Annotated in this window: 60 protein-coding genes and 2 riboswitches (2 of these 62 cut by a window edge); of the genes, 28 read left to right on the top strand and 32 right to left on the bottom strand. The window is 45.3% G+C overall.

The window, feature by feature from the left end; genetic code table 11:
- The 6 genes from ACWJJS_RS17365 to ACWJJS_RS17340 all read left to right on the top strand — a co-directional run.
- Window positions 1-171, top strand: the end of a protein-coding gene (locus tag ACWJJS_RS17365) for an SRPBCC family protein (RefSeq protein WP_003156017.1). 294 nt of this gene lie to the left of the window's left edge; the window shows 171 of its 465 coding nt (coding positions 295-465); its start codon lies beyond the left edge, outside the window; its stop codon occupies window positions 169-171.
- A 111-nt stretch (window positions 172-282) separates the two neighbouring features.
- Window positions 283-1,137: a manganese catalase family protein gene (locus tag ACWJJS_RS17360; RefSeq protein WP_454023743.1), complete on the top strand. Its 855-nt coding sequence runs from the start codon at window positions 283-285 to the stop codon at window positions 1,135-1,137.
- A gap of 237 nt (window positions 1,138-1,374) precedes the next feature.
- Window positions 1,375-2,937 (top strand): APC family permease, encoded by a 1,563-nt coding sequence (locus tag ACWJJS_RS17355; protein ID WP_007409293.1) that lies wholly within the window; start codon window positions 1,375-1,377, stop codon window positions 2,935-2,937.
- A gap of 116 nt (window positions 2,938-3,053) precedes the next feature.
- Window positions 3,054-3,635 carry a TetR family transcriptional regulator gene (locus ACWJJS_RS17350; RefSeq protein WP_367069590.1) on the top strand — a complete coding sequence of 194 codons (582 nt, stop codon included), beginning with the start codon at window positions 3,054-3,056 and terminating at the stop codon, window positions 3,633-3,635.
- A gap of 72 nt (window positions 3,636-3,707) precedes the next feature.
- Window positions 3,708-4,037: a DMT family transporter gene (locus ACWJJS_RS17345; protein WP_003156023.1), complete on the top strand. Its 330-nt coding sequence runs from the start codon at window positions 3,708-3,710 to the stop codon at window positions 4,035-4,037.
- Entirely contained in the window at window positions 4,037-4,351 is a 315-nt protein-coding gene (locus tag ACWJJS_RS17340) for a DMT family transporter (RefSeq protein WP_102422394.1), read from the top strand. The genes ACWJJS_RS17345 and ACWJJS_RS17340 overlap by 1 nt, the downstream gene beginning before the upstream one ends.
- A 59-nt stretch (window positions 4,352-4,410) precedes the next feature.
- Here the strand turns inward: ACWJJS_RS17340 and ACWJJS_RS17335 are convergent, their stop codons facing one another.
- The 3 genes from ACWJJS_RS17335 to ACWJJS_RS17325 all read right to left on the bottom strand — a co-directional run bounded on the left by ACWJJS_RS17335 (window position 4,411) and on the right by ACWJJS_RS17325 (window position 7,139).
- Window positions 4,411-5,625, bottom strand: coding sequence for a CynX/NimT family MFS transporter (locus ACWJJS_RS17335; RefSeq protein ID WP_454023742.1), 1,215 nt, complete (start codon window positions 5,623-5,625; stop codon window positions 4,411-4,413).
- The gene (locus ACWJJS_RS17330) at window positions 5,615-6,301 is read right to left on the bottom strand and encodes a FadR/GntR family transcriptional regulator (RefSeq protein WP_003156026.1); all 687 of its coding nucleotides are present in this window, start codon (window positions 6,299-6,301) and stop codon (window positions 5,615-5,617) included. The genes ACWJJS_RS17335 and ACWJJS_RS17330 overlap by 11 nt, the downstream gene beginning before the upstream one ends.
- A gap of 121 nt (window positions 6,302-6,422) precedes the next feature.
- Window positions 6,423-7,139: a GntR family transcriptional regulator gene (locus ACWJJS_RS17325; RefSeq protein ID WP_007409298.1), complete on the bottom strand. Its 717-nt coding sequence runs from the start codon at window positions 7,137-7,139 to the stop codon at window positions 6,423-6,425.
- A gap of 177 nt (window positions 7,140-7,316) precedes the next feature.
- Window positions 7,317-7,416: riboswitch (purine riboswitch) on the top strand.
- A 54-nt stretch (window positions 7,417-7,470) separates the two neighbouring features.
- Between ACWJJS_RS17325 and ACWJJS_RS17320 the strand changes: the two genes are divergently transcribed.
- Window positions 7,471-8,631, top strand: a complete 1,161-nt coding sequence (locus ACWJJS_RS17320; protein ID WP_015388619.1) for an MFS transporter — start codon at window positions 7,471-7,473, stop codon at window positions 8,629-8,631.
- 51 nt (window positions 8,632-8,682) lie between these two features.
- Here ACWJJS_RS17320 and ACWJJS_RS17315 read toward each other — a convergent pair whose 3' ends face one another.
- Window positions 8,683-9,249: a YdhK family protein gene (locus tag ACWJJS_RS17315; protein ID WP_191073277.1), complete on the bottom strand. Its 567-nt coding sequence runs from the start codon at window positions 9,247-9,249 to the stop codon at window positions 8,683-8,685.
- A 196-nt stretch (window positions 9,250-9,445) separates the two neighbouring features.
- Here ACWJJS_RS17315 and ACWJJS_RS17310 point away from each other — a divergent pair, with 196 nt between their 5' ends.
- The gene (locus tag ACWJJS_RS17310; protein ID WP_003156030.1) at window positions 9,446-9,619 is read left to right on the top strand and encodes a hypothetical protein; all 174 of its coding nucleotides are present in this window, start codon (window positions 9,446-9,448) and stop codon (window positions 9,617-9,619) included.
- Window positions 9,620-9,671: 52 nt separating this feature from the next.
- Here the strand turns inward: ACWJJS_RS17310 and ACWJJS_RS17305 are convergent, their stop codons facing one another.
- Window positions 9,672-11,030 carry a serine hydrolase gene (locus ACWJJS_RS17305; protein WP_454023741.1) on the bottom strand — a complete coding sequence of 453 codons (1,359 nt, stop codon included), beginning with the start codon at window positions 11,028-11,030 and terminating at the stop codon, window positions 9,672-9,674.
- Window positions 11,031-11,166: 136 nt separating this feature from the next.
- Entirely contained in the window at window positions 11,167-11,436 is a 270-nt protein-coding gene (locus ACWJJS_RS17300) for a hypothetical protein (RefSeq protein WP_015416934.1), read from the bottom strand.
- A gap of 233 nt (window positions 11,437-11,669) precedes the next feature.
- On the opposite strand from ACWJJS_RS17300, the gene ACWJJS_RS17295 reads away from it, so the two are divergent.
- Window positions 11,670-11,924, top strand: coding sequence for a hypothetical protein (locus ACWJJS_RS17295; protein ID WP_015416933.1), 255 nt, complete (start codon window positions 11,670-11,672; stop codon window positions 11,922-11,924).
- A 57-nt stretch (window positions 11,925-11,981) separates the two neighbouring features.
- On the opposite strand, the gene ACWJJS_RS17290 is transcribed toward ACWJJS_RS17295, so the two are convergent.
- Complete coding sequence (locus tag ACWJJS_RS17290; RefSeq protein ID WP_454023740.1) at window positions 11,982-13,175, bottom strand: macrolide family glycosyltransferase; 1,194 nt, start codon at window positions 13,173-13,175, stop codon at window positions 11,982-11,984.
- 139 nt (window positions 13,176-13,314) lie between these two features.
- A complete protein-coding gene (locus ACWJJS_RS17285) occupies window positions 13,315-14,001 on the bottom strand; it encodes a GntR family transcriptional regulator (protein ID WP_060386780.1) in 687 nt (228 codons plus the stop codon).
- A gap of 182 nt (window positions 14,002-14,183) precedes the next feature.
- Between ACWJJS_RS17285 and ACWJJS_RS17280 the strand changes: the two genes are divergently transcribed.
- A complete protein-coding gene (locus tag ACWJJS_RS17280) occupies window positions 14,184-15,239 on the top strand; it encodes a tartrate dehydrogenase (RefSeq protein WP_454023739.1) in 1,056 nt (351 codons plus the stop codon).
- Between the two features lie 21 nt (window positions 15,240-15,260).
- Complete coding sequence (locus ACWJJS_RS17275; protein ID WP_454023738.1) at window positions 15,261-16,166, top strand: alpha/beta fold hydrolase; 906 nt, start codon at window positions 15,261-15,263, stop codon at window positions 16,164-16,166.
- Between the two features lie 130 nt (window positions 16,167-16,296).
- Here ACWJJS_RS17275 and ACWJJS_RS17270 read toward each other — a convergent pair whose 3' ends face one another.
- The 3 genes from ACWJJS_RS17270 to ACWJJS_RS17260 form a co-directional block, all read right to left on the bottom strand.
- Window positions 16,297-16,914, bottom strand: coding sequence for an NUDIX hydrolase (locus ACWJJS_RS17270; protein WP_454023737.1), 618 nt, complete (start codon window positions 16,912-16,914; stop codon window positions 16,297-16,299).
- A 163-nt stretch (window positions 16,915-17,077) separates the two neighbouring features.
- Window positions 17,078-17,950, bottom strand: coding sequence for a DMT family transporter (locus ACWJJS_RS17265; RefSeq protein ID WP_104843127.1), 873 nt, complete (start codon window positions 17,948-17,950; stop codon window positions 17,078-17,080).
- A gap of 214 nt (window positions 17,951-18,164) precedes the next feature.
- Window positions 18,165-18,986: a MerR family transcriptional regulator gene (locus ACWJJS_RS17260; RefSeq protein ID WP_454023736.1), complete on the bottom strand. Its 822-nt coding sequence runs from the start codon at window positions 18,984-18,986 to the stop codon at window positions 18,165-18,167.
- 132 nt (window positions 18,987-19,118) lie between these two features.
- On the opposite strand from ACWJJS_RS17260, the gene ACWJJS_RS17255 reads away from it, so the two are divergent.
- Together ACWJJS_RS17255 and ACWJJS_RS17250 are read left to right on the top strand one after the other, a co-directional pair.
- Entirely contained in the window at window positions 19,119-19,577 is a 459-nt protein-coding gene (locus ACWJJS_RS17255) for an N-acetyltransferase family protein (RefSeq protein ID WP_454023735.1), read from the top strand.
- 158 nt (window positions 19,578-19,735) lie between these two features.
- Window positions 19,736-20,479 (top strand): sulfite exporter TauE/SafE family protein, encoded by a 744-nt coding sequence (locus tag ACWJJS_RS17250; protein ID WP_044803008.1) that lies wholly within the window; start codon window positions 19,736-19,738, stop codon window positions 20,477-20,479.
- Window positions 20,480-20,519: 40 nt separating this feature from the next.
- On the opposite strand, the gene ACWJJS_RS17245 is transcribed toward ACWJJS_RS17250, so the two are convergent.
- Complete coding sequence (locus ACWJJS_RS17245; RefSeq protein WP_014417044.1) at window positions 20,520-21,359, bottom strand: helix-turn-helix transcriptional regulator; 840 nt, start codon at window positions 21,357-21,359, stop codon at window positions 20,520-20,522.
- A 108-nt stretch (window positions 21,360-21,467) separates the two neighbouring features.
- Here ACWJJS_RS17245 and fabF point away from each other — a divergent pair, with 108 nt between their 5' ends.
- Window positions 21,468-22,703: a beta-ketoacyl-ACP synthase II gene (gene fabF / locus ACWJJS_RS17240; RefSeq protein ID WP_043866871.1), complete on the top strand. Its 1,236-nt coding sequence runs from the start codon at window positions 21,468-21,470 to the stop codon at window positions 22,701-22,703.
- Between the two features lie 28 nt (window positions 22,704-22,731).
- Here fabF and ACWJJS_RS17235 read toward each other — a convergent pair whose 3' ends face one another.
- Together ACWJJS_RS17235 and ACWJJS_RS17230 are read right to left on the bottom strand one after the other, a co-directional pair.
- Window positions 22,732-23,943 (bottom strand): Bcr/CflA family efflux MFS transporter, encoded by a 1,212-nt coding sequence (locus ACWJJS_RS17235; RefSeq protein WP_454023734.1) that lies wholly within the window; start codon window positions 23,941-23,943, stop codon window positions 22,732-22,734.
- Window positions 23,944-24,088: 145 nt separating this feature from the next.
- Window positions 24,089-25,222 (bottom strand): glycerol dehydrogenase, encoded by a 1,134-nt coding sequence (locus ACWJJS_RS17230; protein WP_077721869.1) that lies wholly within the window; start codon window positions 25,220-25,222, stop codon window positions 24,089-24,091.
- A gap of 282 nt (window positions 25,223-25,504) precedes the next feature.
- Here ACWJJS_RS17230 and ACWJJS_RS17225 point away from each other — a divergent pair, with 282 nt between their 5' ends.
- The 4 genes from ACWJJS_RS17225 (at window position 25,505) to ACWJJS_RS17210 (ending at window position 29,776) form a co-directional block, all read left to right on the top strand.
- The gene (locus tag ACWJJS_RS17225) at window positions 25,505-26,362 is read left to right on the top strand and encodes a YitT family protein (protein WP_276123259.1); all 858 of its coding nucleotides are present in this window, start codon (window positions 25,505-25,507) and stop codon (window positions 26,360-26,362) included.
- A gap of 118 nt (window positions 26,363-26,480) precedes the next feature.
- Window positions 26,481-27,008 (top strand): GNAT family N-acetyltransferase, encoded by a 528-nt coding sequence (locus ACWJJS_RS17220; RefSeq protein WP_416406095.1) that lies wholly within the window; start codon window positions 26,481-26,483, stop codon window positions 27,006-27,008.
- Between the two features lie 278 nt (window positions 27,009-27,286).
- The gene (abc-f, locus tag ACWJJS_RS17215; protein ID WP_165409815.1) at window positions 27,287-28,915 is read left to right on the top strand and encodes a ribosomal protection-like ABC-F family protein; all 1,629 of its coding nucleotides are present in this window, start codon (window positions 27,287-27,289) and stop codon (window positions 28,913-28,915) included.
- A gap of 138 nt (window positions 28,916-29,053) precedes the next feature.
- Complete coding sequence (locus ACWJJS_RS17210; protein ID WP_204530314.1) at window positions 29,054-29,776, top strand: gamma-glutamyl-gamma-aminobutyrate hydrolase family protein; 723 nt, start codon at window positions 29,054-29,056, stop codon at window positions 29,774-29,776.
- Window positions 29,777-29,810: 34 nt separating this feature from the next.
- Here the strand turns inward: ACWJJS_RS17210 and ACWJJS_RS17205 are convergent, their stop codons facing one another.
- The 3 genes from ACWJJS_RS17205 to ACWJJS_RS17195 all read right to left on the bottom strand — a co-directional run bounded on the left by ACWJJS_RS17205 (window position 29,811) and on the right by ACWJJS_RS17195 (window position 33,851).
- Complete coding sequence (locus ACWJJS_RS17205; RefSeq protein ID WP_454023733.1) at window positions 29,811-31,964, bottom strand: MMPL family transporter; 2,154 nt, start codon at window positions 31,962-31,964, stop codon at window positions 29,811-29,813.
- A gap of 98 nt (window positions 31,965-32,062) precedes the next feature.
- Window positions 32,063-32,698 carry a response regulator transcription factor gene (locus ACWJJS_RS17200; protein WP_454023732.1) on the bottom strand — a complete coding sequence of 212 codons (636 nt, stop codon included), beginning with the start codon at window positions 32,696-32,698 and terminating at the stop codon, window positions 32,063-32,065.
- On the bottom strand, window positions 32,691-33,851 hold the full coding sequence (locus ACWJJS_RS17195) for a sensor histidine kinase (protein ID WP_232213379.1): 1,161 nt from the start codon (window positions 33,849-33,851) through the stop codon (window positions 32,691-32,693). The genes ACWJJS_RS17200 and ACWJJS_RS17195 overlap by 8 nt, the downstream gene beginning before the upstream one ends.
- Before the next feature lie 518 nt (window positions 33,852-34,369).
- On the opposite strand from ACWJJS_RS17195, the gene ACWJJS_RS17190 reads away from it, so the two are divergent.
- The 5 genes from ACWJJS_RS17190 to ACWJJS_RS17170 are packed head-to-tail and all read left to right on the top strand — an operon-like array spanning window position 34,370 to window position 36,686.
- The gene (locus ACWJJS_RS17190) at window positions 34,370-34,615 is read left to right on the top strand and encodes a spore gernimation protein GerQ (protein WP_101562767.1); all 246 of its coding nucleotides are present in this window, start codon (window positions 34,370-34,372) and stop codon (window positions 34,613-34,615) included.
- A 17-nt stretch (window positions 34,616-34,632) separates the two neighbouring features.
- On the top strand, window positions 34,633-35,001 hold the full coding sequence (locus ACWJJS_RS17185; protein ID WP_070081429.1) for a spore coat protein: 369 nt from the start codon (window positions 34,633-34,635) through the stop codon (window positions 34,999-35,001).
- An 18-nt stretch (window positions 35,002-35,019) separates the two neighbouring features.
- Window positions 35,020-36,156: a zinc-dependent alcohol dehydrogenase gene (locus tag ACWJJS_RS17180; protein ID WP_003156072.1), complete on the top strand. Its 1,137-nt coding sequence runs from the start codon at window positions 35,020-35,022 to the stop codon at window positions 36,154-36,156.
- A gap of 18 nt (window positions 36,157-36,174) precedes the next feature.
- Window positions 36,175-36,372: a hypothetical protein gene (locus ACWJJS_RS17175; RefSeq protein ID WP_053573697.1), complete on the top strand. Its 198-nt coding sequence runs from the start codon at window positions 36,175-36,177 to the stop codon at window positions 36,370-36,372.
- Between the two features lie 14 nt (window positions 36,373-36,386).
- Entirely contained in the window at window positions 36,387-36,686 is a 300-nt protein-coding gene (locus ACWJJS_RS17170) for a spore coat protein (RefSeq protein WP_327968939.1), read from the top strand.
- A 183-nt stretch (window positions 36,687-36,869) separates the two neighbouring features.
- Here the strand turns inward: ACWJJS_RS17170 and ACWJJS_RS17165 are convergent, their stop codons facing one another.
- The gene (locus ACWJJS_RS17165) at window positions 36,870-37,448 is read right to left on the bottom strand and encodes a TetR/AcrR family transcriptional regulator (protein WP_102422381.1); all 579 of its coding nucleotides are present in this window, start codon (window positions 37,446-37,448) and stop codon (window positions 36,870-36,872) included.
- A 245-nt stretch (window positions 37,449-37,693) separates the two neighbouring features.
- On the opposite strand from ACWJJS_RS17165, the gene ACWJJS_RS17160 reads away from it, so the two are divergent.
- The gene (locus tag ACWJJS_RS17160) at window positions 37,694-38,884 is read left to right on the top strand and encodes an MFS transporter (RefSeq protein WP_101562762.1); all 1,191 of its coding nucleotides are present in this window, start codon (window positions 37,694-37,696) and stop codon (window positions 38,882-38,884) included.
- 216 nt (window positions 38,885-39,100) lie between these two features.
- Window positions 39,101-39,460: a hypothetical protein gene (locus ACWJJS_RS17155; protein WP_229041590.1), complete on the top strand. Its 360-nt coding sequence runs from the start codon at window positions 39,101-39,103 to the stop codon at window positions 39,458-39,460.
- Between the two features lie 48 nt (window positions 39,461-39,508).
- Here ACWJJS_RS17155 and ACWJJS_RS17150 read toward each other — a convergent pair whose 3' ends face one another.
- Entirely contained in the window at window positions 39,509-40,129 is a 621-nt protein-coding gene (locus ACWJJS_RS17150; RefSeq protein WP_369614660.1) for an FMN-binding negative transcriptional regulator, read from the bottom strand.
- Between the two features lie 118 nt (window positions 40,130-40,247).
- On the opposite strand from ACWJJS_RS17150, the gene pdxR reads away from it, so the two are divergent.
- Window positions 40,248-41,630, top strand: coding sequence for a MocR-like pyridoxine biosynthesis transcription factor PdxR (gene pdxR, locus ACWJJS_RS17145; RefSeq protein ID WP_369614659.1), 1,383 nt, complete (start codon window positions 40,248-40,250; stop codon window positions 41,628-41,630).
- A 37-nt stretch (window positions 41,631-41,667) separates the two neighbouring features.
- On the opposite strand, the gene ACWJJS_RS17140 is transcribed toward pdxR, so the two are convergent.
- Window positions 41,668-42,957, bottom strand: a complete 1,290-nt coding sequence (locus tag ACWJJS_RS17140) for a Na+/H+ antiporter NhaC family protein (protein WP_369614658.1) — start codon at window positions 42,955-42,957, stop codon at window positions 41,668-41,670.
- Between the two features lie 223 nt (window positions 42,958-43,180).
- The gene (locus ACWJJS_RS17135; RefSeq protein WP_007409338.1) at window positions 43,181-43,585 is read right to left on the bottom strand and encodes a MerR family transcriptional regulator; all 405 of its coding nucleotides are present in this window, start codon (window positions 43,583-43,585) and stop codon (window positions 43,181-43,183) included.
- A gap of 159 nt (window positions 43,586-43,744) precedes the next feature.
- Between ACWJJS_RS17135 and ACWJJS_RS17130 the strand changes: the two genes are divergently transcribed.
- Entirely contained in the window at window positions 43,745-44,794 is a 1,050-nt protein-coding gene (locus tag ACWJJS_RS17130; RefSeq protein WP_369614657.1) for an NAD(P)-dependent alcohol dehydrogenase, read from the top strand.
- Between the two features lie 58 nt (window positions 44,795-44,852).
- Here ACWJJS_RS17130 and ACWJJS_RS17125 read toward each other — a convergent pair whose 3' ends face one another.
- From ACWJJS_RS17125 to ACWJJS_RS17090, 8 genes are all read right to left on the bottom strand, one after another.
- Entirely contained in the window at window positions 44,853-45,815 is a 963-nt protein-coding gene (locus tag ACWJJS_RS17125; RefSeq protein ID WP_102422378.1) for an arsenic resistance protein, read from the bottom strand.
- Window positions 45,816-46,003: 188 nt separating this feature from the next.
- Window positions 46,004-47,239 carry an HAD-IIA family hydrolase gene (locus ACWJJS_RS17120; protein ID WP_369614656.1) on the bottom strand — a complete coding sequence of 412 codons (1,236 nt, stop codon included), beginning with the start codon at window positions 47,237-47,239 and terminating at the stop codon, window positions 46,004-46,006.
- A gap of 11 nt (window positions 47,240-47,250) precedes the next feature.
- Window positions 47,251-48,069: a bifunctional hydroxymethylpyrimidine kinase/phosphomethylpyrimidine kinase gene (gene thiD, locus ACWJJS_RS17115; RefSeq protein WP_014417014.1), complete on the bottom strand. Its 819-nt coding sequence runs from the start codon at window positions 48,067-48,069 to the stop codon at window positions 47,251-47,253.
- A 14-nt stretch (window positions 48,070-48,083) separates the two neighbouring features.
- Window positions 48,084-48,842: a class I SAM-dependent methyltransferase gene (locus tag ACWJJS_RS17110; RefSeq protein WP_014417013.1), complete on the bottom strand. Its 759-nt coding sequence runs from the start codon at window positions 48,840-48,842 to the stop codon at window positions 48,084-48,086.
- Window positions 48,839-49,849, bottom strand: coding sequence for a thymidylate synthase (locus ACWJJS_RS17105; RefSeq protein ID WP_278071603.1), 1,011 nt, complete (start codon window positions 49,847-49,849; stop codon window positions 48,839-48,841). The genes ACWJJS_RS17110 and ACWJJS_RS17105 overlap by 4 nt, the downstream gene beginning before the upstream one ends.
- On the bottom strand, window positions 49,846-50,310 hold the full coding sequence (locus ACWJJS_RS17100) for a TIR domain-containing protein (protein WP_014417011.1): 465 nt from the start codon (window positions 50,308-50,310) through the stop codon (window positions 49,846-49,848). Before ACWJJS_RS17100 ends, ACWJJS_RS17105 begins: the two co-directional genes overlap by 4 nt.
- Window positions 50,311-50,387: 77 nt before the next feature.
- Window positions 50,388-50,491, bottom strand: a riboswitch (TPP riboswitch).
- Between the two features lie 117 nt (window positions 50,492-50,608).
- A complete protein-coding gene (locus ACWJJS_RS17095; protein ID WP_014417010.1) occupies window positions 50,609-50,989 on the bottom strand; it encodes a hypothetical protein in 381 nt (126 codons plus the stop codon).
- A 192-nt stretch (window positions 50,990-51,181) separates the two neighbouring features.
- Window positions 51,182-51,982: a dihydrodipicolinate synthase family protein gene (locus ACWJJS_RS17090; protein WP_369614655.1), complete on the bottom strand. Its 801-nt coding sequence runs from the start codon at window positions 51,980-51,982 to the stop codon at window positions 51,182-51,184.
- A gap of 248 nt (window positions 51,983-52,230) precedes the next feature.
- On the opposite strand from ACWJJS_RS17090, the gene ACWJJS_RS17085 reads away from it, so the two are divergent.
- The gene (locus ACWJJS_RS17085) at window positions 52,231-52,758 is read left to right on the top strand and encodes a DinB family protein (protein WP_454023731.1); all 528 of its coding nucleotides are present in this window, start codon (window positions 52,231-52,233) and stop codon (window positions 52,756-52,758) included.
- Window positions 52,759-53,016: 258 nt separating this feature from the next.
- Here ACWJJS_RS17085 and ACWJJS_RS17080 read toward each other — a convergent pair whose 3' ends face one another.
- The 3 genes from ACWJJS_RS17080 to ACWJJS_RS17070 all read right to left on the bottom strand — a co-directional run.
- The gene (locus ACWJJS_RS17080) at window positions 53,017-53,550 is read right to left on the bottom strand and encodes a cupin domain-containing protein (RefSeq protein WP_102422373.1); all 534 of its coding nucleotides are present in this window, start codon (window positions 53,548-53,550) and stop codon (window positions 53,017-53,019) included.
- Between the two features lie 347 nt (window positions 53,551-53,897).
- On the bottom strand, window positions 53,898-54,935 hold the full coding sequence (locus ACWJJS_RS17075; RefSeq protein WP_454023730.1) for a flavin-containing monooxygenase: 1,038 nt from the start codon (window positions 54,933-54,935) through the stop codon (window positions 53,898-53,900).
- A gap of 63 nt (window positions 54,936-54,998) precedes the next feature.
- Window positions 54,999-55,528, bottom strand: partial view of a cation diffusion facilitator family transporter gene (locus ACWJJS_RS17070; RefSeq protein WP_167859911.1) — the 3' portion only. Its footprint extends 412 nt past the window's final position; the window shows 530 of its 942 coding nt (coding positions 413-942); its start codon lies beyond the right edge, outside the window; its stop codon occupies window positions 54,999-55,001.

Raw genomic sequence — 55,528 nt, 5'->3', positions numbered from 1 at the left:
AAGGAAACGGAAAGCGGGGATACGGAATTCACTCTCATTCACGGCGGATGGAAAGAGCCGGAAGCCGTCATCAATAAAGTCAATCGGAAAAGCTCCGAGATTCACAGTACGATGGATCAAGGATGGAACGGGCTTGTCAACACGAAACTTCGCGGGGCGGTTGAGGCTTAACACAAAAGGACGGACACGCTTTCCGTCCTTTTTTTGATGCCGATACATAAAAACTGAATTTGCAAAGACACTAACAGAAGAACCGAAAACTTCTTTCAGGGGGCGCTGTTTATGTATTATTACAAAGAAGAGCTGATCAATATCATTAAACCGGACAAGCCGGACCCGGCCGCGGCCAAGGTGCTTCAGGAAATTTTAGGCGGGCATTACGGGGAAATGCGGACGATGATGCAATACTTTTTCCAAAGCTCTAATTTCAGAGGAAAAGAAAAACAGTTCCGTGACCTGCTTCGCGGTGTATTTTTAGAAGAGATCGCACACGTTGAGCTCGTCCAGCATACGATTAATGCGCTGCTCGATGAAAGCGGCGCTGAGGGCGCCGGAAATCAGGCAGCAGATCAGGCGCCGCTTGACGAAGCAGTTAAACACGCCAATCCGCACCATTTTATCATCGGGGCGCAAAGTTCTCTTCCTGTAGACGCCGGCGGCAATCCATGGAACGGGTCTTGGGTATACAACCACGGGAATCTGATTTCCGATCTATTGGACAATGTCGTGCTGGAATCAACCGGCGTGCTGCAAAAGACGCGCATTTATGAAATGAGTTCAAATCAGACGTTCAGAGAAACACTCGGTTTTCTGATCGTCCGTGACAACGCCCATCAAAATGCATTTACAAAAGCGCTGGAAACACTGGGTGTCGAATGGGGCAAATTATTTCCCGTGCCGAATTATGATATTGAAAAATACCCGGAATGCCGGAAATTCGTTGAAATGGATTATCATAATACCCAATTTAATTTCAGACTGGATCCGACACGGATCGGAGAAATTCTGCAGGGAACGACGCCGAGCCGAAACGGCGGCGAATTAAGTGTGTCCGAGCCTCCTAAAGGTTTCCCCGTGCCGGAACTTCCCGAGCTTCCGAATGAGCACAGCCCCGGACTGAAAGATATGAACTTGTAACAAAAAACGCCTGTTTCGGGCGTTTTTTGTTTTTCTGAATATGAGGTTTGAATGTGTTCAAAACGGGGAATATAAGCCGGGAGATCTTGCCATACGGCCGTTATTTTGATGTGAGCACATTGCGGTACATACTTCGTTTCGAAAGTTGTCCTAATTTTCCAGCCGGCCGGCTGGGTATGTTTGAATGATAATGGGAATTATGTAAAGAGAACAATGTCTTTTTTAAGGAGGCAGCGAATGTCTAAGCAAGGAAACTTCCAGAAAACTATGTCACTTTTTGATCTTATTTTAATCGGCATGGGAGCCATATTCGGTTCGGCATGGCTGTTTGCCGTCAGTAACGTCGCCTCTAAAGCGGGCCCGTCAGGCGTTTTTTCCTGGCTGATCGGCGGGGGAATCATCTTATTGATCGGCTTGGTTTATGCGGAACTGGGCGCCGCGCTGCCGCGGACCGGGGGAATTATCCGGTATCCCGTATATTCACACGGACACCTGGTCGGATATTTAATTTCCTTTGTCACCATTGTGGCATACACGAGTCTTATTTCAATAGAAGTCACGGCAGTCCGCCAATACGTGGCGTATTGGTTTCCCGGTTTGACCGTAAAAGGCTCTGATTCGCCGACAATTGCCGGATGGATATTGCAATTTGCGCTGCTCTGCCTGTTCTTCCTCCTCAATTACTGGAGTGTCAAAACCTTTGCGAAAGCAAACTTCATTATTTCGATTTTTAAATATGTCGTACCGATTACGGTAATTGTTGTACTGATTTTTCATTTTCACCCGGGCAATATGACCGTTCACGGATTCGCGCCTTTTGGTTTCACCGGAATTCAGGCCGCGATTTCCACAGGCGGCGTCATGTTTGCATACCTTGGGCTGCATCCGATTGTGGCTGTCGCGAGTGAAGTGCAGAATCCGAAGCGGAACATTCCGATCGCATTGATTGTCTGTATTATCGTTTCTACTATTATTTACACCGTGCTGCAGCTCACTTTTATCGGGGCGATCCCGGCGGATACCCTGAAGCACGGATGGCCGGCTATCGGGACTGAATTCTCCCTTCCTTTCAAAGATATCGCCGTTTTGCTCGGTTTGGGGTGGCTGGCGACATTGGTCATTTTAGATGCGATTTTATCACCGGGCGGTAACGGAAATATCTTTATGAATACGACTTCACGTCTCGTCTATGCCTGGGCCAGAAACGGAACATTATTCAGCATTTTTTCTAAAGTCAATAAAGAAACCGGGACACCGCGCGCCTCCCTTTGGCTTTCGTTCGGTCTGGCTGTTTTTTGGACGCTTCCGTTCCCTTCTTGGAACGCTCTTGTTAACGTATGCTCCGTCGCATTGATTCTGTCTTATGCGATTGCGCCGATTTCTTCTGCGGCGCTGAGAGTCAACGCGAAGAACATTAACAGACCGTTTTATTTAAAAGGGATGAGCATCATCGGGCCGCTGTCGTTTATTTTTACCTCTTATATTGTATATTGGTCCGGATGGCGCACCGTATCCTGGCTTCTCGGTTCTCAAATTGTCATGTTTCTGATCTATCTCTGTTTCAGTAAATATGCTCCCAAAGATGATGTCAGCATACGCCAGCAGCTGAAATCAGCATGGTGGATCGTCGGCTTTTATGTCATGATGCTGATTTTCTCCTATCTCGGCTCGTTCGGCCACGGATTGGGCATTATCAGCAATCCGCTTGACCTGATTCTGATCGCCATCGGTTCGCTCGGTATTTATTACTGGGCAAAATATACAGGTCTGCCGAAGGCTATGATCGACAGTGATAAATGACGAATGCCGGAAAGAAGTATGGTCTTCTTTCCGGTATTTTTATGTTAAGGGGTGACAAAAAAGCGAATATGCGATAAAATGAATGACAGTCATTCATAAAAGGAGGAACCCCTCTATTGGCAAAACAAAGCTCGGGAAAATACGAAAAGATCCTGCAAGCCGCGATTGAAGTCATTTCTGAAAAAGGATTAGACAAAGCATCCATTTCAGAAATCGTCAAAAAAGCCGGAACGGCCCAAGGAACGTTTTACTTATATTTTTCTTCTAAAAACGCACTGATATCCGCGATTGCAGAAAACCTGCTCGACAATACGCTGGACAGGATAAAAGGGAAAACGGACGGTTCTGAAGATTTTTGGACGTTGCTGGACATTTTGGTAGATGAGACATTTCACATCACCCGGCTTCATAAAGATATTATCGTTCTCTGTTATTCCGGTCTTGCCATCGATCATTCAATGGAGAAATGGGAAGCCATTTATCAGCCTTATTATTCCTGGCTGGAAGGCGTGATCAATACGGCCATTGAACAGGGTGAGGTCATCAGCGGCATTCATGTCAGATGGACGGCCAGAACGATTATCAACGTTGTCGAGAACGCGGCTGAACGGTTTTATATCGGCTGTGAACAGGATGTCGATCTCGAAGTATATAAAAAAGAAATATTCAGCTTTCTCAAAAGAAGCTTGCAGAAATGATTGGCGGAGACCGATCATTTTTGACCGCCGTAAAAATGACTGACATTCATTCATAACTGAGGTGACTGTATCATGTATTGGCTGCTTGTATTGATAGCCGGACTGTTAGAAGTAGTTTGGGCGTCCGCCCTGAAGCATGCGGATTCGCTCTTTGATTGGATTGGTATTTTCCTTTTGATTGCCGTCAGCTTTCTGATGCTGATCCGCTCTTATAAAAAAATTCCGATGGCTGCCGCATATACCGTTTTTGTCGGAATAGGCACCGTCGGCACATATGTAACGGGCGTCATTTTAGGCGAATCGTTTTCAATCGGGCAAATATTCTTTTTGGCTTTGCTGTTGTCCGGCATTTTAGGAATGAAGGTATTTACGAAAGAAACTGAAACAAGGGGTGAACATTAATGGCATGGCTGCTGTTATTTATTGCCGGAGCGGAGGAAGTTGTAGCGGCCGTTGCCATGAAACATATTGACGGTTTTAAAAAAAAGTGGCCGCTGATTGTCATGGTAACAGGCTTTATGATTTCATTCTTTTGCCTTTCCGGAGCGATGCAGGTTCTTCCCACAGGTGTCGCGTATGCGGCTTGGACCGGCATGGGAAGCATCGGCGTTTCTGCCGTGGGCATACTTTGGTTTAAAGAAAAATTCAATCTGTCACAATTGGTGTCTCTGGGGCTTATCCTCATCGGTGTCATCGGCTTAAAACTGACAGCGTGACGGCCTGAGACAGCTTTTTAAACAAAAAACAAAGGACCCTAAACGGGCCCTTTGTTTTTTTATGCTGTTTTGATCTGTTCCGCTTTTCCCGCTCCGACTCCGAAAATGAAGATCAGAACGGAGACTGCAATCAGCATGAATAACGGAACCGTCCAGCCGTGCGTGATGTCATGCAGCAAACCGAATACAAGCGGCCCGAACGCGGCAAGCAGGTATCCGAATGACTGGGCCATGCCGGAAAGCGCCGCGGCTTCATGAACATGCCGGGTCCGCAGGCTGAAGAACATCATCGCCAGACTGAACGCACAGCCTCCCGCAATTCCGATCAAAATGACCCATAGCGGAGTGAGAGCCGGGCTTCCGAAAAGAACGCCGGCAATGCCGATAAGGAAAAATAAAGCCGTCAGTCCGGCGAGTGCGCACTGATTTTTCATTTTAGCGGCAGCGATCGGCACGATAAAAGTAATCGGCAGGACTGAGAATTGCATTAATGAAAGCATCCATCCCGCCTTACTTGAGCTGAGTCCATTCTGCTGAAGAATTTCCGGCAGCCAGGCGATGACGGTGTAAAAAATAAGGGATTGCAGCCCCATGAACATCGTCACCTTCCAAGCCAGCGGAGACCGCATCAGACTGTTTTTCTTCTCTCCGTTTGTCCCAGTCGTGCGGACGGGCAGTTCACGTCCTCGCATTTGCGGAATCCACATGACGAACGCAATAAAAGAAAGGATAGCCCAGCAGCCGAGCGCGCCTTTCCAGCCTAACCCCGCTGAAGAGGCGATCGGCACGCTGATGCCGGATGCAATCGCACCGCATAGATTCATAGAAACCGAGTAGACGCCGGTCATGATGCCTAAATTTCCGGGAAACTTATGTTTAATGAGACTCGGCAGCAGGACGTTGCATACGGCGATCGACAATCCCAACAGGATCGTTCCGAAAAAGAGAGTGCCGATTCCGGCGATGGAGCGCAGCAGAGTTCCGGCTGTCAGGACAATTAATGATGACAGTAAGACAATCTCGGTCCCGAAGCGCCGGGACAATAAAGGAACAAACGGCGACAGACATGCAAAGGCCAAAAGCGGCACTGTCGTAATGGTGCCGGCAGCCGCATTGGTCATGCCGAGGCTGTCCCGAATTGAGGAAACGAGCGGCCCGACCGATGTCAGAGGCGCTCTGAGGTTGGCCCCTATCAATATGACTCCGATGACCAGCAATATCAGTTTTTTACGATGACTTGCTTGCAGAATTTGATGTTCGTCTTCAATTTTCATGTTCATCCTCCATGTGTATTGTATCTTTAAATACTGTGATGTATTGGTTGACGGCCTCCATGGCCTGATCCGGTTTCTGTCCGATAATCGCGGCGGCAAGCTGGGTGTGGATCCGGATAGCAGGGGTGATTTCCAACAGGTTATGGACTGACGCACAAAGCGCCTCCGTCATATGCTCGTATAGATCAGAAAGCATATTGTTATGGGCCGCCTGTACAATTGTTTTGTGCAGCTTAATGTCGGCTTCGGCATACCGTTTTCGATCTTCATTTTGCAAGGCCGCTTCACATTCATCCAAGCATGCCTTCAGTGCTTTCAGGTCTTCGTCATTACGCCTTTCCGCCGCCAATCGTGCAGCTTCTCTTTCGAGTGCGTATCTGACTTCTAATGTTTCAAGCAAATTTGATTTTTTAATATGGCGGTAAAATGCCGCGCCGAGAACACTGGATGAGCTGACATACGTACCGCTCCCCTGCCTTGTCTGCAGCAGGCCGGCATGTACGAGCGCCCGAATGGCCTCACGCAACGTGTTTCGGCTCACATCAAATTGCTTCATTAAATCCAGCTCAGGGGGAATGCGCGTCCCGACCGGCCATTTATCCGATTGAATTAACGATTCAATTTGCGCCACCACTTGTTCTACGAGCGACAGTCTGCTTGTTTTGGATATCTCCATCAAAACACCTCTGAAATTTGTAGGATGATTCTATCATTGGGTAATATAACATAAAAGAAGCGACGATGTAAATCAGCGGCAACAAAAAAAGAGTGAGTTTTTCTCTCACTCTTCGGCGCTTTTATGAACGTTTTATATTGACTGAGGTCACGACAAACTTGTCATGACGGTGGCGGGAAAATGAATATTCAAAGGGAGTGCCGTTGTCCAAAAAGCCTACATGCTCGACTTCAAGTATCGGGTCATCCGGCCGGCAGCCGAGATATTGCTGATCCATGTCATCCGACTTGCACGCTCTGATTTTTCTGTGTGAGCCTGCGATTTTGAGCTGCAGTTCCCGTGTAATATGATCGTAGATGGAATGGTTGAGCACCTCGTCATTAATGCCGGGTATAAGGCTCGCCGGCATGTATGTTTTTTCAAGAACGTACGGTTCGCCTTCAACAATTCTGAGCCTCACTACATAATAGACGGGAGTCTTTTCATCGATGGCCAAATGTGCGGCGACATCTTGAGACGGAAACTGCACTTCAAACCGGATGACCTTGCTCTTGATATTTTTGCCTTTTAATAAATTGCTCAAGCCGAGAATTTCGTTGCTGACTACGTGAACGTGCTCATCCTGCATGGCTGATTGGATGATAAATGTGCCGTGCCCTCTTTTTCTGAAAAGCATCCCTTCAGCCGCAAGTGTATCAAGCGCCCGCTTCATCGTCATCCGGCTGCACCCGAACTCCGCAGCGAGCGTCTTTTCATCCGGGATCGGCTGATCTATGTCATATACACTGCTTTTAATCCTCTTTCTCATTTCGTTGGCGATTTTTTCGTACTTATTCATCGGTTTCCTCCGGCTGTATAATGTTTGATCTGTATAGACTCCTTACGGTTATCATAAATTTTTTTCCCTGCTTCATCAATGACGTTACAGCCGCCGATATTGAAATTGAAAGGATTTCCTCGAATTTTCTATGGAATCTCCCTCACTATTATGGTAGAATTTTTTGCAGAAACGGACACAGCCGAATATTGCATACATTGTATAACCTCAATGATATGGTTTGAGGGTGTCTACCAGGAACCGTAAAATCCTGATTACAAAAATTGTCCCGTACACTTTTTGTAATCAGGATTTTTTATTTTCTAAAAAATAAAAAAAGGAGTATCTGTACATGAATTTCAAAGTATTTCTGCTTGCAGCATCTACCATCGCAGTCGGTTTGGTTGAATTAATTGTGGGCGGTATTCTTCCGCAAATCGCTTCCGACTTAGATATATCCATCGTCAGCGCGGGGCAGCTGATCAGCGTGTTTGCGCTCGGTTACGCGGTATCCGGCCCGCTGCTTTTGGCAGTGACGGCAAAGGCTGAACGAAAGCGGCTTTATTTAATCGCACTGTTTATTTTCTTCCTAAGTAATCTGGTCGCTTATTTCAGTCCCAATTTCGCTGTTCTTATGGTGTCACGGGTGCTCGCTTCCATGAGCACAGGGCTGATTGTCGTCCTTTCTTTAACGATTGCTCCTAAAATCGTGGCGCCTGAATACAGAGCGCGGGCGATCGGCATCATTTTCATGGGGTTCAGCTCCGCAATCGCTTTAGGCGTGCCTGTCGGTATTATCATCAGCAATGCCTTCGGATGGCGTGTTCTGTTCTTGGGAATCGGCGTATTATCTCTCATTTCCATGCTGATTATCAGCGTCTTTTTTGAAAAAATACCTGCTGAAAAAATGATTCCGTTTCGTGAGCAGATCAAGACGATCGGGACCGCCAAAATTGCCAGCGCACATCTTGTCACCTTGTTTACATTGGCGGGGCATTACACACTCTATGCCTACTTTGCGCCATTTTTGGAAAGAACGCTTCATTTGAGTTCCGTTTGGGTCAGTGTATGCTACTTTTTGTTCGGTCTGTCAGCGGTATGCGGCGGCCCGTTCGGAGGCTGGCTGTATGACCGTTTAGGAGCATTTAAAAGCATCATGCTTGTGACCGTTTCTTTCGCTCTGATCCTGTTTATTCTTCCGCTGACAACGGTTTCTTTAATCATTTTCCTGCCTGCGATGGTGATCTGGGGATTGCTCAGCTGGAGCCTTGCGCCGGCGCAGCAAAGCTATTTAATCAAAATTGCGCCTGAGTCTTCCGATATTCAGCAAAGCTTCAACACGTCCGCTTTGCAGATCGGCATCGCGCTCGGGTCAGCCATCGGCGGCGGCGTGATCGGACAAACCGGTTCTGTCACAGCAACAGCCTGGTGCGGCGGTTTGATTGTCATTATCGCTGTCGCTTTAGCTGTATTCTCTTTAACGAGACCTGCCTTGAAAAGAAAATCCGCATAAATGTGAGACCGCAAAAAAGCCAAAGGAGTTCCTTCGGCTTTGGCGGTCTTTTTATTTTGCGGCAGCAAGCTCGTCTTCTGTCACCCATTTATGATTGGTTACTTTTTGGCCGCCGTCAGTCGGTGTATAGTCGACCATATAAACGGTTGTCTTTTTGGCTGAATCAATAACGGCTTCGGCGCCCTTCATGCCTTTCATATGGGATGCCTCGATCACGGCCTTGTCACCCGGTTTTAACGTTTGATCACCGGCGCCCTTCAGCTCTTCCTGAATGACCCATTTGTGATCTTCGACGCGCTTTCCTCCCGTTTCCGGAGTGTAAGATACACTGTAAACCGTTGTATCATAAGCACCTTTTACGGTTCCTTGCGCATTTTTCATGCCTTTCATATGAGAAGCTAAAATCATGACGTCACTGCCGACTTTATAAGTCGGATTTTCGGCCTTCTTCAAACCTTTCGGCACCTCGGATGAACCTGAGTGATTCATGTCTTCGTGAGAGTGCGTTTCATTGTCTTTCGCTTTTTCGCTTCCTCCTGAAGATTGGCTGTTGCATCCGGCAAGCGCCAGAACGGGGATCAGGAGAAACATGCTGAATAAAAATAGTCTCGCTTTCATTTCAAGAACTCCTTTGCCTTTTTGATTTTTCATTTTCCCTTTCGTTTCTTCGGTAAAACAAAAAGATGGCCTGTCATTTCTCCTAATTCTTCAACTCTCTCTTTATTGCCTTTTATCAGGTGAAATTGTTCACAAAATGTACACATTAATAGAGATGCAGTATAATTTAATTATCAGATAATAGGGGGAACTCATCATGAAAACGAAGGTTTTTGCGGTGGTATTGGGCGCTGTTTTAATGATTGCGGGGTTGGTTTTGGCAGAAGTTTCGCTTTATATGGAATACATCACAATGGTCGGAGCTATGATTTTTTCTTCTATATTTATGTCAGAGCCGAAAAGAAAATTTCGCGTCATTAAAGGGGTTTGACTTTTCTATTACCGCCGTCTTCTCAGGACGGCGGTTTTGTTTTGCATGTCAGTCAGTCTATCCGCAAAGCCGTTTCTTCTGTGCCGTCCTGATATAAAACGAAATGCGGGGCAGTTTGTACTTTATCACCTGCAAATTCAATTTCAAGCGGCAGCGCCCTGACAAAATAACGGGTTTCCGTCATTGGGAATAATTCGAATGGTGTCTGCCCGTCTATTGCAAGATACAATCGGTTTTCTTTTACCGTCACCGATGCATGTGTGTCATCCTGAAATGAGTAATTGCCGGTAAATCTGCTGTAAATCGCAGGATCGATATCTGCTTTTTTCTGATCCGCCGGACGTTTCGGAATCACGTATGGCTGATCAAATAAGATGTTTACGGCCGCGGCAATCACAGCTTGTTCAAATTGATACGATTGTTCCATATTGCTGAGATAAATCAGTGTTTTGTTCTGGTCAATATACCGGATCATCAGAGTTGAATAGCCCGGCCAGCCTCCGTCGTGACTGATAACCTTCCCTTTTTGGCGGCTGTTTTGAATCATCCAGCCAAATCCGTATCCGAATTGCTCTTCTTCATTCCAATAGCCCGGCGTAAACGCTTGATCTTTAGACTCTTTGCCGATGATTTCTTCCGTATAAAGAGCCTGATCAAACAGATATAAATCTCTAATAGTGGAGTTAACGGTTCCGTCACCTTGAATCCCGTCAAGAAAGACGACATAATCGGTTTCCTCAAGTTCATCCGGCAGCACATATTCTCCGGAATGAACATCATACACATAGCCATATGCATAGTTCGGAATGTTTTCTTTACTCAGCCTTCTGTTATAAATCCGCGTATCATGCATACGAAGCGGATGAAATACGGCTTGTTTCATAAATTCAGCAAAACTCATGCCTGATACAATTTCTATAATAACCGCTAACACCGCATACCCCGTATTACTGTAAAGCCAATCCTTGCCCGGCGGGAAATAAGCATCCGGTTTATGCTGCTTAAGCATATCGATCACATCTTGATTAACGGCAATTCTGTCCCGGTCCCAATGTGTTAAAAATAACTCCATATAGTCCGGCAATCCTGACGTATGATGGAGTAGTTGCCGAATGGTAATGCCCGGATAAGGAAAATCAGGAAGCCACCGCTCTATCATATCGTCATAACGCAGCTTCCCTTGCTGCTCTAAAATGATAACGCCTAAAGCTGTAAACGGCTTCGATACTGAGGCCAATTCAAAGACCGATTGGTCATTCAGCATCCTCTTTGTTTTCAGTTCTGCAGCGCCGAATGAACCCTGATATAAGATGCGGCCGTTTTCCGCTGCCAATACAGCTCCGTTTATTTCATGTCTTCCGTCTAAAGTGCTGAAAAGCTGTTCAAAAGCTTGTTTTTTCTTATCGTTCATTTCACGAACCTCCATATACAAGCTGATTTACTCTTTTATACGAACAGCCGCTTTAGAAGTTTCAATATTTTTCCTTGCTGGAACACCAGTCAGTAAACTGCCGTTCAGGCAGCCGCGGGGGTTTGATGAAGGTCTTTTATTCGCACCATACTGTGCAGGCTTCGAACTCAACATGCTTCTCGTCTTTTTTTGCACCGGCAATTTCCATAGTCGAAAACATCGCACAGACGACGGCTTTGTATTCGTTCATGACGGTTTGAATTTCAATCAGAAACCGTTCGGATGAAGCCGCGTATTCCGTTACGTATTCTTTCATTTTGCCGATAATATCATCTGCCTGACGGATGAAGCCGGCCGCCTCCAAGTCACTCTCAAACTGGTTTTTGTTGATCATATGAATATGCATTTTTCAAGGCCCCTTTCAGCAGCGTTTTGTGGTTATATCCACTGTAAAGGACAGGCTTGGATAAACTTTTAATAAAATATGAACAAAATATGAATTGGCTCATCGGCCTGACCGGCGGGCTTTCGGCTGTGCTCCGTTTCATTTGGACTACCTGAAATAATGACTTCTTTACTCTATGAAAAACAGCTCATATATGATCTAATACCAGTAAAATGAACGTTAGGAGGCGGCCTATGTCAGCAGCAGGAAATCGGCAAAAATTTTGGGTCATGGCGATGCTTATAGCGGTCTTTGCCGTGTTTGTTTTCTCTTTTTCTGAGAATCATTCACAAAAGAACTGGCACACGGCGGTTGACCAGGCGTCAGTGAATGTCTTCGGCCAGCAGATCTTTGAAAAAGACCGTCTGGCAAAAACACTCGACGCACGTGAGGCAGAATCTCTTCTGACTCTTGTGAAACTTGCAAATGAAGAACATCACATCATCTAAAAGCCATTATAAAAAGCCTGTTTCCCTTTGGCAGAGGAAACAGGCTTTTTCCATGTATTATTGAGCATGTTTTTGTTCAATAAACCGGTCGATCCGGGCCAGAACATCCTTCATGTCCATACATTCTTTAAAGCTTTCATTAATGGCTTGAATGCCTTGTTTGTATTTTCCGTTATGCAGCACTTCTTCCGCGGCAAGCTTTACCTTTTCAGCGCTCACTTCATCTTTTTGCACTGTATAGCCTGCATCCAATTCAGTCAGGCGGCGCGCAACCATCGGCTGGTCTTTATCATGCGGAATAACGACCAGCGGCACTTGATAATGAATGCCTTCATTTACACTGTTCATTCCGCCATGCGTGACAAACACGTCGGCCTGCTCCAGCACTTCAAGCTGCGGCACGTACGGGGCGATGATAAAGTTTTCGGGCGCCTGTTTGATTTTCGACAGATCGGCTTTTTCCCCGGCGGCAATGACTACTTTTCCTTCAAAATCTGAGAACGCGTCTATGCACAGATTGAAAAACGCTTCCGTGTCCCCGAGCACCGTTCCCATTGAGATATAAATGACTTTTTCATTCTTTAATGAGTCAATCGGGAAGTCGACGCGCCCTTTTCTCTTCGGAAAACTCGGACCGATAAATAAATACTCATCTCCGAATGTCTCACTTTCGGGCTGAAAATATCTGCTTGTATAGACGACGTTCAATTCACCTGTGTTGTTCATAAATTGAACCATGCTGTCAGGGGCGACACCGTATTTGTCTTTCATCTCGGCCAACAGCTCTTCACATTCCCTGTCCGGCTGAAACGGCACGCCCGATTCCGGATGGAGCGGCAGTATTTTCAGACGGTCTTCATTGAACAGGAAGGATGCTGAAGAAGAGATGCCGGGAATGTTGAGATAATCCCGCACCAGCTCTCCCGCACCGAATTTATCATAATAGACGGCGTCGAATTGAATGTCCTCTGCCAGCCGCTGCACAATATGTAAAATCTCCAGTGACGTTTTGATATGAACCTTTAAAAATGCAAGTATGCCGGACAGACTGCCGGGATCAATGGGTGTCATTCTGAGCAGATCGCTGTGAAGATGAACTTTCGCTCCTACTCCTTCCAGTCTGCTTTTGTATTTTTCCGTTGAGATATAATGAACGTGATCGCCCCGTTCGCTGAAGGCCTTTGTCATACCCAAAGTCGGGTTTACGTGTCCTTCTGCGGGAAAATTGATCATCAGAATATGTTTCGCCATTTTTCAAACTCCTTTGCCTTTTTTGCGTCTCTTCCATATCCATCATAAATGACGCGGAAAAAATCATGCAAGGAACATCCGTCAGGTCTTTATGACGGTTCGATGACATCGGCAAAAAAGACAAGGCTTTTCACCTTGTCTATCGTGATGATTCGTCTGTTTCTCCCGCTTTGAGCACGCCTTTCAGATGTTCTTCATCATGCTTGAGATGCTCCGTCATATATTGCACGGCTTTTGTTTTATCGCCCTTTTTTATTTCTTCAAAGACTTTCCGGTGCTCATGCAGGATAACCTCCGCACGGTCATCTCCTTTAAAATTAAGAACTCTGCAAAAATGAATCAGCACATTGACATGCTCAAGCAGCATGGCCAGCCGGCTGTTGCGGCTGAAATCCACAAGAAGCCGATGAAACGACTCGTTTAAGGAAATAATCTCAGTCTCTTTGACGCCTTTATTGATGGCTTCTTCCGTCTCCCGCAGCTGTTTTTCAATGAGGTCAATTTCACTCTCAGCCGCTTCATCAATAACCAGTTCGACCGCCAGTGATTCAAGTGACATTCTGATTTGATAAATCTCTTCAACATCCTTAACGGACAAAGAATAAATGACAAAGCCGTTTCGATCGTCTGCTGTCAGAAGCCCGTCCTTTTCAAGGAGCCGCATGGCTTCTCTGACCGGCGACCGGCTGACTCCGAAATCCTTAGCCAGCTGAGTCTCATTCAGCCGTTCACCCGGTTTAAAAATCCCGTCAAATATCATTTTTTTCAATTGGGAATAAAATTGCAGATAATACGGGATTGGCTTATCTAATTTAAAATTATCCATCTTTCCTACCTCTTCATACAATTTAGGCCTTATTGTTACCAAGATCATATAACAGTTTATCTATGGAAGCAACATTCCCGAGCTTGCCAGCATATCGGATGTGCCGTAATATGGAATTATAGCGAACGACGGTCGACGGTCTGCCGTAAACCGAAAACAATTCATTCAGAGGTGACGGAAACATGAAAACATACAAGATTGCCAGCATACCGGGGGACGGTGTGGGGAAAGAAGTCGTTCCGCAAGCGGAGCGGGTGTTGAACGCGATCGCCGAATTACATGGAGGCATTGCCTTTGATTTCACTTCTTTTCCGTGGAGCTGCGAGTATTATTTGGAGCACGGGACTATGATGCCGGATGATGGACTAGAAACGTTACAGCACTTTGATGCTTTGTTTTTGGGAGCGGTGGGGAATCAAAAACTCGTCCCCGATCATGTTTCGCTGTGGGGGCTGCTCATCAAGATACGCCGGGAATTTGAACAGGTGATTAATGTGCGGCCGGCGAAGCTCCTGTCGGGAATCACTTCCCCCCTCGTAAACCCGAAAGATTTTGATCTAATAGTCGTCCGCGAAAACAGTGAGGGCGAGTACAGCTCTGTCGGCGGCAGAATTTATCAGGGTGAGGACGAAATCGCCATACAAAACGCGGTCTTTTCCCGCCGGGGTACAGAAAGAGTGATGCGGTATGCTTTCGAACTAGCGGCAAGTCGGCGGAAACACGTCACAAGCGCGACGAAATCAAACGGTATTGTTCACTCGATGCCGTTCTGGGATGACATCTTTAAAGAGGTCAGCCGGGAGTACGCCGGGATTGAGACGGATTCCCAGCACATCGATGCACTGGCGGCCTTCTTTGTCACGCAGCCGGAACGCTTTGATGTCATTGTCGCTTCGAATCTGTTCGGAGATGTGCTGACAGATATCGGCGCGGCGATTATGGGAAGCGTCGGAATCGCTCCCGCAGCCAACATCAATGTAAACGGCAAATATCCTTCTATGTTTGAGCCTGTTCACGGCTCCGCCCCGGATATTGTCGGAAAAGGAATTGCCAATCCTATCGGCCAAATATGGACGGCGAAATTAATGCTCGATTCATTCGGAGAAGAGGAACTGGGCCATCTCCTCTTACAATCTATTGAAACGGTCACAAACAGCGGCATTCTGACTCCTGATGCCGGCGGAAAACATTCAACGGAAGATGTCACTTCCGCTATTATTTCTCAAATAAACAAATAACATTTTATGAGGAGAGAGAAAATGGATTCTTTTCGTGAACAATTTGAAAAGCATGTGACCCATGATTCAATTGAGGTAAATGGCATCCGCCTTCATTACGTCTTTACGGGAAAGGAGGATGCTCCCCCCGTCATTCTCCTGCACGGCTTTCCGCAAAGCTGGGTGACGTGGCGTTATGTGATTCCGACGCTTGCCGCTTCTCATAGAGTCATCGCAGTTGATCTGAGGGGCTACGGCGATTCTGAAAAGCCGAGCGGCATAAACGGCTATGATAACAAAACGATGGCAAGCGATATACAAGGTCTGATGCGCCGCCTGCATATACAAAAAGCGTTAATTGCCGGGCATGACAGAGGCGCAAGGGTAGCAAGGCGGCTCGCTTTAGATGCGCCGGAGCTGGCGGCAGGCCTTGTGCTCATTGACATTATGCCGACTGAATACGTCTATGATTCTTTGACGGCAGCTGAAGCGGCAAAAAAATACTGGCACTGGACATTTCAGGTCGTTCCCCATCTGCCGGAAGAATTAATAAAAGGAAAAGAAGAGGAATATCTTAGATTTTTATTAAGCAGAGGTGACGGGCTTTTTGACCTGCTGGCATCAGACGGCGCCTGGGACCGGTACTTAGCCGCCTGGAAGCAGCCCGGCGCTGTTCAAGCTGCGCTTAATGACTACAGAGCCGCTTATCAAATTGATTTGCCGAGATATCGTTCAGAAAAGGAATCACAGAAAAAACTGGATGTTCCCACGCTTTTGCTGTGGGGAGAAAAAGGGAACTTAGCCGGCCTTCCCGTGCTTGACACATGGAGAGAATCAATTCGTGAAGTCAGCGGATATGAGGTAAAAGGCTGCGGCCATTATGTCCCCGAGGAAAAACCGACAGAAGCTGCCCGCAGGATTATCGATTTTTCAAAAACGGTTTTTTAAGGGGCGCACCACACCGAAACAGGCAGACTCTTAAAACCCGGCCTGATGATTTACCTTCTCTATCACAGGCCGGATCATTCATAAGTGAAATGGTGCTGAACCAGTTCCTCTCTTTTTCCTGCTTGCTGCCTTAATCAAAATAAACGGGTTCGTCCGGATGTTTGAGATATGCGAACATCTTTTTAATCTGACTTTCCGTATTGCGGGCTTCAGATAGCAGCGGCAGTTCCGTTTCCGCAAAAAAGCCGGCCGCGCTTGTTTCCGTTCCCTCCCTGAGCCGGCCGCCGATGATCTCGCATCGGATAAACACTTTGTAAACGTGGGCGGCGGACGGCGGATGGGAATGGCATTTCTTATCCATTACAGCTAACAGTTTAACGGGCTTTACGTCGATTCCCGACTCCTCTTTTACTTCTTTGACAGCGGTCTCGCCCGGTGAAATCCCGATATCAGCCCATCCGCCCGGCAGCGCCCATCTGCCGTCGCTTTTCTCTCTTACCATTAATATACTCTGATCTTTAAAAACTGCCGCTCTGATATCAACTTTCGGAGTGGGATAGCCCGTGTCACCGGCGAATACGTCTTTGATGATCCTTTTGTCGATGCCGGTATGATGCGCCATGATATCCACGCTTATTTTTCTTATTTCTTCAAATCTCTCAATATCATATATGTCTTTGGAATAAGCCAGCCCCGCTTGCGCCGCGGATTGAAGCTGTTTTGCCCATTCAAGCCATTTTGGCTCCATTTTTTCACCGCCTTATGTTAATTGACGAAACCCCGAATTGCACCTTGAGAGTACCGGTGCCCATGATCCGTTTCTGCTCCTTGTTTTCTGTTTATGGCGGAGCGAATCCTGCCGGGAAATCAGAAAAAAGCCATTCATTTGCTGAATGGCTTTTTTTCATTTTCTATTTTTCTTTCATGACGAGAACGACGCCTGAAACAATAAGGGCCGCCCCGATCCAGAAGGTTCCTCCGATCGTCTCTCCCAGCAGCAGCCAGCCGAGCAATGTCCCGGAAAGCGGCTGAAAGAAGAAAAACAGACCGCCGCTTGCCGCATTCAGCAATTGCAATCCGCGATTCCAAAGCATGAACGCGCAGGCGGTTGAGATCACACCCAGATATAAAAGTCCGCCCCATATCTCAGGCCGGGCAAGCTGAGACAAAGGAATCTCCCGAAGCGGGCCCGCTGTAAACGGGGTCAGGATGACAAATGCGACGCAAATGGAATACGTTGTGACGACAAGCGGTGAGTAATGGCCGGGAACCCGTTTCATCAGCACGGACATCAAAGCCCATGTCAGCGCCGCAGCCAGAAGCGAGAGACCGCCGAGCTGGCTCGACATATCGAGATCTCCGTTCCCCACAATGAGCAATACTCCGATCGTCGCCAGCCCTGTCGATATTCCTTTTTTCAGCGTTAACCGTTCTTTCAGCATCAGCCGGGCAAATACAACCATAAATGCGGGAGTGGATGCCGTAATAATCGCACCCATCTGCGCGGTTGATAATTTCGTGCCGATTTCCTGCGTGACGATCGAAATCGTGTTGCCGATCAATCCGATCGCAGCGATCAGTAATAAATCACGTTTATGAACTTTCCAGGATTGGCGTGTAAATAAACTGAGAATCAAAAGTGAAAGAAGCGCCACCGCATATCTCAGCCATACCAGTTCAAGCGGCGGAATGACCGCTACCACTACTTTTACGACGACATACATACCGCCCCAGATACTGGCGGCCAATGCCAAATAAATCGAACCGAACAATGTATTTTTCAATTGATGCACCCTCCGTTATCATATTAGGTCACGTCATATGCCCTAACGGAGAGAAGCGCAGTCACTTTCCTCCATTAAGGGCGGAGAAGTGCTGCCGGTACATCATGTTCAAATAAGGGCGCTAGAAACATATCGTTTTTCACCTCAATTGCAATCTGATTTTTCTCATTATACAAGGTTTGTCAGAAGACGTAAATGAACGGCGGCATCGGCTTTATCGATTGCGGACTTCCAGCTGGATTCTTGTGATCTGATTGTCAAACCCGTCCGCCACAACCTCATCAAGCATATATTCTTCATATGCATAATCGCCCATTTCCAGCCCATACTCTTCAATAAACTGCATGATGCTGCGGTAAGCCGCTTCCGCTTCATCCCCTATTTGGTACCCGACGGCATAAAGCCCTTTCGGCTTGATATGGAGGTCTCTATTCTCTATGCCTCCTTCTGTCTTCATATAAAAATGGGTGTAGTTGTAGAATTCTTTTTTCAGAATCTGCTCCCGCGCAAACAGTCCGCCGACCGGATGTCCCTGATCGAGTTCATGTACCCGCATATAGCGGATCAATTCGGAAATGGCGGCAGTGTATTGCCGTTCTGGCAAATGGAGTACGGGTCGTCCTATCATAAGTGTCTCTTCATCTAATCGTTGCAATGAGACGGAGGAGAAGTCTGTCTCCAAAGCTTGTTCGGTCAGCCTCACCTTTGTCTGAATCATTCTTTGCAGGTGCTCCAGCTTTTTGATTTTGCTTTCGATTTCTGAAGATTTCTCTTTTAAAAGCGTGATGATACCTTCGGGGGTTTTGTCTGTTAAGAGCGGTTTGATCTGCTTCAAGGACACCCCGACCTCCTTAAACAGACCGATGACCTGGAACAGTTCGAATTGATGATAGGAATAGTATCTGTATCCGTTCGCTTTTTTGATTTCCGGAGAAAGCAGGCCGATCTCGTCATAATGGAACAGGGTTTGTTTTTTTACGTGGCACAGTTTTGCAAATTCACCCGTTGTGAAGTATTTTCTGACGTCTTCGCTCATAATGCCTCCTTGACTATACGGTAACCATATCCTTTATGATGATCATTGTATCCGAGAGAAGGCTGATTCACAAATGGCTTACGAAATGAAAGCTTTACCGTCTCAGAAAAAAGCGGAAGAGGAGTATCAAGTATGACGATTGAAATCAGAGCAGTCACGGAAGAGAACCGTGCCGATATACTGGCGCTTCATGTAAGGGAAAGCCAGACTTCATTTATTGAAACCGCGGAAGAGTGCTTACAAGATGCTGAGGATTGCCGGCATTATCAGCCGGCCGGTCTTTATGTTAACGAGGTATTGGTCGGCTTTGCCATGTACGGATGGTTTCCGGAATATGATGAGGAAAATGAAAACGGCAGAGTGTGGCTTGACCGTTTTTTTATTGATGAACATTATCAGGGACGTGGATTGGGCAGGCTGTTGCTTGATGCCCTTATCTGCCATCTCGTTCGAATATATGAGTGCAGACGGATTTATTTAAGCCTGTTTGAAGATAACGTGCACGCATTGCGGCTTTATCAAAAATTCGGCTTCTTATTCAATGGAGAGCTGGACTCAAACGGGGAAAAAGTGATGGTGAAAGAGCTGTAAACCCTCTGTATAAAAGCGATTCGTCTTCTTGCCAATCCCTTAAATTTGAGGTAACATAAAGATATTGGACGACGGTCGACGGACTACGGTCGATTGTTAAAAACCTGATAAAGCGGATCTGAACATGGTGATCAGGCATCTAAATGGAGGAGAAGATTGTGCTTATTATACTCGTTATGTTTCTTCTCGGGATTATTCTCGGGTTTATCGGCGCGGGGGGAGCCGGTTTTGTCATTGCACTTTTAACTATACTGTTTCACGTACCGATTCATACGGCTTTGGGCACCTCCCTCGCCGGAATGGCTTTCACAAGTTTATCGGGGGCTTTCAGCCACTACCGTGAAGGCAATATTCAGATGAAGATCGGCCTCATCGTCGGCGTTTTTGCGGCATTCGGTTCGTTTTTCGGGGCAAGGCTTACTTCCCTTATCCCCGCAGATTTGCTGCATTACTTAACGGCCGGCATGCTGTTTTTATCTGCTCTGCTTATTTTAGTCCGGTTATTTATTGTAAAAGAAACACAAGAAGATTCCGGACGGCAAAGCAACCTGAACATATGGGTGAAAGCCGTTGTACTCGGTATCATCGCAGGAATCTTGTCCGGAACGTTCGGTATCGGCTCTGCTCCTTTTATCCAAATCGGCTTAATGATTCTTTTGCGCTTATCCATCCGCCAGTCGGTCGGCACCACCATGCTTGTCATTATCCCGCTTGCGGTCGGCGGAGGACTCGGTTATGTGACGGAAGGATTTGTCGATTATATGCTGTTGGTCAAAGTGCTGATCGGAACGATGTGCGGCGCATATGTCGGAGCGAAATTCACCAACCTCGTGCCGAAAGTCATTCTGAAATCAGCCATCTTTTTAACACCGGCCATCGCCGGTTTGATGCTTTTATTTTAAACTGAAACGGGAGGCGGCCGCCTCCCGTTTTTTCTGTTCTTCACCTGTTTTCGAAGAGCTTTTTCAGCTTTGCTTCCGTTTCGGTATGATCTACCGGCGTATACACACTGCAGCGCAGATCACTGTTGCCCTGAACCTGAAATGAAGTCAGGTTAAAGACCATTTTTCCCGCCTTCGCGTGGCGGAACTCAATTAATACTTCGGGTGCCGAGCTGACTTCGCTCTCATTCCACAGCGTATGAAATTCCGAATACGTTTTCTCCATTTCTTCTATAAACTGAGAATACCACGTATCAGCTACATACTGGCCGTAATACGTTCTGAAAATGGCGATGAATCCTTTCACAAAGTGCTCCCAGTTCACGGCTAAACTTCTTAATTCTTTTCTGGAAAACAATAGCTCTATGAGATTCCGTTTTTCAGGAGGAATTTGTTCAAAATCTAAAAACACGTGAGCCGCGGCCTGATTCCATCCTACGATATGACACCGCCTGTCCGAGATAATGGTGGGGCAATAACGGAGCTCCTGCAGGATTTTTGAAAGCGACGGGCTGATAACCGCTTCTTCCTCCGCGGTAAACGGCTGCTTCACGCCCTCCTCAATGGCAAGCGCGTATAAATAATTTCTCTCATCTTTATTAAGCTGCAGCGCATCTGAAACCGCGTCCAACACGGCTGCGGACACTTTAATGTCTCTGCCCTGCTCCAGCCACGTATACCACGTGGTGCTTACGCCGGCTAATTGCGCGACCTCTTCTCTTCGGAGTCCGGGCGTTCTTCTCCGTGTGCCCATCGGCAGCCCGGCCATCTGCGGAGAAATTTTGGCCCGCTGCGTTTTTAAAAACTCTGAGAGCGCCTGCAATCTTCCTTCTGGTATCATACCGAATCTCTCCTCTCTTACCCTGGTATTTATTATACTAGGATAATCAACAACTTGTAATAGGATAATTGCGAGTTACAATAAATACATACCGAAGGAGGAATGACCATGAAAAGAGTTGTGATCACCGGAATGGGAGTGATTTCACCTCTCGGCAATGATGTGCATACATTTTGGAAACACCTGACGGAAGGAACATCGGGAATCTCTCTCATCGATTCGTTTGATGTCTCCGGCTCCAAGACAAAAATAGCCGGCACCGTCCGTGATTTTGACGCAGAAGAAAGATGGGGCAGAAAAGAAGCGAGACGGCTTGACCGTTTCAGCCAGTTTGCTTTAGCGGCAGCGGAACAGGCGCTTGAAAGCTCCGGGATTCAGCTCGATCAGATTGACCGTGAACGCCTCGGCGTGTACGTCGGCTCGGGAATCGGCGGCATCACGACTTTGATTGATAACGTTCATACTTTAAATGAACGGGGAGCGCGAAAAGTGAGCCCGAGCCTTGTCCCCATGATGATCTCAAACGCGGCCGCCGCTCAAATCAGCATCAGATTAGGCGCGCTCGGCCCCTCACTTTCTCCCGTCACCGCGTGTTCCATCGGCAATACGTCGATCGGGGAAGCATTCAACGCCATTCGGAATGATGACGCAGATATTATGTTTGCCGGGGGAGCGGAAGCGGCGATTACGAATTTGTCATTAGCCAGCTTCGGCAATGCCCACGCGCTGTCAGCGAGAAACGAAGACCCCGCCGCGGCCAGCCGGCCGTTTGACGCGGATCGCGATGGATTTGTCATGAGTGAAGGCGCGGGCATCTTAGTATTGGAATCATTGGATAGCGCAATCGGCAGAAATGCCCCGATCCTTTGTGAGGTGCTCGGCTACGGCGCAAGCTCTGACGCGTATCATATGGTGGCCTCCCATCCGGAAGGGACGGGTGCATACCTGGCGATGAAAAATGCTTTGAAAAAGGCAAACGTTTCAGCGGAAGACATTGATGTCGTAAGCGCCCACGCGACAAGCACAAAAGCCGGAGATCTTTCTGAAACATTGGCCATCAAGACATTATTCGGAGAGCTTGCGTATGACATTCCGGTTACGGCCAACAAATCAATGCTCGGCCACATGCTTGGCGCGGCAGGCGGCGTTGAAGCCATCGCTCTGACAGAAAGCCTGAGACACGGCATCATCCCGCCGACGATCAATCTGCAGCACCCTGATTCGGCATGTGATTTGGACTATGTGTCAGACGGGCCCCGCCATCAATCGTTAACGATCGGCCTTTCCAACTCATTCGGCTTTGGCGGACATAATTCGGCGATCGTGCTGAAGAAATATGAATAGCGGGCATCAAAAAAAGGAGTGAATCATTTCACTCCTTTTTTGCTTTCTCCGGTTTTGTTGTTAAGGCGAAAAAAGCGATGGAACCGATAACGGATGTCGTGAACATAATTGCCCCCATCGGCACGGCCGTCGCTTCATTCATCCCCACAAGCGGCGACACGATGGAACCGAGAAGAAGCGGAAGCATGCCGAGCAGTGCGCTTGCGCTTCCCGCGCGGTGTCCCTGCTTTTCCATCGCCAATGTAAAGGTGCTTGTCAGCGTCATGCCGATCGTAATCATATAAATAAAAATGGAAATCACCAGTGCCGCCAGCGGCCCGTGAATGATCGTCATGACGAGCAGAACGGCAGTCGCCGTCATCGCTGTAATCACGCCGATTCTCAGCAGGCTTTTTTCGTGAATGATCCCGCCGAAACGGCCGATGATAAAGCTTCCGGTAATGATCGCCAGACCGTTTATGCCGAATAAAACACTGAATACCTGAGGCGATACTCCGTAAATATCCTGATACACGAAAGGCGTTCCGGAGACATACGCAAAGCTCCCGCCGTGAATAAAACCGACCGTCAGCGCATAGCCGATAAATGACCGATCCTTCAGCAGGCTTCCCATTGTCCGCACGGAATTTCCGATGGAGCTCGGAATCCGCTTTTCCGGCGGCAGGGTTTCTGTCAGCTTGAGCGCAATGATGAGAACAAGCAAAAACCCGATAAAGGTTAAAAACAGAAAAATCGTATGCCATGATGCAAACGGAAGCAATAAAATCGCGCCTCCCGTCATCGGCGCCACCATCGGCGCGACGGCGGTAATGACCATCAGCAGCGAGAAAAATTTAGAAAGCTCTCTTCCCGTAAACACATCTCTGACGATTGCACGGGATAAAACGAGTCCCGCCGAAGCGGTGAATCCTTGAAGAAAACGGGCAATCACCAGTGTTGCAATGTTCGGTGCAAGCGCGCAAAACAGAGAAAACAAAGCAAATAAAAAAATACATAGCAATAACGGTTTTCTTCTTCCCTTCGCGTCACTTAACGGGCCGACAACAACCTGTCCGATTGTCAGTCCGATCAGACAAGCGGTTAAACTGAGCTGGACAAGCGAAGCGCGGGCGCTTAAATCTTCGGCGATTTCAGGGAAGCTCGGCAGATACATATCTATATTGAGCGGCCCCAGTATCGCAAGCATTCCGAGTAGAAAAGCCAGCGCAAGCCGCTCCTTACCGGTCGGATTACGCAGCATATCGTTCCCACCTTTCCTTTGTCAATCTCTCAAAACATTTGTATATTGTATCATAATTTTTTCTTTATTTTTAAAAGTTTTCAAAGGGCATAAAAAAACCAAGGGCTGTAACAGCCCTTGGTTCCGGGTCACGCGGTAAAAGGTTTTACGCGTGTTTTTCTTTAAATGCTTTTGCGTATTGATCAGCCGCTATAATGGCATCCGCCACGTCGTCAGCCGTCACGTCAAAAGCGGCATGAATCGTTTCTTCTTCAATCGTCGCGGCTTCTGCCACTTTCATAATGTCCTCTTTAGATGCGTCTTTCAATTTGATGTCTTCAAGTGTGATAGGCAGCCCTAAGCTGATATAAAACGCGATATACCGCTCAATTTCCTCAAGCGAACGTTTTTCCAGCGCCAATTGAACGAGCGTGCCGAATGCCACTTTTTCACCGTGGGTCAAGTGATGGATTTCACCTTCAAGCGCGGTAAATCCATTATGAATGGCATGTGCCGCAGCTAAGCCGCCGCTTTCAAATCCCAGTCCGCTCAGAAGTGTATTGGCTTCAACCACCGCTTCCAATGCAGGCGTAACGGCTTTCGCTTTCACAGACTCATAAGCGAGACGGCCGTATTTGAATAATACCGCTTCACATTTTTCCGCGATAGCCTCTCCGGCGATTGTCGGAATTCCGCCTGCCATCGTTTTACCGCCATTGGCGATGACACTGCGCGCCTCTATCCACGTCGCCATCGCATCGGCAATCCCTGATGCTAAAAAGCGCGGCGGAGCTTCCGCGACGATTTTCGTATCGACCAGAACCAAGTCAGGATTCTTATGATAAAAACGATAGTTTTCGAACGCGCCTTGTTCAGAATACACGACAGACAGCCCGCTTGTCGGAGCATCCGTTGAAGCGGCCGTCGGCACGATAACGGTGTAGCCGTTTATTTCATCTGATACGGCTTTGGCCGTATCAAGCGTTTTACCGCCGCCGACTCCGATGACAATAGTCGCCCCTGCTTTTTCTGCGATGCCGGCAATTCTTTTCATTTCTTCCTGGGAGGCTTCGCCGTTGAAAACCGCCTCTTCAGAAGAGATATTGCTTTTCTTTAATTCAGCCGTCACTTTATGGCCCGCGATATCCCATACGGTTTTGTCCGCGATGACGACGGCTTTTTCACCAACGCCCTCCAGATGTCCGCCGATTGTTTCAATGGCATTTTTTCCCTGCACGTATTTGGCCGGACTGATAAAAATTCGTTCCAATGTCATCATCCCTTCTTCGTTGTCTCTCATTACATTTCTCTTATTGATAGAGCAGAAATGAAAACTCTTCTGATATCATTCCTCGTTTTGATTTGATTCAAACCTCATATACACTGCTGAAAAATCAATTTTCACGGCATTGACAAGATGTGAAGGTGTCTATATAATCTTCGATATTGAAGCTGATCATTCTTTACTGAATGAACAAACGAGATTGTGAATGATTCGTCTTAAAAATTATTTAGTTCTGCTGGATAATTTTTGAGGCGTTTTTGTTTTTTATATATTTTTGACTGCGGAGGAGGTTTGCATATGAAGAACATTTGCAAGGATATACTGATGATTATGGCCGGAGCCTTTCTTATCGCGGCGTCCGTGGAATTTTTCGTCATCCCGAATCATTTAGGGGACGGCAGCACCGTGGGAATCGCTCTCGTTTTATATTATCTTTTCCATATACCTGCAAGTATTACGACTCTGGTTGTAAATTTGATTTTTATCGGGTTGGCTTATAAATTTTTAACGAAAAAAACGATTTTATTCACGATACTCGGTACGGGAATGACTTCTGTTTTTCTCAGCATCGTCAGCTTTATTCCATTCGGCGTGCACGACATGGTGCTCGGGATCGTATTCGGCGCTCTGCTGATGGGAGCGGGGCTGGCATTGATCTTTATCGCTGACGGATCTACCGGCGGGACCACGCTTTTGGCGTATTTATTGAATTACACAAAGGGCTTTAACATCTCCAAAAGCATGTTTTATATGGATTGTGTCATCATTTTCGCATCCGTTTTAGCGATCGGAATCAATCATATGCTGTATACGTTTATATTCGTTTATCTGTGCGCCAAAATCGTCGATATTGTCATTGAGGGTTTCCATAATAAAAAAGCCCTCACCATTATGTCTGACCAATACGAAGAAATCGCCAAAGCCATCACCTCCGAGTACGGCAACGCGGCGACGATTTTTTACGGATACGGGTATTACGGCAGCAAAGACAAGCGCATTATCTATGTTGTCATTAAAAAGAACGAATTGCTGAAAATCAAAAAACATGTTCAAAAAATTGATCCGAAATCATTTATCGTTATTCATGAAGTAAAAGAAGCTGTCGGAGGGCAATTCGGGTTTACAAACCTGCCCGCCGCCGCAAATGAAAAATAACCGCCTGCAGTGTATAGCTGCAGGCTTTTTTTATCCGGCTCTTCCCCGCTCAAAGGTTTTTTATATCTTTCAATCGAAGTAGTAAATGAAACCTTTTTTGATGGAGGAACATAAAAAAATGAATATCAAAACTGAAAGGCTCGTAATTCGGACATTTGAACCGGAAGATTGGCAGGATGTCTATGCGTACACCTCGAATCCGAGTGTCATGAAATATATACCAGAGGGTGTCTTTACCGAAGAAGATGCCAGGAAATTCGTTACTGAAAACAGCGGTGAACATACCGGGAAGTTTCCCGTTTTATTGAAGGATGAGAAAACGGTCATTGGCCACATTGTTTTTTTTCAGTATTTTGGCGATCATACGTATGAAATCGGCTGGGTGTTTCACCCGGAATACCAGGGCAAAGGATATGCTTCAGAGGCGGCGCGCGCCGTGCTGGCATTCGGGTTTAACAAGATGAAATTACACCGGATCGTTGCGACATGTCAGCCGGAAAACATGGCTTCGCACCGGGTGATGGAAAAGATCGGGATGAGGCGGGAAGGCTTTTTTAAAAAATGCATCCCCCATGATAATGAATGGTGGGATGAATATTATTATGCCGTTTTAGAAGAAGAGTGGGAAGCCTCCAATCTGGAATAAAAAGGCTTATACCCTTTGCTTTTACAGATAAGTGTGTGCTACACTGTTCGTAACAAATACGAAGGGATGATGGGTGGACAATGATTAACTAATCTTATTTTGACCGTTTGAAATCAAATATTTCAAATCAGAAAAAATAGGATTAGTCTGCCCATTTTCTATACGATACGAGAAAGCTATGTAAAAATAGCTTATTTGATCATGCACAGGTACGGCTAATCCTTCCAAATCAATTGGGAGGATTTTTTTGTCCTCCCTTTAAAGCGAGGGATTGACATATGAAAGAAATGTTAAAGTTAAGCGGCATCAGTTATGAAATCAACAGTGTTCCCCTTTTTGAACAGATCAGCGCGAGTGTTCAGCAAGGCGACATCATCGGCGTTATCGGTAAAAACGGCGCCGGCAAATCTTTATTGCTGCAATTGATCTGCAATCAAAAAGCGCCGTCACAAGGACAGATCCAGATGATGCAAGATGTGAACATATATATGGTGGAACAAGAAACGGAAGCTTATGATTCCGGCCACACGGAGCCTGCGGAGGCAGCCTTGTTAGAAAAGTGGAACGTGCCCGCACGCGCCTTTTCGCAATTAAGCGGCGGAGAAAAATTGAAAGCCCGTCTTGCCAAAGGTTTCTCCTCCTCAAGCGGACTTTTGTTATTAGATGAGCCGACGAACCACCTCGATCAGCACAGTTTAGAAATACTGCTGAATCAGATCAAGAATTACAAAGGCACCATTATTTTCGTTTCGCATGATCGTGCTTTTATAGATGCAGCGGCGACAAAAATCTGGGCCATCGAAGGAAAGAAACTCATTGAACATAAAGGGAATTATTCAAGCTATATGGAGGTCCGCAAACAGAGAAGGCTGACACAGCAGCGGGAATATGAGAATCAGCAAAATATGATCAGACGGATTGAAGCTCAAATGAACGAGCTGAGCGCCTGGTCGAAAAAAGCCCACGCCCAATCAACGAAAATAGAAGGCTTTAAAGAATACCACCGCGTAAAAGCAAAACGCACGGACGCCCAGATTAAATCAAAGCAGAAGCGTCTTGAAAAAGAGCTTGAAAAAGCGAAAGCAGAACCGGTTGAAGCGGAGTATGAAGTCCGTTTTTCCATTGAGCACCGCAAAAAAGCGGGAAAGCGTTTTTTAGAAGTAAGTGATGTCACAAAGTCATATGACGGCCGAACGCTTTTTAAAAACGTGAATTTCACTGTGATGCACGGTGAAAAGATCGCGATTACAGGCCCGAACGGCAGCGGGAAAACAACATTATTGAAGGTCATCCTCGGTCAGGAAAAAGCGCAGGGCGGCATATGGATTTCTCCGACTGCAAACGTCGGATATTTAACCCAGGAAGTATTCGACCTTCCGCTTGATAAAACCCCCGAACAGCTTTTTTACAAAGAAACGTTCGAAGCTAGGGGCAATGTGCAATCCCTCATGAAGCATTTAGGATTTACCGCAGCGCAATGGACGGAACCCATCGGCAAGATGAGCATGGGAGAGCGGGTCAAATGCAAACTGATGGCGTTTATTTTAGAGGAGAAAGATGTGCTGATTCTGGATGAGCCGACAAACCACCTTGATCTGCCGTCACGCGAGCAGCTTGAAGACACTTTGGCCCGATACGACGGAACGCTCATCATCGTATCTCATGATCGTTACTTTCTCGAAAAGACGACGGACATCCGGCTTGATATCTCAAATGGCAGCGTCCGAAAACAATGGAAAGAATCTCCCTCCGTCAGGGATGATGCTGAAGAACTGCGATTAAAGCTTGAAACCGAACGGCAGGAAGTCCTCGGAAAACTCAGCTTCATGACTCCGGCTGATAAACAATATCGTGAGCTCGATCAAAAATTCAAAGAGCTGACGGAAGAAATCAAGAAATTGAAATGAATGTAAAAACCCGTGATTGTCACGGGTTTTGTTTTGGAAAGTTCACGTACCATGAGGAATAATTTCAAACTGATTTGTACAACCTACGTTCAGATTTATACGAGAAGGTTCAGAAAGAAAGGTTCAGGTGAACGCAGGATGGCCAAACGCATCGGAATTACGGGAAACATTATGGCTGATCAATCAGGCCCTTTCCCGGGTTATAATCGGGCATATGTCAATAATGATTATATTCAGTCTGTTTCTGAGGCCGGCGGTGTGCCGTTTATATTGCCGGTGATTCAAGAGACGGCGCTTGTAAAGGAACAGGTCTCTCATGTTGACGGCATCATTCTGTCCGGCGGCCAGGATATAGACCCGCTGTTTTACGGCGAAGAACCTTTACAGGCTTTAAGAAAGACCTTTCCTGATCGGGATGCCTACGAGAAGGAGCTGATTCTCACGGCGGTTGCTTTAGAAAAGCCGATTCTGGCAATCTGCCGGGGGATGCATATGTTAAACGTCACTTACGGGGGAACTTTATATCAAGACCTGACACACGCTTCGTTTGCTGACATTAAGCACGATCAAGAAAAAGATCCGCCGTTAAAAACCCATCATGTTTCTTTTGAAAAAGGGACACGTCTCCATTCCTTGTTTGGCGATTCAGCGCGGGTGAATTCATTCCATCACCAGATCATAAAAGAGACGGCGCCTTCGTTTAAAGCCGCGGCTTATGCGAAAGACGGGGCCATTGAAGCGATTGAACGGACGGGTGAATTATTTGTCGTCGGCGTGCAATGGCATCCCGAAATGCTGACAAAAAAGCACGAAGACATGAAAAAGCTTTTTTCTCTGTTCATGAATGCGGTCAGAACATAAAAAAAAGCAGATCATAACGATCTGCTTTTTCATTTTATTCTTCCGGTTTCTCCGGTGTTTTGCCTTGTGTCAGCTTATGGCCTTCGATATCCACGTTCGGAATGATTTTATCCAGCCACTTCGGCAAGTACCAGGCCGCATGTCCCATCAGCTTCATGACACTCGGAATGATGGTCATTCTTACAATGAACGCATCGAAAAGAACACCGAAAGTCATTGCCAATCCCATGGATTTGATCGTAGAGTCCCCCGCGAAGATGAATCCAGCAAAGACGAAAATCATGATCAGTCCCGCCGCTGTTACGACAGGTCCGCTATGTTTCAATCCGGCATGGATGGCTTGTACCGGATTTTTTGTTTTGACATAGTCTTCTCTCATTCTGCTGACAAGGAATACTTGATAGTCCATCGCCAGCCCGAAAAGAATACCGATGGCTAAAATAGGCAGGAAGGCGAGAATCGGACCTTTTTCCGGAATGCTGAGCAAGCCGGTGAAATTCCCATCCTGCAGAACGAATACCGATAACCCGAGTGTAGCGGTCATCGTCAGCAAAAAGCCGACGACGGCGGCAAGCGGCACGAGAAGCGAGCGGAAAACAACGGTCAGCAATACAAACGCAAACCCGACAATGAGAATGGCGAATTCCGGAATCGCATCATTTAACCGGTCTGAAATATCAATATTCACCGCTGTTGACCCGGTGACGAGCAGGCGGATGCCGTTTTTGTCTGATCGTTTCCGTATATCCTGCACTAACTCTTTCGTTGCCTTATCATTCGGCCCGGTTTCAGGCACTGCCGTAATGATGGCATAATCCCCTTTTTGATTCGGCATGGCAGGTGTGACGCTCGCCACATTGTGCAAGTCCTTTATTTCTTTCACGGCGTCTTGAAATGCTTCACTTTTGTTCCCCTTGACCCCTTTTGCATCGGCAACAATTGTCAGCTTGCCGTTAAAGCCTTCGCCGAATCCTTTAGACAACAGATCATAGGCGCGGCGGTCCGGGCTGTCTTTCGCTTTCATTCCCGCATCAGGCAGCCCCAGCTCTAAATGCATGGCCGGCAGACTGATGACGGCTAAAAGAATAATGCTGAAAATGCTTAACAGAATAGGCTTCTTTGTAACGAAGCGCCCCCAGGCATTCGTGTCGGCGCTTTTCTTTTCTTTCTTCTTGTTTGATTTCGGAATCATCCGTTTTCCTGCGATTGATAACACCGCAGGCACCAGCGTTACTGATGCCAATACAGCCATCAGCACACTGAGCGCCGCAGTCAATCCCATGGCAGACATGAACGGAATGCCGACAACGGTCAATCCGCAAAGCGCGACGATCACGGTCAGTCCCGCAAAAACGACGGCGCTGCCAGCCGTTCCCGCAGCCTTAGCGATCGATTCATTTTTTTGTACACCTTCGCCCAAAAACTGACGATGCTTCGTAAAGATAAACAGCGCATAATCAATCCCGACGGCCAGGCCGATCATTCCGGATAATGAGAGACTGACCGAGGCTATTGTAAAGACCTGTGTTCCGATTAACGTCAGCGCGACGCTTACGCCTAACCCAATCAGGGCTGTGACAATCGGCAGCCCCGCTATAACTAATGAACCAAACGTAATGGCCAGAACGACGAAAGCCAGCACAACGCCGACAATTTCAGAGACACCGCCGACTTCAACACCGGCCCCCGGCACATCGCCGCTGAGCTCCGTCTGCAGGCCCTTGTCTCCGGCGGCGGACAGACTGTGTTTAATATGTGAAACAGACGCATCCGTAATGTCATCCGCCGCTTTTTTGTACGTAATATCGGCATATGCCACTGATCCGTCTTTAGAAATGGTTCCTGTCTCAAAAGGACTTGCAATCGAAGCGACTGAATGATCTGTTTTGATCTTCTTTAATGTCTCTTCAATCGCTTGTTTTTCCGGTTTTGACGTCAATTTCTTCCCGTCTTCAGCTCCGAAAATAACCCGTATGCTTCCTTTATCGGGCCCCTTTGAAAATTCTTTTTGAATGATATCCATCGCCTTTTCAGAAGGTGTGTCGGGAATTGACATATCCTCAGAAAAAGCAGGCTTTAACGAGATGGCGATCACAATCGAAGCGATCAGTATCACGAGCCACGCAATGATCATTTTGAATCGGTTGCGGGCAGACCATCCCCCTAATTTATATAAAAAACCAGACATCGAATACTCCTCTCCAATCATTACTTTCTGCCTAATTGTAGTTCACATTCACATAAAAAAAACGTACATAGGGGCATGTACGTTTGGGCAGTTTTTCATTATATATTCAGTTTCAGAATGCCTTTTTGCATGGCAATGGTGACGGCTTCCGTCCGCGAATCAGCGCCTAATTTGTTATAAATCGATGTTAATCTCGCTTTTACCGTCCGCTCTGAGATTCCTAAATCGAAGGCGATCGCTTTGCTTTTATGTCCTTTCGCAACGGCTTGCAGAACTATGATTTCCTTGTCCGTCAGCTGTGTTTCATTGGCATTTGCCCGTTCCATTTTCATTTCCCGGAAACGGCGCAAGGTGTCCGGCTGCAGAAGCACTTCTCCCCTGACCGCCGCATCCATCGTATGAAATAAGGTTTCTGAGCTTGTGTCCTTCAGCAGATAACCGTTCGCGCCTGATTCGATGCCTTCTATCATCAGATGATCTTCATTATAGGTCGTCAAAATAATGATCGGCACATCAGAATGCTCTTTTATCTGTTTAATGGCTTCCAGCCCGCTCATTTCCGGCATGTACAGATCCATGAGAATGACATCGGGCTTTAGTTCCTCTGCGAGGCGGACGGCGGTTTTCCCGTTTTCCGCCTCTCCCGTTATGGTGTAATGGTCATTTGTTTCTATCAAAAGCTTCAGACCTTCTCTGACGACAAGATGGTCATCTGCTATTAACACTTTATACATGTTCCGCTTCTCCTTGAATTGGTATGATGATCTCAATTTGAGTTCCCGCTGCTCTGGCGCTTGTTATACGGAAAGTGCCATTCATCATATTGACGCGTTCTTGTATCCCAAGCAGCCCGTAATGTCCGCTTTTTCTCATTTCTGTTCCGGCATCAAAGCCTTTCCCGTCATCTTTGACGGTTATGCGGATCTGTCCCTCTTCTTCCTGAACGGACACCCAGACATTCTTGGCTTCTGCATGCTTGGCGGCGTTAGTCAGGCCTTCGCCGATCATGTAATGGCAATTCTCCGCCGTATGAACGTCAAGCACATGATACACGCTGTAATCTAAAAAACAAGACAGCCCGGAGGCTTCTGTAAAATGGTTGATTTGTTCAGTGATGCATTCTTTTAAGAACCCGATCTCTTCTGATTTGCTGCGAAGGTTGTCAATGGCCGAGCGCGCATCAGCCAATGTGCCCTTCACTCTGTCCATTGACTGGCTGATGATGTCTTTCGCTCTGTCAGTGTTACCCTTTGAAAGATGAACATGCACCGCTTCAAGCTGCATATGCAAACTGACCAGCCCTTGCGCAAGTGTATCGTGCAAGTCTCTCGCCATCCGCTGCCTCTCGTTTTGAAGCGTCAGCTGTTTCACTTGCCGGTGAGCGAGCTCTAATTTTTCAAGCGTCATCTGTGTTTTTATTTTTTCATCAACTTGTGCGAAAAATGTTGCCGCATACGTGATAATCACGATCATGATGGGAGCGGCGATAACGATGAAACGAAGCAGATGATGCGGATGCTCCTGGTGCAGGGCTGCTATGGACATTAAAATGACAAGATAGAGTATGAGCAGCGTTTTGCCCTTATCCGCCATTCCGATAATCTGCCCGATTAAAAAGGCATAGAGTCCGATGACCGCCGCGATATAGCCGCCGGTCATCAAGTTAGCCGATGTATATATAATAAATCCCTGTATGATGAAATAAAGAAACGTTTTTTTCTTGACCCAGCGATAGGAATGCCAGTGCAGCACGGCAAAAATGACGATCAATATCGTGAATAACAGCAGCAATAAAACCGTCCAGCTTTCATAAATGTACTGCAAAGAGACTGATGCGGCATATACCATAAAAATAAACGCCAGACCGGGCACCCGAAGCGCAAGCATATGCAATGAGCGTCTGTCACGGGAGACATAGTCTTCTTGATGTTTTGTACCAAACAATCTCTGTCCACTTCCTTTTAGCCGACCGGCCTCACGATGTTTTATTCTATTTGTCATCATACCATAAGTGCCTTCTTCTCACCTTCCCCTTCTGTCCTGCATGACGGGTGAAAGAAAAAACAGCCTGCGGGATTGGTTATATATGGGCTTGCGTTCGGCTCATTGATCGGCCTGTTAAGCGCCAGCCGGATGATCTCGCGGAAGGGAACCAGGTTCGTTGCCCCGGTCAGCGTTCTGTTTGTTATCACTGGGATATTTGTCATCAGCGCAGGTTGTTTTTCCGCTTTCAAAAGCATCGTGTTTGCCGGACTTATCATCTTCGGGATTAGGCTTCCTCTTTTATTGATGTACCGTCAGATTTCTTCTCTCTTTTTTCTTATAAACAAAATTTGTAAGACTAAAGTCCTTTTCTAAGGGGAAATTAACTACGTATTTCTAGAAAGGGAGGTTTAAAAGACATTATGGAAAAGCGAGAATTAGCGGCTCACGAGTCGCTTGACTTACATGAAATGATTAACTTCAAGACGCTTTGTGTAGCGAAATCCAAGCTCATGCAAGGACTTGTGTTTAATCAGGATCTGAAAACGTTAATGGAGAAAGATGTTCAGCAAGCCTCTCAAGACCTGGCTGATTTACAGGCGGTTTATGAACGTGCATCTTTTCAGGCTCCTGTTCCTCAAAACCGGCCGACTTCGATCATCAATTGAAAGGAAGGTAAGCATCATTGAATCATGACTATTTAGATCCAATCAATTCATTACACGTCCCTGAACTCGCAGATATGACATTCGCAATGGATTTTCTTTTACGGGCAAAAGAAGGCGTCAGAAATACCGCCGTCGCTTTAACAGAAACCGCTTCACCTGATGTAAGAGCTTTGCTGCGCAAACAGCTCATGCAGGGAATCGCGATGCATCAGGAAATTACCGACTTGATGGTCAGCAAAAAGTGGTTTCACCCGCATGATCTGAGCGAACAGTATAAACTGGACCAGCTCTCTGCGAAAAATACCCTCATGGTCGGAAACATGAATCTGTTTCCCGTTGAAACGAACAGAAAAGGGATGTTTGACCGCACACCTGATGAACACTAACACTGGAGGTATTACAGCATGAAAGCCGTAACGTATCAAGGAGTGAAAAACGTCGTAGTCAAAGACGTGCCTGATCCGAAGATTGAAAAACACGATGACATGATTATAAAAGTCACAAGTACGGCAATTTGCGGATCAGATTTACATTTAATCCACGGACTCATCCCGAACTTGCAGGAAGACTACATCATCGGGCATGAACCGATGGGCATCGTGGAAGAAACCGGTCCCGGCGTGACGAAAGTCAAAAAAGGCGACCGCGTCATTATTCCTTTTAATATTGCCTGCGGAGAATGCACTTATTGTAAAAATCACCTGGAAAGCCAATGTGATCAATCAAATGAAAACGGCGATATGGGCGCTTATTTCGGCTATTCAGGGAGTACCGGCGGCTATCCGGGCGGCCAGGCCGAATATTTGCGCGTCCCTTTTGCGAACTTTACCCATTTTAAAGTCCCCGAAACATGCGAAGAACCGGATGAGAAATTGAGTGTTATTGCCGATGCGATGACAACCGGTTTTTGGAGCGTTGACAATGCCGGCGTAAAAGCAGGCGATACGGTCATCGTTCTCGGCTGCGGGCCCGTGGGCCTTTTCGCTCAAAAATTCTGCTGGTTAAAGGGAGCGAAACGCGTAATAGCCGTAGACTATGTCAACTACCGTCTCCAGCATGCGAAACGGACGAATAAAGTGGAAATCGTGAACTTCGAAGACCACGAAAATACGGGCAGCTACCTGAAGGAAATCACCAAAGGCGGCGCTGATGTGGTTATTGACGCCGTCGGCATGGACGGAAAAATGACGGATCTGGAGTTCCTCGCCAGCGGATTAAAACTTCAAGGCGGGGCGATGAGCGCATTGGTCATCGCGTCCCAAGCGGTGCGAAAAGGCGGAACGATCCAGATTACGGGTGTGTACGGCGGCAGATACAACGGGTTTCCCCTTGGCGATATCATGCAGCGGAACGTCAATATCCGATCAGGACAAGCTCCGGTTATCCATTATATGCCGTATATGTTTGAACTGGTGTCAACCGGCAAAATTGATCCGGGCGATGTTGTAAGCCATGTCATTCCGCTTAGTGAAGCGAAGCACGGCTATGAGATGTTTGACACGAAAACAGATGATTGTATTAAAGTTGTACTCAAACCTTAAAGAACGGAGGCTACAGAAATGGCCAGCGCCTTACATGAATTACTCGAAATTCAGGAGATGGCTTCTTTTAAGTCACTTTGTCTGACGAAATCCAAAACCATGAAAGCGCTCGTATCCGATCCGCAGCTGAAAGAAATTATGCAGCAGGATGCGGATACATCAACAAGGCAATTGCAGGAATTTGCCTCGATTTTATCTGAGGCAAAGCATGAATAGGAGATGAATGACGAATGAATCCAATTATGGAATACTTGACGGGGATGGATGCACTGACAGACCAAATTGTCGCTATGGATTTATTGAATTCGGCAAAAAGCGGAGTCAGAAACTATGCGATGGCGGCGACGGAAGCCGGAACGCCTGAAGTGAAAGCGATCCTCACCCGTCACTTAGAAGAAGCCATCGACATGCATGAGCAAATCTCACGCTATATGATAGAAAAAGGCTGGTATCATCCGTGGAACACAGCTGAACAAGTCCGGTTTAATTTGCAAAATATTGATACGGCGCTCCGCCTGCCCGTCCTATAAATGTTTTCCTGCTGAGACAGCACCTCTGGCTCAAGCTTCAGGATTTCCAGGCAACGAAACAGCTCTGCAGCTTCTCCAGCCTTTCTTCGAGCTGTTATTGGGGCTTGCGGCGGTGAATGCGTGCGTGGCAGCCGCTGGGCATAGTGGAGAAGGCAGAACAAATTGTTCTGCCTTTTTAATTATTCACGTAGCTTGAACTCCCTTAAACGCACTCATCACAAGATCATGCACATAGGAATCATTCACCTCATCACCTGTGATCAACAGGCGATAGAAAATCGGTCCGTAAATGAGATCGATGCTTACTTCAATATCAAGATTCTCTCTTAATTCACCTTTCTGAATTCCCTTTTCCAGAAGGCCTTTCGCTTGGAGGCGGCGGGGCTGGAAAAATCGCGTGCGATATTCTTCCGCCAATTTTGCATCCAGCTGTCCCGCACCGATTAATTCCTTAATAACGGTTCCTTCCCGACTTGTCAAAAACTTTGCTAAATTCGCGGCGTGGATCAATATATCTTGCACTGTTGATCCTGTATCGGGCACAGGCAGTCTGTCCGTAGCGGTCGAAAGAAAGCTGTCCATGATAACGGCAGCCTTGTTTGACCACCATTTATAAATCGTTGCCTTACTCACTTTGGCACGCTCTGCAATTTTATCGACTGTCACCGCGTCAAAGCCATTTTCCAACAATAGGTCATAGGCAGCAGAAAGAATCGCCTTATGTGTTCCTTCATCACGCGGCCGTCCTCGTTTACTCTGCACATGAATCATTCCTTCCCGAATTATAAACGATACGTTCAGTATACTTAACATGATAAAAAAATAAAACAGAAGCCTATTTACAAAACTGAACGTTCAGTATATTATTTACTTATAAAAACTAAACGTACAGTTTAGGAAATGCTCAACACTCCGCAAAACCTTAGCACTAAAAATCTATGGGGAGGAGATGAATCAGCAAAATATTTATCAAACCTCATAAAATCATTAAAAAGGAGTTCATTCACATGGCTACATTAAACAAACAAAAAGCAGATCAGAGAATCTCAACTGGTTTAACCCTTCTTCTCGCAACGGCATGCGGTATCATTGTCGCTAATCTTTATTATGCACAGCCCTTGGCAGGATTCATTAGTGCGGCAATCGGGCTTTCTCCAAGCAGTGCCGGATTGATTGTCACGCTGACTCAAATCGGATACGTTGCCGGCCTACTGTTTCTCGTCCCTTTGGGAGATATTATCGAAAACAGAAAACTTGTCGTGGTATCGCTCCTACTAAGCGCAGCCGCTCTAACTCTGACAGCATGTGTGAAGCATGGAACACTGTTTTTAGCCGCTGCGTTTTTCATCGGACTGGGATCCATCGCAGCCCAAGTGCTAGTTCCGTTCGCATCATACCTTGCACCAGACGCCGCACGAGGCCGGGTTGTCGGCAATGTGATGAGCGGCCTGCTTCTCGGTATTATGCTTTCCCGTCCGATATCCAGTCTGGTCGCTGATATATGGGGGTGGAATGCCATATTTGCTTTATCCGCCGCGTTAAGTGTTGTCCTGGCAATCGTCTTATCAAAAGTGCTTCCTGCCAGAAAACCAACAGCAAACACAAGCTACACCGTCTTACTCGGTTCAATGTGGAAGCTGCTGCGCACGACTCCGGTCTTACGCCGCCGTGCCATTTATCATGCGTTTGTATTTGGAGCTTTCAGCTTATTCTGGACGACTGTACCTTTATTATTGTCCGGTCCTGCTTTTCATTTTTCTCAAAAGGCAATCGCGCTGTATGCATTAGCGGGCATTGCGGGTGCAGCGGCTGCACCGATAGGCGGCCGTCTGGCTGATCGCGGCTTGACCCGGCTTGCTACCGGAATCGCTCTCGGTGTTGTCATCGTTTCTTTATTACTCCCGCTCATGATTCAGAGCAGCTCCCCCGTCGGAATAGCAGTTCTGGTGGCCGCAGCTATCCTGTTGGATATGGGGGTATCTGCCAACCTCGTACTCAGTCAGCGTGCCATTTTTTCGTTGGCACCTGAATTCCGCAGCCGATTAAACGGATTATTCATGGCAATCTTCTTTCTGGGCGGCGCTGCAGGATCATCAATCGGAGGATGGGCATACGCCTCAGGCGGGTGGAGTATCACATTATGGATTGGAATCGCTTTTCCTGTCATAGCATTGCTTTATTTCACCACGGAGAAATAAGCCTTTCCCCAAAAATAAGCCGTCAGGACCAAGCTGACAGCTTTTTTTTTGGTGTATTCTTCTTTACATCCATCCGAACAAAACATCCGGATTCATGAAAAGATGATATTGATTCTTTACGCCCCGCTCATATAGCCGGACTTCCAATTCTTTCAGCAGCGGTAAAACCATGTCATAATATGTTAAGAAATAATTGCGCCATAGGCAGGTGAACACATGAAGAAGTATTTATATAAACACCTTTTGTTAGCTCTGATTTCGTCCGTTTGCTTTTTATTGGTCTTTTATGTGAGTTTAAAAGTGACACAAGAAGACACACCGCCGTTGTCTGACCGGTTTTACCTTTTTATTTATCTGTACATAGCAGCCGGATATTTGACGGTCGGCCTTGTTTCAGCTTGTATGACTGATATCTTGAAGAATCGCTGGACATTGAATAAAACGTCTTCCATTCTATTAAAACTTATCGTTTACTTACTCATACCGTATGCTATTTTTCATTCTTTCTTCATTTTATCGGCGCCGTTGATTTATGTGCTGTTTGAGTCGTTATTCATCCTGAGAAAAGCTTCATAATCAGAAAAAAACATACCGCATGCTGCCGGTATGTTTTTAAGGTATGGATCAGTTTTTTGCAGTGATCCGCTTGATGTTTTCTTCCATCAAGCCGGAAATGAGCTGTTCGTTTGTATGAGGAATCTGTTTGAGCTGTTGTACGACCAGCCCTTGTCTTGCGGCTGAATGATTTTGACTCAGCTTTGCTTGCCCCTCTATTCTGCTGATTTTGATTTTAAAACCTTTTACCCCTTTGTTCATGCCTGCCAGCAATTTCGCATCGACATCCTCTAATTTGTACGGGCTGTCGGGGCTTTCGTATTTCAAGACGAGATCACTCATCGACTGCACGGTTTCTTCCTCATCCAAAAGCTCCGCCTCTCCGTAAACATGAACCGCCACATAATTCCATGTGGGAACAGCCTGATTCGTCTCATACCATTTAGGCGAGATATAACAATGAGGCCCTTGAAAAACGGCTAACACGTTTTGGCCATCAATCTCTTTCCATTGGGGGTTCGGCAATGCAAAATGACCGTATAAGCATTCGTTATCCTTACTCATCATCAATGGCAGGTGGGTTGCATACGGCATGCCTCCCGCCGTTGAAAACAATGCTGCGAAACCATACTCTTTGATTACATCGCACGCTTCAGCTTCACTCAGCTGAAATGGAGCCGGAATATACATACAAAACTCTCCTCTCTGAACATGGATTGATAAAGCGCTTTCCGCTATAATAAGATATCAACTGACATTTAAAAAGGTACAGTTTCAAATAAATACACATGTCAGAGGAGAATATCTGATGAAAAATATGATTTTCGCTTTCAGAAGCGGCACCCCGAAATATAAACAAATTTACGAGCAATTTAAAACATTGATTGAGCAGGGAAATATTCAGGCAGATGAGCGGCTGCCTTCGATTCGGGAGCTGGCGGATTCCCTGCGGGTAAGCCGCAATACAACGCTGATGGCTTATGATCTTCTTTTAGCGGAGGGATACATTCGCGGGGAAACACGCAAAGGTTATTTTGCAAATGAAGTAGAACCTTCTTTATTTCAAAAAGAAAACGATGTTGTTTACGCTGAGAAAACCGAATCAACTCAGCCGGCCCTGATTGATTTTCGCGCCGGAGCCGTCGATCAAAAGCATTTTCCTCTGAAAACATGGAGAAAATTATACAATCAAGTTTTGACATCAGAGAAAAGCTTCCTGTACGGTGAACCGTTCGGCGAGAGAGACCTGCGTGAACAAATTGCCGCTTATCTCTTGGAATCACGCGGAGTGAAAACAGATGCGGATTCGGTTATCATCGGCAGCAGCACCCAGCAGATGCTGATATATCTCAGCCGGATTCTGAAAGAGGATTTTTCCGGAGTTATAGTAGAAAATCCGGGCTTCGACGGTGCCAGAGCGGCATTTCAATTTCACGGGCTATCTATGGAAACGATGCCTGTCTATGAAAACGGAGCTGATTTTTCTCAATTGCATGCAATGAAAGAAAAATTAATCTATGTGACCCCATCCCATCACAGCCCTTACGGCGTAAGCATGTCCATTCAGCAGCGCCAAACACTGATCAATTGGGTGAATCATAGAGAGGGTTATATTCTTGAAGATGATTATGACAGTGAATTCCGTTATACACAGCAGCCGTTTCCCGCTCTTGCTTCCATTCAATCAGACCGGGTGATTTATTTAGGGAATTTCTCAAAATCCTTTCTACCGGGCATCCGCATAAGCTATATGGTTTTGCCGCAGCGCCTTTTGCACCGGTATAAAAAACGGTTTATTCATTTCGAAAGCACCGCTTCTTCGCTTAATCAGCTGACCATGGCTGAATTGATGAAGGCCGGTGAATGGACCCGCCATATTAAGCGCATGCGCACTGTCTACAAGCGTAAGATGCAGCACTTGACTTCACATATCAAGCAGCAGTTCGGCGATCAGGTGACGATCATCGGCGAGCAGTCGGGATTGTATATATTAGTAAGAGTTCACCTGAACTATACAGAAGAAACATTAATCGAACGCGCTTTTCAGTACGGAGTGAAGGTATATCCTACCGCTGTTTATTTCGTTGCCGGAAAGCCCGAACCGCCGATCATAAAGTTAGGTTTCGCCCATCTCGATACGGATCAGATCACACAGGGCGTACAGCTTTTGAGAAATGCTTGGCTGTCATGAAAGAAAAAAGGCGCCGAACGGCGCCTTTTTTTATCTTTTATTTCGTATTTCTTGTGAATTTCGGCAGTCCAAATATAATGGCGGCGATGCCGCAGATTCCGATTAAAACGGGATAGAAAGAGTATGGCAGGATGCTGACGGGTGAAATATTCCCGAATTTCCCGGCTGATAACAGCTGCGCGCCGTAAGGAATCAATCCTTGTATCATACACGAAAAGATATCCAGAATACTTGCCGATTTTCTGTTGTCGATGTTGAATTTATCAGCGATATTCTTTGCAATCGGCCCGGCTGCGATAATGGAGATCGTATTATTGGCCGCAGCCAGATTCGTCACGCTGACCAGTCCGGCAATGCCGGCTTCGGCGCCTTTTTTGGAACGGATTCGTTTCGTAATAAATTCCAGTAAAAAGTCGATCCCGCCGTTTTGTTTCATTACGCCGACCATCCCGCCGATCAGCATGGACAGGATGATCAGATCGCTCATTCCGGCGATTCCATCCGTAATCGCCTTAAAATAAGAGTCAAACGTCAGGCTGCCGCCCGCCAATCCGATGATCCCCGTCAAAACCAATCCGCCGAATATGACAGCCATCACATTAAAACCGATTAACGCAAAAACTAACACGGCGACATAAGGAAGCACCTTAATCCAGCTGTAAGATGCAGCGCCCGCATGGCCCGCGTGGCCTGCCGGAATAAAAAATAAGATAATAACCGTTAAAATAGCAGCGGGCAAAACAATCAGGAAGTTCGTTTTGAATTTATCCATCATTTGTGTTTTTTGCGTCCGGACTGACGCAATGGTCGTATCGGAAATAAAAGAAAGATTATCTCCGAACATAGCTCCGCCGACCACAGCTGCCATCGTAATCGCGCCGGAGATGCCAAGCTCTCCGCTCAGACCCGCGCTGATCGGCGCAACCGCCGCAATCGTGCCCATTGATGTTCCCATCGATATAGAAATAAAACAAGCAATGATAAACAGCCCCGGCAGCAAAAACTGCTGCGGAATTATGCTCAAAGCAAGATTGACAGTTGAATGCACCGCTCCCATCGCCTCAGCCGCTGAAGCAAAGGCACCTGCCAATATAAAAATCATAACCATAATGATAATATCAGGATGTCCCGCACCGGAAGCGAACCATTCTATTTTTTGATTGAGCGATTTCTTCCGGTTAAATAACAGCGCAAAAGCTGACGCAATGATCGCGGCAATCAAGATCGGCAATTTATAAAAATCTCCGGTCACCAGACCAGAGCCGACAAAAAGCCCTACGAATAAGACTAAAGGCAATAACGCCCAAGGATTCTTATGATTGTTCATCTGGGTAAACCACCTCTTTTCAGCATTAAAGTCGCTAATCACAGTCTAAGCAACATTTCACACTTTAAAAGTCTGCAGTAAAAAAGTCAAGCTGAAAAAAGGATAAGTAATGATTGATAAGATAGAAAAAGCTGTTTTGTTTCCTCTCTTTAGAAAATAAAAAAACCAAGGCTCGTTTCCCTTGGTACATTTCATGCGGCCCGGCGCCCGGGACACCTTCTCTTCATTCAGAAATACATTCAGCTTTCAATCTGTTTTTAAGTTTCGCTTCATTTTCAAGGATATCTTCGTAATCCTCAATCTTCCTGTTTAATCGTTTTATAGTTTCATCAATTTCCCTCTGTTTCTCCGTCAGCCTTTTCCTTTCATTTATAAGGATGTTTTTTCGGGGTTCGATCGTATGATCGGCTCCTTCAATAAATAAAGCGGTATATTCAATCAGCGCCTCAATCGACAGCCCGGCACTTCTCATGCATTTTATAAATTGAATCCAATTCACATCATCTTCGTCATAATCGCGGATGCCGCTTTCATCGCGTTTTACCGGAGGAATCAGTCCTATACTTTCATAATACCTAAGCGTCGCGGCTGATAACTCAACCTGCTTTGCAGCCTGCGCAATCTTCATATTCTTACCACCCATCCTTCATACCTTTCATAAGCGTGCCATTATAGAATATCATTTCATAAAAAAATAAACCAAACCCCTTGACTTAAAGTCCGCTTTAACATTTAAAGTAAAACCGAACAGAGGATTCATCACTTTATCTTGGAGAGGAAGATAACCATGTGCAATAATCATCCGACTCGTGTATTAAGCGCTCCGCATGCAAAAGCTAAATTTGAGCGGACGACGATTGAGAGAAGAGCATTACGGCCGCACGATATCCTGATTGATATTAAGTACAGCGGGATTTGTCACTCAGACATCCACAGCGCATTCGATGAATGGGGCGGCGGAATCTTTCCGATGGTTCCCGGCCATGAAATTGCCGGAGTTGTGGAAGCCGTAGGTGAAGAAGTCACCACATTTGCCGCCGGCGACCGTGTGGGTGTCGGCTGTTTTGTAGACTCCTGCGGGGAATGTGAATACTGCCTGAACGGAGACGAACAATATTGCACAAAAGGCGTTGTTCAGACCTATAATAACCTGGACTACGACGGAAATCCTACGTACGGAGGCTACAGCCAGAAAATAGTTGTCACTGACAGATTCGTTGTCCGTATTCCCGATCAGCTGGATTTGGATGCTGCCAGTCCGCTATTGTGCGCGGGCATTACCACCTATTCTCCGCTGAAACACTGGAATGCCGGTCCCGGCAAAAAAGTGGCGATTGTCGGAATGGGCGGGCTCGGACATTTAGCCGTTCAATTCGCGCACGCTTTAGGCGCAGAGGTCACCCTCCTCAGCCGCTCAATGAACAAAAAAGACGAAGCGCTTGAATTTGGAGCTGATCATTACTTTGCGACAAGCGATCCGAATACATTCACTGAGCTGGCCGGACGATTTGATCTTATTTTAAATACAGTATCCGCGAACCTTGACGTAGATGCCTACTTATCCCTGCTTCGCATTGACGGTACATTGGTAAATGTGGGAGCGCCCGCTAAGCCGGACTCATACAGTGTGTTCTCCTTAATCACGGGCCGCCGCAGCATTGCGGGTTCACTCGTCGGCGGTATTCCGCAGACTCAGGAGATGCTTGATTTCGCCGCCGAGCACGGCATTGCTCCTAAAATTGAAGTGATACCGGCCGATCAAGTTGACGAAGCGTACGAACGGGTTCTCCAAAGCGATGTCCGCTACCGTTTCGTCATTGATATTGCAACTTTATAATTCTAATAAAAAACATACCAATATCTATTGGTATGTTTTTTTCAGCGCAGATTATTTTTTATTTGAGCAGCCATCCGGGCACCGCTTTGATATAAACCAATTCGCCGATCAGCTCAACAATCGTCTGTGTGACGATAACAGCAGCGGCTAATGAGGCCCAAGCATCCGGCAGAGCCAGCGCTAACGGAAGGACTGCGAGAGAATTCCTTGTGCCCGTGCTGAAGATCAATGCTCTTCCTTCACCTGTATTCAGACGGAACGCATATGCGATAAAACGGGAGACAAACGGCATAATGAGCAGGAATAACAGATAGATCGGAAGCACACGTATAATGATGTCAGCATCACTGATGACCTTGCCGATTTGTGTGGCGACGACCGCCAATAAGACCAGAGCCATAAAAGGAACAGGCAGCCACGCCGTCCATTCCAACACCTTTTCTCCCGCCGGCTTCTTATCAGCCCATAGTTGAGTCATCACCGCCGCCAGCAGCGGCACCGCTATTAACAATAAGAATGCTTCCAGAAACGGTCCCGCATGAACAGTCCCTATTACTTCTTTCCCGATAAACAGCCACAGGTATAACGGAAGCAATACCATCTGAACGGCGAACAAAACCGGCGTGGAAGCCAGTATTAATCTCTCATTTCCTTTGCCGAGCTGAGTAAAGACGATGACGTAATCAATACAAGGTGTAAGCAATACCAAACAAACCCCTGATAATATAGGAGGAGATTGAGGAAAAATAGCGGTTAACACCCATACAACGACAGGTACAGCTAAGAAATTACCGATCAGTAAAGCCGCCATAAACTTAAGATTTGACATGGCTTCCCTCAGCTTCAAGAATGGGATTTGGGCAAACATGGCATACATGAGAACAGCGATAAGCGGTGATATCGTCCATCCCCAGCGAAGTCCTGAATCTTTCCCGGCGATCCCCGCTATTCCGCCGATCACAAGAGTCACACCATATATCCAAATTTGCTGTTTTTCTAATGTCTCTCTGGTTATTTTCATTGGCTGACACCTCTTCTCCGCCCATTATACCTTCTTTTCTGCCGCTCTTGCATTAAGGTCCTGCCGGAATTAAAAAACACCAAGGGTCTGTGACACTTGGTGTTTTTGGAACGCGGCCGAGAGATACGGGTTGAGAATCGTTAATTCTTGTAAATAACTCCCAAAAAGTATTTTTGGCGTACTGTTCCTTATCGAATAAAAGCATTCTCTTTCATTTCCAAAGCATCATCCAGCCATCTCGGGTGCATCGGCAAGAGATGTTCAGGTAATTCATGGATATCAAAATATCTGATTTCCATGGCTTCCTCTGTGGATTTTTTCAAAGTGCCGCCGATGACGTCACATTGAAAACAATTGGTAATAAAATGGCTGACTCTGCCGTCAGGGTATATAAAGGTTTGTGAACTCGGATCAGAATAAACGCCTATCATTTTAGAGACTTTCACCACTAATCCAGTTTCCTCTTCTATTTCTCTTATAATTGCTTGTTCAACTGTTTCACCAGGTTCCACATGGCCTGAAGGAATGCCCCATAAACCATTATCAGCACGCTTCATTAATAAAACGGAACTTGATTCTTTCATTATAATTCCAGCGACTCCGGCTTTCACTTGTTCTGTCCATTGGAAATCCGGTTTTTTCCGTACTTCTGCCTTTATTTCATTATCGAACAAGTCTTTCAGATCGCGGATCACAACATCCGGATTTCTAAAATCATGTTTTGCAGGAAATAAAGTATGTTGATCAGAAACTAATACGGAAGTTATGCCTATTTGGTTTGCTCCGACAATATCTGTTTCAGGCGTATCCCCGATCATAACGCATCTCTCTTTATCCTCAAAAGGCTCTAGTACTTTTTCAAATATTGAAGACGCCGGTTTTCCAATTATCATCGGCTCTTTAGCAGCTGCTGTTTTAACAGCCGCGACTATAGCGCCTGTCGCGGGAGCTGGTCCGTTAGCGGCAGGAAATGTTTTATCCCCGTTTGCAGCGATAAATGAAGCTCCGCAGCGGATGAGGTTTACTGCCTTATGCACATCCTGAAATGTAATATTTTGATCCCATCCAATGACAACAGCCTCCGCTTGATCTTCCGTAAGATCAATACCGGCCTTTTGAATTTCACTTTTAAGTTGGTCATTTCCCAATATATATGCCTTCTTTATTCCTTCACTGACAAGGTAATCAGCTGTTGCCCACCCCGCAGTAACGACTTCATCAATACTTGCTGAAATCCCCAGTTTATGAAGGCGTTTCACAATCGTTTCTCTTGTAACACAAGGATCATTCGTTAAAAAGCGAATGGCTTTCTTTTCTTCACGGAGTCGTTTTAAAGAGGCCACAGCTCCTGGTAAAGCTTTATCTCCTATATATATCACTCCGTCTAAATCAAATAAAAATACATCATAATTCTTGGAGATCATCGTAACACTCCTTAAGCGGTTGTCTCTTGGTTAATAGTTGAGCGATACGCAAAATGATTTGTAGGGCCTTGTCCTTTCCCGATTCCTAAGGGATGTTTAATGGCTGCTGAAATGAATTCCTTTCCAGTTGCCACTGATTCCGGTATGCTGTGCTGCTTTGCAAGCTCTGCAGTTATCACAGCTGAAAATGTACATCCTGTTCCATGAGTATGCTTTGTATCAAAGCGGGGAGAAACAAATTCCTCGAAGTCCTCGTCAAAGTACAAAATATCACGGGCTTCTCCGTTCAGGTGCCCCCCTTTTACGACAGCACTTTTCGCCCCGTATACCTCCACTATTTCTTTCGCCGCATCACGCATCTGCTGTACAGTCTCGATTGATTTGCCGATGATTACTTCCGCTTCCGGAATGTTCGGTGTAATAACAGTTGTTTGGGGTATTAATAATTTCTTCAAATGATCAATGGCGTCCTTATGGAGCAGATGATGTCCGCTTTTAGCAATCATAACCGGATCCATCACATACGATTGAATATTTGCGTCTTTTAACTTTTCTGCCAGCAATTCAATAATTCCTATACTTGCAAGCATACCGGTTTTGACAGCATCCGGTTTTATATCATCCATGACACAGTCTATTTGCTGAGATATATTCTGAAGAGACATCTCCTCAAAACTTTTCACACCAAGTGTGTTTTGTGCAACAACTGATGTAATAACAGCCATTCCATATACCTTTTGTTCCTGAAATGTTTTTAAATCCGCATGAATTCCCGCCCCTCCGGAAGGATCAGTCCCAGCAATCGAAAGCGCTTTATAAATATCCGTCAACTTACACTCCTCCTTCAGGCAGGTTTCACTGCTTTAAAAATGACAAAAGGCGGATACTCCTTTTCACATTTCCAATTATTAAATTGAAACTCTTTCTCTATGGCTTTTACATGCTCTTGGTCAATATCGTTTAACGTTGGTTCTGATAAAGTTACATTTTCAAAACCTGCATGAGTTAATAGTTTATAATACATTGACTTCGGCCAATGAAAATCATTTAAAATTAAATCTGCTTGTCCCGGAACATGGAGCCATTCATTTCTTTCTTCTCCGTAAGAATATTCTTTCCCCGGTATTCCATTGCGGAAGGTTGAAAATTCAATTCCGGTTGAATCAGGATTCGTATCGAGTATGACAAATGAAGCTCCTGGTTTTAACACACGAAAAATTTCATTTATGATACCTTTGATACGCTGGTCACTATCCGTATTAATAAAAACATAACAGGCCATTGCAGCATCAACCGAGTGATCTGGTAAGAAGGAAAGATTATCGTGTTCAATTAAATGATAGTCCACATGAGGATGTTGTCTTTTTGCCTTTGCTATATCTAACATCTTCCTTGATTCATCGACTGCGATCACATTGCAGCCTATTCTGTCAGCCAGCCTATAAGCTACCTTTCCCGGACCGCATCCGAAATCGAGCACCTTTTTAATCTCCGCTTTATCAAAAGTACGAAAAACAAACTCAAAACCTAACGTTTGTTCTAAAACGTCATTATAAGCATCGAATTTACCAGCAACACTGTCTTCTTTCCATGAAGTTTTCATTGAATTTCCTCCTTTTGCTCAATTGAGAAATAATGAGACCACTTATTCCTGACGAAATATTGATATATAGGAAGTAAACTTTGAAATAGAGAATGATCCATATCCCGTTTATATGCAATATGCTGGTATATACTGAAAAGGAAAAGAATCTGTTTCCAGTAATCAGGTAAATCGAGCATTTCAATATCGTTTTTTGTCATAGAAATGTGATCTTTCCTAAGTAATTCTTCATACTTTAAGACTGTTTCAATGGACGGCCAGTTATTTCCCTCAGGCATTTTCGGAAATTCAAATTCCGGAATATCATGGTGATTTTCAGCTTCCTCAAGCACCGTTTTCGCCCATTCATGATCTGAATCATAAATATGGATTGATCCCGCATTATGAAAATATTCTCCGACTTCTAAACGCAGTTCTCTGGCCATTAATTCCTGCATGAAGGTAAATGAGAAAAGATCACTGATCATCCCGCGAAAAGCATCATTTGCACGCATGACAGAAGACATGTATAATTCGCCTTCCCTCACAAAAAACTGCAAACCGATTGTGCAGGAAACATCTATATTTTCTGAAACGAAGAGTTCCGAAGCATCGAATATTTGAATAAATGCCCTTTTTGAATCAATATCTTCTTGTGTCAAAAGATTTTTTATTCTATTCCATTGATTTAGTTTTGCATTTCCGAATTCAAATATTTTAGGCCCATACGCAGTGCCTGTTAATGTTTTTTTATTCATTGAATATGAAGGCATTTTTTTATTGTAATAACTGATAAAATCTAAGTCGTTACTCCCCGATAAATACCATAACACTTCAGCAAAATTAAACACGATATTGGTTTTTCTTGAGGATAAATAAGTGACACGTTCTATTGGATTTTCCAGAGTCAGATGGTAGTTCAATTGTTCTCTGCTTTTTTGTCCGCGCGGTGAATTGAAAAATTCAGGGTTGTGATAGATGTCATACAGCGTTTCCGTATATGCTTCATGAAAAGTTCTCTTTCTCATTGAGATTCCGCCTTATATGCTGCAAAGATATTTTTAATGTTCTCTAATAAATCATCTGTATCTTTATAGCTGATGTACTCAACATCCGCCACTGCATTTAACCCTTGAATTAAGAAAGCATAATCCTTGTCCTTTTCTAGAAATAGCACGATCTTTTTTTTCAAGGCAGAAGCCCATCCAATTTCTATATGTGTTCCGGGAGAAGCGGGTGATCCGGGGAATGCTGCAAAAAGGTCGCAAGTGCTTATTTCATCAAAATCAATTTTAGTGCATTGAAGGGGTGTCATGAAATCTTTCCCCCACCCTTCCCGCTTGTGAGCATTATGAACCAGCCATCCTTCATTCTCAAAAAAGGAAATTAATGATTCCAGCTTTCCTCTCTCATACGTACTCATCAATCCAGTTTTCTCATCTACTAAACTTTTAAAAGGCCCTGCCAGAAAAACTTTTTTCGTCGCCACTTCATATCACCCTTTCAAAATAAATAAAGCCACTTTCCTCTATGGAAAGTGGCTTAAATATAGATAAGATAAAGAATCTCTCTAATTTTTCACTTCCCTACGCTGGTATTAACCAAATCAGGTTCAAAGGGTCAGGACGTATTGTCTCTTCTCAGCTATTAAAGCTCCCCTAGTGACTTTTTATAAATATTTACTTTAATTCTATGCTATTCCATATAAATAGTCAAACAATGACCGGCAAAAAGCGCTGCGGATATCACTGGGATTCCTCTTCAATATTGCAGCTTACCCACTAGTTTTAAAACCTTCCGGCCTCTTTTTTCCTGCCAACGAATAAGGTCACGGCCACACTCGCTGAACTGACCAAAGTCCCCAGAACGGCAGCAAGAATTGTCAAAAAGCCATGGGGAATCAGAAATCCAATCGGAATGAGGCCCGCAAACGTGAGAACGATAAAACATTGATAGACTCCGGATATGATTCTCACAACCAAGCTGCTAAAAAAGGACATGACGAATGGCGGAATGAACAAACATAAAATGATTCCGAGTGAGATCAATAAAATCATAGGCTCGTCAAAAGAAATGACACGATCGCCGGGAGACTCTTCAGCCGCCGCGAATACAGCAAATATAGACATCATCAGCGTAAGAAAAACAAGAAAAAACCTTTTCAGCAACGTTATGACTCCTTCTTATAAAAACGGGTATCCTTTTTTAATGACAATAACCAATTTATGTTATCAAATGAAATAATATGAAGTCAATTGATGAATGAATCATAATAAAGCGTGTCATTTTCTTCCGTGAAGCCGTATCACCGCCGGAATACATTCCTTTTGATTATGCCTATGATCAAAAATACACTTCACTTAACTTGATATCATAGGTGACCGGCAGCTGCCTGCTGGAATCCCAATCTTCTTATAGTGATTTTTTATATTCATGACAGTATGATGATTTGTCACTTCATCAATCAGATCGTTTATTCGATCCAGATTGATCGGTTTATTTTCTGATAAGATGCTGAAGCTTTCTCTGATTTCTTCAGGATAGACATTTCCGGCCATGCTTGACAGGCCGTTACACCCGTTACTCAGCATCTTCGGAAATTCAACGTCCCCTGCCGCAAACAAAATAAAGTGATCAGGGAACTCTGTTTGTTTATGACGCAGAACGTCTCCTCCTTCTTTCAGCCCCCTTATCCCGGGATGCCGGCTTATTAAGTCTTTAAGCGCTTTCTCACTCAGATTAAAACCGGTCCGGCCGGGGTTATTATAAAGCACAGCCTCTTTAGAGGTATGACTGAGAAGTTCGTCAACGTAATAAACGGCTTGCTGCTGTGTCGGTCTTATATAAGGAGGAAAACCAATCAATACAGAATCAATATTGGTTTTCTCAATGTGTTTCATCAGTTTGACGGCATCACTGGTTCTTACGGCTGAAACCCCGAACATCAGTTCAACATCTTCAAATTTTCGCTGATTAACATACTCAATGATCTGAAGGCGCTCATCTATGCTGAGTGAATGCTGTTCACCAGTCGTGCCGCATATGAGTAACGAATTAATACCGCTGTTTTTCAAATGTTCGACAATAGCATCAAATCCTTCTAAATATAAACTTTCATCTTCATGAAAAGGCGTAGGGATAGCAACATTAAAATTTCGCATGAGAATGTCCTCCAAGTACATATTCTTGAATATCTGCAGAGTATCATATAACACTGTCTGACATTTAAAAAGGTACAGTTTCAGATAATTCAACATGTCAGATGTAAAGGCCGACACACAAAAAAAAGCAGGCAAAGAGAGCCTGCTTCATTGCTTCATCCTATAGCGATTCATTCTTTGGATTGCTTGACAAATAAGAGTAATAAGGCAAACTAAATATAAAAATTGTACTAATGAGGCGGGGTTTTATGATTTTAGATTTAAAAGGTGAAACGCACATGGATCATCTTGTGGGAATGCTGTATTCTGCCGTTAATGAAAATTACTGCCGCTTAATATCCATTGTGTCAGACATGTCACAGCAAGAGATCGATTATAAAGGACCAAATCAAACATACAATAGTACAGCTCAGCTAATAAGACACTTAGCATATGTTGATCTCAACTGGATATTTAGAATAAAGGGTGAACCGATACCAAAGCAGCTTGAAGAGAAGTATGGACCAATGTTAGATCAGAACAATAAGATCCCTTTCATTTCCGGTGTTTCATTAAAACAAATTCTCACTGATTATGAAGAAGTATTCAGCATGTTTAAGTCTGTTTGTTATCAGCTAACTGACGATCAGCTGAATCACACAGTAGATTATGAAGCAGATAAACAAGCAACCATTCAATGGGGAATATGGCATATGGCAGACCATAATAGATATCATCAAGCTCATATTAATCAGCTTCGCAAATGGTTTGAAGAGAAACAGAAACTTGACAGTTAATGCCGCTTAGTAGGAGGAGCAAGGATAAATTTATTACAAATTCATGTTCACTGACTGCCAATCAATTAAAATGGTCAGACAAAAAACCACATTTGCTGTTGAAAAGTTGTGGAATAAAGCATCGCATCAACTGCACTATGACAAGCTGAAACGTTAATATTTTGTGTTTCAGCCATTCAATCGCTATATTTGATCATGCTGTCCCAATACGATTTTTTTTATAGTCTTTGCAGCAGCAAAGTCCTCTGGAATCCTATACTAATCTTCCGCAGCCGCTGCATCGGCCTTTGTCACATGAACTGTACCAAACGGATGGTTGGGAGGAGCGTAAATTGAATATAGTTTTAACGGCGTATTACCCGTATTAATCACATTGTGCCACGTGCCGGCAGGGACAACAATGGCATAATCATCATAGACATTTCTTCGGAAACTTAAATGATCTTTACTCTTGCCCATTTTAACTAGCCCTCGGCCTTGCTCAATCCGTAAGAATTGATCTACGTTAGGATGGATCTCCAAACCGATATCTTCTCCAATGCCAAGACTCATCAAAGTAATTTGAAAATGCTTTCCTGTCCATAGGGCCGTACGGAACGTATTGTTTTGTTTTGCGGCTTTATTGATATTCACGACAAATGGTTTTGGTCCATAATCTTTCAAGAGAAGGTTTCTATCTTCGTATGAAGGATCATAGTTATTTGGAACAGTCCAATAAACAGATCTTCCATCGCTATACATCGGTACGTTCACACAATAATAATATTGATGCGAAAAAGGTATATAATACATTTTTCATCCCCGCAATTTTAAATTTTTGTGATATTATCCTATGCGTTTTGTAATGAGAGTGTGCCACACTAAGGAATTCCCTTGTTCAGCCTAAAAGACTGAAGTTAGCAGAATCGTTTTGGCCACAAAACCCGTTTGCATAAAAAATACCAAAGGCCTGTAACTCTTGGTAACACTGTTGCAGCCGAGAAACTTAAACCTGCCCGGGGTATGCACTCACCAGTCCGACAACCAAGAGATATTGTGTTTTCTGTTCCACAAGCCGATTAAAACAGCCACAGTCACATAAATGGACGTATTCAACACAAAAAAGAGCAGTAAACCCGTAAGTTACTGCTCTCCTCAGTCTATCCACCGTTCATTTGTTTTACAATGTATTCAGCATCATTTCCTACACCTTGAAGCAGCGCCGAACCTCGCCTATGCTGCCAAGGCAAACCAATAAAGTACAATCCCTCCGCAGCTGAAACACCCCGGTGATGTATAATTCGGCCTTCCTTATCCAAAACACCTTCTATTTTCATCCACCAAAGCGGATTCTTAAAACCAGTTGCCCAAATAACATTGTTTACTTCTATTGAAGATGAGTCTTTAAAAATGATTTCATTCTGCTTTCCGGCTATGACTCTTTGTTTTAAGATGATCTTCTTCTGTCTTATTGCATGTTTTAATTCATACCCAAATATGGGGTCGCCTTTCTTTTGAATGAACTTGCCTAATATTGATGTATGACTTGCATGTAAAACTCCTAATTTATCAAACCACCAAAAAATGCTTCTTTTTCCAATCCATAAAGGAAAATAAACCGGTTTATTACTGCAAGCCAAATATGTAACTCTTTCTTTGGATAATTCAACAGCTATCTGAGCCCCGCTATTCCCGCCGCCGACTACCAGTACATTCCCAGGCTCCAGTTGTTTTGAATGTTTATATTGTGAAGAATGTAATTGACGAATATGACCGGCTACATCTTTTGATATTGATGGAATGTTAGGGGTATGAAAAGGGCCTGCGGCCACCACCAGATTCTTCGTTTGATATTCTTCCCGGTTTGTTTTTATTAAGAAATAGTTGTTTAATTTTTGGACACTTATTACTTCTGTCCGTAATTGGATCGGGATTTCAAATCTTTCAACATATTTTTTCAGATAAGCAGCAATTTCATTTTTTGAAGGGAGTCCATGCTTGTCTCCTTCAAGCTGCATTCCCGGCAAAGAGCTGTACATTCGAGAAGTAAATAAGACCAATGAGTCATACCGGTTTTTCCAGCTTTCCCCCACTTCATGACTTTTATCCAAAATGATAAACTTTTGTTCCGACTTCTTTAGATAATATCCTACTGAGATTCCTGCCTGACCGGCTCCGATTACTATCGTGTCGTACATATGAATCCCCCCTCCGGTTTTATCTTAATTGTCAGCAGACAAAGTGAGTCCCTATCTCCTCCTTTAATGATGATGATGGTCACGCGGATTCTCAGTTTGGGCCTGACAAAGAATCGTATTGTCGTGATTATGCGCAGCTGTTTCCATTTGAATGGTTACATGTGTAATGCCTTTATCTCCAAGTTCATGTTCAATTTTGCGTAAAATACTTTCACTTTCAGAAATGGTCAGCTGATCGTTAACAACAGCGTGGCAGGAAAGAGCATTCAATCCGCTTGTGATAGACCATATGTGCAAATCATGAATACTTTGAATTCCTTCTGTCTCTTCAATTGTATGAATGATGTCAGTGACATCGATATTTTCCGGAGTTCCTTCCATTAATACGTGAATGGAGTCTTTCGTCACATGGTAACCGCTTCTCAGCACAAGAATAGCCACAATGACACTGGCCGCTGGATCTGCCCAGCTCCACCCGAAGAAGATGATAAGGATCGCAGCCAGTATGGCACCTACAGATCCGAGCATGTCACTTATCACATGTAAGTAAGCTCCTCTAATGTTCAGGTTATTCTTTGTATCTCCGCCGTTCA

Source organism: Bacillus sp. JK106, from assembly GCF_053663355.1.
This window is presented reverse-complemented; position numbering and strand designations above follow the sequence as displayed.

Excerpts from the sequence above, each read along its gene's own strand:
- ACWJJS_RS17260 (WP_454023736.1), bottom strand. The coding sequence starts at position 18,986 with ATGAGCGAAGACGTCAGAAAATACTTCACAACGGGTGAATTTGCAAAA.
- ACWJJS_RS17170 (WP_327968939.1), top strand. The coding sequence starts at position 36,387 with ATGAATCCAATTATGGAATACTTGACGGGGATGGATGCACTGACAGAC.
- ACWJJS_RS17075 (WP_454023730.1), bottom strand. The coding sequence starts at position 54,935 with ATGTACGACACGATAGTAATCGGAGCCGGTCAGGCAGGAATCTCAGTA.
- ACWJJS_RS17150 (WP_369614660.1), bottom strand. The coding sequence starts at position 40,129 with ATGTATATTCCGGCTCCATTTCAGCTGAGTGAAGCTGAAGCGTGCGAT.
- ACWJJS_RS17160 (WP_101562762.1), top strand. The coding sequence starts at position 37,694 with ATGGCTACATTAAACAAACAAAAAGCAGATCAGAGAATCTCAACTGGT.
- ACWJJS_RS17090 (WP_369614655.1), bottom strand. The coding sequence starts at position 51,982 with ATGCGAAATTTTAATGTTGCTATCCCTACGCCTTTTCATGAAGATGAA.
- ACWJJS_RS17255 (WP_454023735.1), top strand. The coding sequence starts at position 19,119 with ATGACGATTGAAATCAGAGCAGTCACGGAAGAGAACCGTGCCGATATA.
- ACWJJS_RS17295 (WP_015416933.1), top strand. The coding sequence starts at position 11,670 with ATGTCAGCAGCAGGAAATCGGCAAAAATTTTGGGTCATGGCGATGCTT.
- ACWJJS_RS17085 (WP_454023731.1), top strand. The coding sequence starts at position 52,231 with ATGATTTTAGATTTAAAAGGTGAAACGCACATGGATCATCTTGTGGGA.
- ACWJJS_RS17125 (WP_102422378.1), bottom strand. The coding sequence starts at position 45,815 with ATGAAAATAACCAGAGAGACATTAGAAAAACAGCAAATTTGGATATAT.
- ACWJJS_RS17080 (WP_102422373.1), bottom strand. The coding sequence starts at position 53,550 with ATGTATTATATACCTTTTTCGCATCAATATTATTATTGTGTGAACGTA.
- ACWJJS_RS17340 (WP_102422394.1), top strand. The coding sequence starts at position 4,037 with ATGGCATGGCTGCTGTTATTTATTGCCGGAGCGGAGGAAGTTGTAGCG.
- ACWJJS_RS17190 (WP_101562767.1), top strand. The coding sequence starts at position 34,370 with ATGGAAAAGCGAGAATTAGCGGCTCACGAGTCGCTTGACTTACATGAA.
- ACWJJS_RS17175 (WP_053573697.1), top strand. The coding sequence starts at position 36,175 with ATGGCCAGCGCCTTACATGAATTACTCGAAATTCAGGAGATGGCTTCT.
- ACWJJS_RS17130 (WP_369614657.1), top strand. The coding sequence starts at position 43,745 with ATGTGCAATAATCATCCGACTCGTGTATTAAGCGCTCCGCATGCAAAA.
- abc-f (WP_165409815.1), top strand. The coding sequence starts at position 27,287 with ATGAAAGAAATGTTAAAGTTAAGCGGCATCAGTTATGAAATCAACAGT.
- ACWJJS_RS17320 (WP_015388619.1), top strand. The coding sequence starts at position 7,471 with ATGAATTTCAAAGTATTTCTGCTTGCAGCATCTACCATCGCAGTCGGT.
- pdxR (WP_369614659.1), top strand. The coding sequence starts at position 40,248 with ATGAAAAATATGATTTTCGCTTTCAGAAGCGGCACCCCGAAATATAAA.
- ACWJJS_RS17245 (WP_014417044.1), bottom strand. The coding sequence starts at position 21,359 with ATGATACCAGAAGGAAGATTGCAGGCGCTCTCAGAGTTTTTAAAAACG.
- ACWJJS_RS17285 (WP_060386780.1), bottom strand. The coding sequence starts at position 14,001 with ATGGATAATTTTAAATTAGATAAGCCAATCCCGTATTATCTGCAATTT.
- ACWJJS_RS17305 (WP_454023741.1), bottom strand. The coding sequence starts at position 11,030 with ATGAACGATAAGAAAAAACAAGCTTTTGAACAGCTTTTCAGCACTTTA.
- ACWJJS_RS17335 (WP_454023742.1), bottom strand. The coding sequence starts at position 5,625 with ATGAAAATTGAAGACGAACATCAAATTCTGCAAGCAAGTCATCGTAAA.
- fabF (WP_043866871.1), top strand. The coding sequence starts at position 21,468 with ATGAAAAGAGTTGTGATCACCGGAATGGGAGTGATTTCACCTCTCGGC.
- ACWJJS_RS17210 (WP_204530314.1), top strand. The coding sequence starts at position 29,054 with ATGGCCAAACGCATCGGAATTACGGGAAACATTATGGCTGATCAATCA.
- ACWJJS_RS17345 (WP_003156023.1), top strand. The coding sequence starts at position 3,708 with ATGTATTGGCTGCTTGTATTGATAGCCGGACTGTTAGAAGTAGTTTGG.
- ACWJJS_RS17105 (WP_278071603.1), bottom strand. The coding sequence starts at position 49,849 with ATGAGAAAGAGAACTTTTCATGAAGCATATACGGAAACGCTGTATGAC.
- ACWJJS_RS17140 (WP_369614658.1), bottom strand. The coding sequence starts at position 42,957 with ATGAACAATCATAAGAATCCTTGGGCGTTATTGCCTTTAGTCTTATTC.
- ACWJJS_RS17195 (WP_232213379.1), bottom strand. The coding sequence starts at position 33,851 with ATGCTTGCGCTTCGGGTGCCCGGTCTGGCGTTTATTTTTATGGTATAT.
- ACWJJS_RS17355 (WP_007409293.1), top strand. The coding sequence starts at position 1,375 with ATGTCTAAGCAAGGAAACTTCCAGAAAACTATGTCACTTTTTGATCTT.
- ACWJJS_RS17360 (WP_454023743.1), top strand. The coding sequence starts at position 283 with ATGTATTATTACAAAGAAGAGCTGATCAATATCATTAAACCGGACAAG.
- ACWJJS_RS17270 (WP_454023737.1), bottom strand. The coding sequence starts at position 16,914 with ATGGAGCCAAAATGGCTTGAATGGGCAAAACAGCTTCAATCCGCGGCG.
- ACWJJS_RS17110 (WP_014417013.1), bottom strand. The coding sequence starts at position 48,842 with ATGAAAACTTCATGGAAAGAAGACAGTGTTGCTGGTAAATTCGATGCT.
- ACWJJS_RS17135 (WP_007409338.1), bottom strand. The coding sequence starts at position 43,585 with ATGAAGATTGCGCAGGCTGCAAAGCAGGTTGAGTTATCAGCCGCGACG.
- ACWJJS_RS17275 (WP_454023738.1), top strand. The coding sequence starts at position 15,261 with ATGGATTCTTTTCGTGAACAATTTGAAAAGCATGTGACCCATGATTCA.
- ACWJJS_RS17330 (WP_003156026.1), bottom strand. The coding sequence starts at position 6,301 with ATGGAGATATCCAAAACAAGCAGACTGTCGCTCGTAGAACAAGTGGTG.
- ACWJJS_RS17155 (WP_229041590.1), top strand. The coding sequence starts at position 39,101 with ATGAAGAAGTATTTATATAAACACCTTTTGTTAGCTCTGATTTCGTCC.
- ACWJJS_RS17300 (WP_015416934.1), bottom strand. The coding sequence starts at position 11,436 with ATGCATATTCATATGATCAACAAAAACCAGTTTGAGAGTGACTTGGAG.
- ACWJJS_RS17120 (WP_369614656.1), bottom strand. The coding sequence starts at position 47,239 with ATGATCTCCAAGAATTATGATGTATTTTTATTTGATTTAGACGGAGTG.
- ACWJJS_RS17225 (WP_276123259.1), top strand. The coding sequence starts at position 25,505 with ATGAAGAACATTTGCAAGGATATACTGATGATTATGGCCGGAGCCTTT.
- ACWJJS_RS17310 (WP_003156030.1), top strand. The coding sequence starts at position 9,446 with ATGAAAACGAAGGTTTTTGCGGTGGTATTGGGCGCTGTTTTAATGATT.
- ACWJJS_RS17280 (WP_454023739.1), top strand. The coding sequence starts at position 14,184 with ATGAAAACATACAAGATTGCCAGCATACCGGGGGACGGTGTGGGGAAA.
- ACWJJS_RS17205 (WP_454023733.1), bottom strand. The coding sequence starts at position 31,964 with ATGTCTGGTTTTTTATATAAATTAGGGGGATGGTCTGCCCGCAACCGA.
- ACWJJS_RS17220 (WP_416406095.1), top strand. The coding sequence starts at position 26,481 with ATGAATATCAAAACTGAAAGGCTCGTAATTCGGACATTTGAACCGGAA.
- ACWJJS_RS17290 (WP_454023740.1), bottom strand. The coding sequence starts at position 13,175 with ATGGCGAAACATATTCTGATGATCAATTTTCCCGCAGAAGGACACGTA.
- ACWJJS_RS17325 (WP_007409298.1), bottom strand. The coding sequence starts at position 7,139 with ATGAATAAGTACGAAAAAATCGCCAACGAAATGAGAAAGAGGATTAAA.
- ACWJJS_RS17315 (WP_191073277.1), bottom strand. The coding sequence starts at position 9,249 with ATGAAAGCGAGACTATTTTTATTCAGCATGTTTCTCCTGATCCCCGTT.
- ACWJJS_RS17180 (WP_003156072.1), top strand. The coding sequence starts at position 35,020 with ATGAAAGCCGTAACGTATCAAGGAGTGAAAAACGTCGTAGTCAAAGAC.
- ACWJJS_RS17200 (WP_454023732.1), bottom strand. The coding sequence starts at position 32,698 with ATGTATAAAGTGTTAATAGCAGATGACCATCTTGTCGTCAGAGAAGGT.
- ACWJJS_RS17230 (WP_077721869.1), bottom strand. The coding sequence starts at position 25,222 with ATGAGAGACAACGAAGAAGGGATGATGACATTGGAACGAATTTTTATC.
- ACWJJS_RS17235 (WP_454023734.1), bottom strand. The coding sequence starts at position 23,943 with ATGCTGCGTAATCCGACCGGTAAGGAGCGGCTTGCGCTGGCTTTTCTA.